This is a genomic window from Planococcus sp. 11815 (assembly GCF_051096385.1).
Taxonomy (GTDB): domain Bacteria; phylum Bacillota; class Bacilli; order Bacillales_A; family Planococcaceae; genus Planococcus; species Planococcus citreus.
Window position 1 is genome coordinate 2,892,639 of the sequence record NZ_CP096991.1, and the last position, 57,671, is coordinate 2,950,309.

At 49.3% G+C, this 57,671-nt stretch carries 55 protein-coding genes, 1 pseudogene and 1 riboswitch (2 of these 57 cut by a window edge); of the genes and pseudogenes, 18 read left to right on the forward strand and 38 right to left on the reverse strand.

The window, feature by feature from the left end:
- The 3 genes from M1Q06_RS14540 to M1Q06_RS14550 all read right to left on the reverse strand — a co-directional run.
- Positions 1-202: the 5' end (the start) of a methionine ABC transporter permease gene (locus M1Q06_RS14540; protein ID WP_101191632.1), read on the reverse strand. The gene continues 470 nt to the left of window position 1, outside the view; the window shows 202 of its 672 coding nt (coding positions 1-202); its start codon is at positions 200-202; its stop codon lies off the left edge, out of view.
- Positions 192-1,205 (reverse strand): methionine ABC transporter ATP-binding protein, encoded by a 1,014-nt coding sequence (locus M1Q06_RS14545; RefSeq protein ID WP_434400266.1) that lies wholly within the window; start codon positions 1,203-1,205, stop codon positions 192-194. Before M1Q06_RS14545 ends, M1Q06_RS14540 begins: the two co-directional genes overlap by 11 nt.
- Positions 1,206-1,274: 69 nt before the next feature.
- Positions 1,275-1,382, reverse strand: a riboswitch (SAM riboswitch).
- A 46-nt stretch (positions 1,383-1,428) separates the two neighbouring features.
- Positions 1,429-2,223, reverse strand: a complete 795-nt coding sequence (locus tag M1Q06_RS14550) for a carbon-nitrogen family hydrolase (protein WP_434400268.1) — start codon at positions 2,221-2,223, stop codon at positions 1,429-1,431.
- Positions 2,224-2,308: 85 nt separating this feature from the next.
- Here M1Q06_RS14550 and M1Q06_RS14555 point away from each other — a divergent pair, with 85 nt between their 5' ends.
- On the forward strand, positions 2,309-3,478 hold the full coding sequence (locus tag M1Q06_RS14555) for a pyridoxal phosphate-dependent aminotransferase (protein ID WP_434400270.1): 1,170 nt from the start codon (positions 2,309-2,311) through the stop codon (positions 3,476-3,478).
- A 34-nt stretch (positions 3,479-3,512) separates the two neighbouring features.
- On the opposite strand, the gene M1Q06_RS14560 is transcribed toward M1Q06_RS14555, so the two are convergent.
- Both M1Q06_RS14560 and lepB read right to left on the reverse strand, forming a co-directional pair.
- On the reverse strand, positions 3,513-5,792 hold the full coding sequence (locus M1Q06_RS14560) for a fibronectin type III domain-containing protein (protein ID WP_434400272.1): 2,280 nt from the start codon (positions 5,790-5,792) through the stop codon (positions 3,513-3,515).
- Positions 5,793-6,056: 264 nt separating this feature from the next.
- Positions 6,057-6,578: a signal peptidase I gene (gene lepB, locus M1Q06_RS14565; RefSeq protein WP_434400274.1), complete on the reverse strand. Its 522-nt coding sequence runs from the start codon at positions 6,576-6,578 to the stop codon at positions 6,057-6,059.
- A 153-nt stretch (positions 6,579-6,731) separates the two neighbouring features.
- Between lepB and M1Q06_RS14570 the strand changes: the two genes are divergently transcribed.
- Positions 6,732-7,634, forward strand: coding sequence for an acetamidase/formamidase family protein (locus M1Q06_RS14570; protein WP_434400276.1), 903 nt, complete (start codon positions 6,732-6,734; stop codon positions 7,632-7,634).
- Between the two features lie 107 nt (positions 7,635-7,741).
- Positions 7,742-8,761, forward strand: coding sequence for an SEC-C metal-binding domain-containing protein (locus tag M1Q06_RS14575; RefSeq protein WP_434400278.1), 1,020 nt, complete (start codon positions 7,742-7,744; stop codon positions 8,759-8,761).
- Positions 8,762-8,795: 34 nt separating this feature from the next.
- On the opposite strand, the gene M1Q06_RS14580 is transcribed toward M1Q06_RS14575, so the two are convergent.
- Complete coding sequence (locus M1Q06_RS14580; protein WP_121298738.1) at positions 8,796-9,008, reverse strand: hypothetical protein; 213 nt, start codon at positions 9,006-9,008, stop codon at positions 8,796-8,798.
- A 339-nt stretch (positions 9,009-9,347) separates the two neighbouring features.
- Here M1Q06_RS14580 and M1Q06_RS14585 point away from each other — a divergent pair, with 339 nt between their 5' ends.
- Entirely contained in the window at positions 9,348-9,866 is a 519-nt protein-coding gene (locus M1Q06_RS14585) for a DUF421 domain-containing protein (RefSeq protein ID WP_372869818.1), read from the forward strand.
- A 10-nt stretch (positions 9,867-9,876) separates the two neighbouring features.
- Here the strand turns inward: M1Q06_RS14585 and M1Q06_RS14590 are convergent, their stop codons facing one another.
- Complete coding sequence (locus M1Q06_RS14590; protein WP_121298742.1) at positions 9,877-10,353, reverse strand: acyl-CoA thioesterase; 477 nt, start codon at positions 10,351-10,353, stop codon at positions 9,877-9,879.
- 134 nt (positions 10,354-10,487) lie between these two features.
- Between M1Q06_RS14590 and M1Q06_RS14595 the strand changes: the two genes are divergently transcribed.
- Positions 10,488-11,315 (forward strand): aminoglycoside N(3)-acetyltransferase, encoded by an 828-nt coding sequence (locus M1Q06_RS14595; RefSeq protein WP_434400282.1) that lies wholly within the window; start codon positions 10,488-10,490, stop codon positions 11,313-11,315.
- A 75-nt stretch (positions 11,316-11,390) separates the two neighbouring features.
- Here the strand turns inward: M1Q06_RS14595 and M1Q06_RS14600 are convergent, their stop codons facing one another.
- From M1Q06_RS14600 to adh, 4 genes are all read right to left on the reverse strand, one after another.
- A complete protein-coding gene (locus M1Q06_RS14600; RefSeq protein WP_434400284.1) occupies positions 11,391-11,978 on the reverse strand; it encodes a Fic/DOC family protein in 588 nt (195 codons plus the stop codon).
- The gene (locus tag M1Q06_RS14605; protein ID WP_058382723.1) at positions 11,971-12,159 is read right to left on the reverse strand and encodes a hypothetical protein; all 189 of its coding nucleotides are present in this window, start codon (positions 12,157-12,159) and stop codon (positions 11,971-11,973) included. The genes M1Q06_RS14600 and M1Q06_RS14605 overlap by 8 nt, the downstream gene beginning before the upstream one ends.
- A 181-nt stretch (positions 12,160-12,340) precedes the next feature.
- A complete protein-coding gene (locus M1Q06_RS14610) occupies positions 12,341-12,700 on the reverse strand; it encodes a DUF779 domain-containing protein (protein WP_434400286.1) in 360 nt (119 codons plus the stop codon).
- 19 nt (positions 12,701-12,719) lie between these two features.
- The gene (adh, locus tag M1Q06_RS14615; RefSeq protein WP_121298750.1) at positions 12,720-14,240 is read right to left on the reverse strand and encodes an aldehyde dehydrogenase; all 1,521 of its coding nucleotides are present in this window, start codon (positions 14,238-14,240) and stop codon (positions 12,720-12,722) included.
- A gap of 210 nt (positions 14,241-14,450) precedes the next feature.
- Here adh and rluF point away from each other — a divergent pair, with 210 nt between their 5' ends.
- Both rluF and M1Q06_RS14625 read left to right on the forward strand, forming a co-directional pair.
- Complete coding sequence (gene rluF, locus M1Q06_RS14620; RefSeq protein ID WP_434400289.1) at positions 14,451-15,158, forward strand: 23S rRNA pseudouridine(2604) synthase RluF; 708 nt, start codon at positions 14,451-14,453, stop codon at positions 15,156-15,158.
- 11 nt (positions 15,159-15,169) lie between these two features.
- Positions 15,170-15,886 carry a DUF6904 family protein gene (locus tag M1Q06_RS14625; protein ID WP_434400291.1) on the forward strand — a complete coding sequence of 239 codons (717 nt, stop codon included), beginning with the start codon at positions 15,170-15,172 and terminating at the stop codon, positions 15,884-15,886.
- A 32-nt stretch (positions 15,887-15,918) separates the two neighbouring features.
- Here the strand turns inward: M1Q06_RS14625 and M1Q06_RS14630 are convergent, their stop codons facing one another.
- The gene (locus tag M1Q06_RS14630) at positions 15,919-16,218 is read right to left on the reverse strand and encodes an AraC family ligand binding domain-containing protein (RefSeq protein WP_434400293.1); all 300 of its coding nucleotides are present in this window, start codon (positions 16,216-16,218) and stop codon (positions 15,919-15,921) included.
- Positions 16,219-16,237: 19 nt separating this feature from the next.
- The gene (locus tag M1Q06_RS14635; RefSeq protein WP_434400295.1) at positions 16,238-16,663 is read right to left on the reverse strand and encodes a CBS domain-containing protein; all 426 of its coding nucleotides are present in this window, start codon (positions 16,661-16,663) and stop codon (positions 16,238-16,240) included.
- A gap of 194 nt (positions 16,664-16,857) precedes the next feature.
- On the opposite strand from M1Q06_RS14635, the gene M1Q06_RS14640 reads away from it, so the two are divergent.
- Positions 16,858-17,628, forward strand: coding sequence for a SurA N-terminal domain-containing protein (locus tag M1Q06_RS14640; RefSeq protein ID WP_434400296.1), 771 nt, complete (start codon positions 16,858-16,860; stop codon positions 17,626-17,628).
- A gap of 83 nt (positions 17,629-17,711) precedes the next feature.
- Here M1Q06_RS14640 and M1Q06_RS14645 read toward each other — a convergent pair whose 3' ends face one another.
- From M1Q06_RS14645 to M1Q06_RS14660, 4 genes are all read right to left on the reverse strand, one after another.
- Complete coding sequence (locus tag M1Q06_RS14645; RefSeq protein ID WP_058382715.1) at positions 17,712-18,434, reverse strand: amino acid ABC transporter ATP-binding protein; 723 nt, start codon at positions 18,432-18,434, stop codon at positions 17,712-17,714.
- A 12-nt stretch (positions 18,435-18,446) separates the two neighbouring features.
- A complete protein-coding gene (locus tag M1Q06_RS14650) occupies positions 18,447-19,115 on the reverse strand; it encodes an amino acid ABC transporter permease (RefSeq protein ID WP_058382714.1) in 669 nt (222 codons plus the stop codon).
- Between the two features lie 27 nt (positions 19,116-19,142).
- The gene (locus M1Q06_RS14655; RefSeq protein ID WP_101191669.1) at positions 19,143-19,982 is read right to left on the reverse strand and encodes a transporter substrate-binding domain-containing protein; all 840 of its coding nucleotides are present in this window, start codon (positions 19,980-19,982) and stop codon (positions 19,143-19,145) included.
- 73 nt (positions 19,983-20,055) lie between these two features.
- Entirely contained in the window at positions 20,056-20,895 is an 840-nt protein-coding gene (locus M1Q06_RS14660; RefSeq protein WP_434400299.1) for a MurR/RpiR family transcriptional regulator, read from the reverse strand.
- A gap of 268 nt (positions 20,896-21,163) precedes the next feature.
- Between M1Q06_RS14660 and M1Q06_RS14665 the strand changes: the two genes are divergently transcribed.
- From M1Q06_RS14665 to M1Q06_RS14680, 4 genes are read left to right on the forward strand one after another with little or no spacing between them, the layout of a single operon-like run.
- Complete coding sequence (locus M1Q06_RS14665) at positions 21,164-21,916, forward strand: carotenoid biosynthesis protein (protein WP_434400301.1); 753 nt, start codon at positions 21,164-21,166, stop codon at positions 21,914-21,916.
- A complete protein-coding gene (locus M1Q06_RS14670; protein WP_101191673.1) occupies positions 21,913-22,590 on the forward strand; it encodes a lysophospholipid acyltransferase family protein in 678 nt (225 codons plus the stop codon). The genes M1Q06_RS14665 and M1Q06_RS14670 overlap by 4 nt, the downstream gene beginning before the upstream one ends.
- The gene (locus M1Q06_RS14675) at positions 22,587-23,690 is read left to right on the forward strand and encodes a glycosyltransferase (protein ID WP_434400303.1); all 1,104 of its coding nucleotides are present in this window, start codon (positions 22,587-22,589) and stop codon (positions 23,688-23,690) included. The genes M1Q06_RS14670 and M1Q06_RS14675 overlap by 4 nt, the downstream gene beginning before the upstream one ends.
- Positions 23,687-25,171, forward strand: a complete 1,485-nt coding sequence (locus M1Q06_RS14680; protein ID WP_434400305.1) for a phytoene desaturase family protein — start codon at positions 23,687-23,689, stop codon at positions 25,169-25,171. The genes M1Q06_RS14675 and M1Q06_RS14680 overlap by 4 nt, the downstream gene beginning before the upstream one ends.
- Positions 25,172-25,233: 62 nt before the next feature.
- Here M1Q06_RS14680 and M1Q06_RS14685 read toward each other — a convergent pair whose 3' ends face one another.
- The 3 genes from M1Q06_RS14685 to M1Q06_RS14695 are packed head-to-tail and all read right to left on the reverse strand — an operon-like array spanning position 25,234 to position 29,038.
- Positions 25,234-26,064, reverse strand: a complete 831-nt coding sequence (locus M1Q06_RS14685; protein WP_434402888.1) for a phytoene/squalene synthase family protein — start codon at positions 26,062-26,064, stop codon at positions 25,234-25,236.
- Positions 26,064-27,515 (reverse strand): phytoene desaturase family protein, encoded by a 1,452-nt coding sequence (locus tag M1Q06_RS14690; RefSeq protein WP_434400307.1) that lies wholly within the window; start codon positions 27,513-27,515, stop codon positions 26,064-26,066. Before M1Q06_RS14690 ends, M1Q06_RS14685 begins: the two co-directional genes overlap by 1 nt.
- Complete coding sequence (locus M1Q06_RS14695; protein ID WP_434400309.1) at positions 27,512-29,038, reverse strand: phytoene desaturase family protein; 1,527 nt, start codon at positions 29,036-29,038, stop codon at positions 27,512-27,514. The genes M1Q06_RS14690 and M1Q06_RS14695 overlap by 4 nt, the downstream gene beginning before the upstream one ends.
- A 1,123-nt stretch (positions 29,039-30,161) precedes the next feature.
- On the opposite strand from M1Q06_RS14695, the gene M1Q06_RS14700 reads away from it, so the two are divergent.
- A protein-coding gene (locus M1Q06_RS14700; protein WP_434400202.1) for an IS3 family transposase occupies positions 30,162-31,327 on the forward strand; the annotation gives its coding sequence in 2 pieces (ribosomal slippage) (positions 30,162-30,438 and positions 30,438-31,327; 1,167 coding nt in all).
- Positions 31,328-31,387: 60 nt separating this feature from the next.
- On the opposite strand, the gene M1Q06_RS14705 is transcribed toward M1Q06_RS14700, so the two are convergent.
- The 16 genes and pseudogenes from M1Q06_RS14705 to M1Q06_RS14780 form a co-directional block, all read right to left on the reverse strand.
- Positions 31,388-31,951 carry a 3D domain-containing protein gene (locus M1Q06_RS14705; RefSeq protein ID WP_434400310.1) on the reverse strand — a complete coding sequence of 188 codons (564 nt, stop codon included), beginning with the start codon at positions 31,949-31,951 and terminating at the stop codon, positions 31,388-31,390.
- A 232-nt stretch (positions 31,952-32,183) separates the two neighbouring features.
- Positions 32,184-33,629, reverse strand: coding sequence for a DEAD/DEAH box helicase (locus tag M1Q06_RS14710; protein WP_434400311.1), 1,446 nt, complete (start codon positions 33,627-33,629; stop codon positions 32,184-32,186).
- 82 nt (positions 33,630-33,711) lie between these two features.
- Positions 33,712-34,563 carry a transglutaminase family protein gene (locus tag M1Q06_RS14715; protein ID WP_434402890.1) on the reverse strand — a complete coding sequence of 284 codons (852 nt, stop codon included), beginning with the start codon at positions 34,561-34,563 and terminating at the stop codon, positions 33,712-33,714.
- Positions 34,564-34,650: 87 nt separating this feature from the next.
- A pseudogene (locus M1Q06_RS14720) lies at positions 34,651-35,583 on the reverse strand (alpha-E domain-containing protein); the annotation flags it as partial.
- Positions 35,584-37,041 carry a circularly permuted type 2 ATP-grasp protein gene (locus M1Q06_RS14725; protein ID WP_434400312.1) on the reverse strand — a complete coding sequence of 486 codons (1,458 nt, stop codon included), beginning with the start codon at positions 37,039-37,041 and terminating at the stop codon, positions 35,584-35,586.
- Positions 37,042-37,181: 140 nt separating this feature from the next.
- Entirely contained in the window at positions 37,182-37,724 is a 543-nt protein-coding gene (locus M1Q06_RS14730; RefSeq protein WP_434400314.1) for a hypothetical protein, read from the reverse strand.
- 115 nt (positions 37,725-37,839) lie between these two features.
- Positions 37,840-38,754, reverse strand: coding sequence for an HD-GYP domain-containing protein (locus M1Q06_RS14735; protein WP_434400315.1), 915 nt, complete (start codon positions 38,752-38,754; stop codon positions 37,840-37,842).
- Between the two features lie 86 nt (positions 38,755-38,840).
- The gene (locus M1Q06_RS14740) at positions 38,841-39,311 is read right to left on the reverse strand and encodes a hypothetical protein (protein WP_434400316.1); all 471 of its coding nucleotides are present in this window, start codon (positions 39,309-39,311) and stop codon (positions 38,841-38,843) included.
- Positions 39,312-39,607: 296 nt separating this feature from the next.
- A complete protein-coding gene (locus tag M1Q06_RS14745) occupies positions 39,608-41,095 on the reverse strand; it encodes a glutamate synthase subunit beta (RefSeq protein ID WP_434400317.1) in 1,488 nt (495 codons plus the stop codon).
- A gap of 65 nt (positions 41,096-41,160) precedes the next feature.
- Positions 41,161-45,744 carry a glutamate synthase large subunit gene (gene gltB, locus M1Q06_RS14750; protein ID WP_434400318.1) on the reverse strand — a complete coding sequence of 1,528 codons (4,584 nt, stop codon included), beginning with the start codon at positions 45,742-45,744 and terminating at the stop codon, positions 41,161-41,163.
- Positions 45,745-46,213: 469 nt separating this feature from the next.
- A complete protein-coding gene (gene recQ, locus M1Q06_RS14755; protein ID WP_121298795.1) occupies positions 46,214-47,989 on the reverse strand; it encodes a DNA helicase RecQ in 1,776 nt (591 codons plus the stop codon).
- Between the two features lie 157 nt (positions 47,990-48,146).
- Positions 48,147-48,632 (reverse strand): DUF4334 domain-containing protein, encoded by a 486-nt coding sequence (locus tag M1Q06_RS14760; RefSeq protein ID WP_434400320.1) that lies wholly within the window; start codon positions 48,630-48,632, stop codon positions 48,147-48,149.
- A gap of 18 nt (positions 48,633-48,650) precedes the next feature.
- Positions 48,651-49,436 carry an SDR family oxidoreductase gene (locus M1Q06_RS14765; protein ID WP_434400322.1) on the reverse strand — a complete coding sequence of 262 codons (786 nt, stop codon included), beginning with the start codon at positions 49,434-49,436 and terminating at the stop codon, positions 48,651-48,653.
- A 68-nt stretch (positions 49,437-49,504) separates the two neighbouring features.
- Positions 49,505-50,005 (reverse strand): hypothetical protein, encoded by a 501-nt coding sequence (locus tag M1Q06_RS14770; RefSeq protein ID WP_434400324.1) that lies wholly within the window; start codon positions 50,003-50,005, stop codon positions 49,505-49,507.
- 156 nt (positions 50,006-50,161) lie between these two features.
- On the reverse strand, positions 50,162-50,515 hold the full coding sequence (locus M1Q06_RS14775) for a helix-turn-helix domain-containing protein (protein WP_121298801.1): 354 nt from the start codon (positions 50,513-50,515) through the stop codon (positions 50,162-50,164).
- A gap of 182 nt (positions 50,516-50,697) precedes the next feature.
- A complete protein-coding gene (locus M1Q06_RS14780; RefSeq protein ID WP_121298803.1) occupies positions 50,698-51,327 on the reverse strand; it encodes a pentapeptide repeat-containing protein in 630 nt (209 codons plus the stop codon).
- Positions 51,328-51,441: 114 nt separating this feature from the next.
- On the opposite strand from M1Q06_RS14780, the gene M1Q06_RS14785 reads away from it, so the two are divergent.
- Genes M1Q06_RS14785 through M1Q06_RS14795 form a run of 3 tightly spaced genes read left to right on the forward strand, consistent with a single transcriptional unit; the run spans position 51,442 to position 53,550 of the window.
- Positions 51,442-52,137 carry a DUF1538 domain-containing protein gene (locus M1Q06_RS14785; RefSeq protein WP_121298805.1) on the forward strand — a complete coding sequence of 232 codons (696 nt, stop codon included), beginning with the start codon at positions 51,442-51,444 and terminating at the stop codon, positions 52,135-52,137.
- Positions 52,134-52,877 (forward strand): DUF1538 domain-containing protein, encoded by a 744-nt coding sequence (locus M1Q06_RS14790; RefSeq protein ID WP_434400327.1) that lies wholly within the window; start codon positions 52,134-52,136, stop codon positions 52,875-52,877. The genes M1Q06_RS14785 and M1Q06_RS14790 overlap by 4 nt, the downstream gene beginning before the upstream one ends.
- On the forward strand, positions 52,861-53,550 hold the full coding sequence (locus M1Q06_RS14795; protein ID WP_112229988.1) for a P-II family nitrogen regulator: 690 nt from the start codon (positions 52,861-52,863) through the stop codon (positions 53,548-53,550). The genes M1Q06_RS14790 and M1Q06_RS14795 overlap by 17 nt, the downstream gene beginning before the upstream one ends.
- Before the next feature lie 39 nt (positions 53,551-53,589).
- Here M1Q06_RS14795 and M1Q06_RS14800 read toward each other — a convergent pair whose 3' ends face one another.
- Positions 53,590-55,218, reverse strand: coding sequence for a catalase (locus M1Q06_RS14800; RefSeq protein WP_434400329.1), 1,629 nt, complete (start codon positions 55,216-55,218; stop codon positions 53,590-53,592).
- Positions 55,219-55,474: 256 nt separating this feature from the next.
- On the opposite strand from M1Q06_RS14800, the gene M1Q06_RS14805 reads away from it, so the two are divergent.
- Positions 55,475-56,623, forward strand: a complete 1,149-nt coding sequence (locus M1Q06_RS14805) for a CDP-glycerol glycerophosphotransferase family protein (RefSeq protein WP_434400331.1) — start codon at positions 55,475-55,477, stop codon at positions 56,621-56,623.
- 105 nt (positions 56,624-56,728) lie between these two features.
- Here M1Q06_RS14805 and M1Q06_RS14810 read toward each other — a convergent pair whose 3' ends face one another.
- Positions 56,729-57,493, reverse strand: coding sequence for an exodeoxyribonuclease III (locus tag M1Q06_RS14810; RefSeq protein ID WP_434400334.1), 765 nt, complete (start codon positions 57,491-57,493; stop codon positions 56,729-56,731).
- 175 nt (positions 57,494-57,668) lie between these two features.
- Here M1Q06_RS14810 and M1Q06_RS14815 point away from each other — a divergent pair, with 175 nt between their 5' ends.
- A protein-coding gene (locus M1Q06_RS14815; protein WP_434400336.1) for an MFS transporter crosses the window boundary here: on the forward strand, positions 57,669-57,671 show its start. It continues 1,275 nt past the right edge of the window; the window shows 3 of its 1,278 coding nt (coding positions 1-3); it begins with the start codon at positions 57,669-57,671; the stop codon falls past the right edge of the window.

A 57,671-nucleotide genomic window follows, 5' to 3' on the forward strand; every position in this document is an offset into this window, starting at 1 on the left:
TATTGACGACAAATCCGATGACGGAATTGACCGGGCGATTTTCCCAGAACAAGCCGCGGTCTGTGATGAACAATAAAATGCCGAGCGGCAAACCGATGACAAGCGCAACGCCAAGCGAGATGCCGATCATGATCAAGGTCTGGTAAAACGCCACCTGGATTTCCGGCCATAACTCAATGATTCTTCCCCACTCAATTCCCATGGTCCATCACCTCCACAATCGCTTCACGCTGCTCCAGATAGTGAATCGCTTGACTCACTTCTGCTTGGCCGCCTTTTAGTTCCATGACAAAAATGCCGAGCGGCAATTCCTGGATGTATTCGATCGCCCCGTGCAGGAAATTCCCTTTGACCGGATAGCTTTGCAGCATATCGGAAATGATGCCATCCCCAGCGACTTCGCCTTTGAACAAGACTTTGACGATTGTGCCGTCACATTTCTCCAGGATTTCTTCCGGTACATTGAACGACACGACGCTCGAGATGAATTCCTTTGTCAAAGCGGTCTTTGGATCGGCGAAGATATCGTAAACACGCCCTTCTTCGATGACGCGACCGCCTTGCATGACCGCCATGCGGTCGCAAATTTCCTTGACGACGTTCATTTCATGCGTAATCAACACAATCGTGATATTAAGCTTGCGGTTGATGTCTTTCAATAAGCGCAAGATCGATAAAGTTGTATTCGGGTCGAGAGCGGATGTTGCTTCGTCGCATAACAGCACGGCCGGTTCATTCGCGAGTGCGCGGGCGATGCCGACGCGCTGCTTTTGCCCGCCGCTCAGCTGCGCCGGATAGACATTGCGCTTGTCCGACAAGCCGACCATTTCGAGCAGTTCATCGACGCGCGGGCCGATCTTCTTACTCGGGGTCCCTGCTGCGCGAAGGGCGAATGAAATATTCTCAGCTACCGTCTTTTGGCTGATCAAATAGAAATGCTGGAAGATCATGCCGATTTTGAGGCGCGCTTTCCGCAAGCCATCGCCGCGCAGCTTCGTTAAATCCTGGCCGCCGACTTTGACGGTGCCCGATGTTGGCCGCTCAAGCAAATTGATGCAGCGGATGAGGGAACTTTTTCCAGCGCCCGAATAGCCGACGATGCCGAAAATCTCACCGGTTTTCACTTCCAAAGTGACATCATCGACGCCTTTTACCGTGCCGTGCTTGGTTTGATAAGTTTTGCTCAGTTGTTCGATTTGAATCATGCTGTCCACTCCCCCAGGCAAATAAAAAATGCCTCTTTTATCAAAAGAGACATCGAAAATTAGAATTCCGACTTATCTTTCAGAATGAATTCCATTCTGCAGGACTTGGCACCTTCCCATTTAAATGGGGGTTGCCGGACGTCATAGGGCCTTACCCTCGGTCTCTCTTGATAAGCATGCGTATTTGGTTGTTTTCAATATTACCTGCACGGGCGACAGCTTGTCAATGTGATTTTTCAAACTTTTTGTACAATGGGACGCGGCGGTCATCGAATACCGGGATGCGGCCACGCACTTCATCTACTTCTGAAAGATCGATGTCGATATAGCCTATGCCTTGTTCTTGCCCCATATCCATCCGCACTTCCCCCCACGGAGCGATGACCATCGAATGGCCGCCGAACTCATTTTTCGGGTCGCTGCCGATCCGGTTCGCGGCGATGATGAAGCATTGATTCTCGATCGCACGCGCCTGCAATAGGATACGCCAATGATCTATGCGAGCTGCGGGCCATTCTGCAGGCACGAAGATCGCCTTCGCGCCGTTCAGCGCTTGCGCCCGAAGCCATTCCGGAAAGCGGATGTCGTAGCAGATAACACCGCCATAGGTCTCCCCGTCCAGCTCGAATGTGCCGAGCGACTCGCCTTCCTCAAGATGGATATGTTCGTCCATCAAGCCGAAGCGATGCGCTTTATCGTATTCCGAAACGAGCGCGCCTGTCCGGTCGACGACATACATCGTGTTATAGAAACCATCTTTTTTCTTTGTGGACACTGAGCCCCCGACGATATGGACGCTATGCTCTTTGCCGAATTTTTTCAGGAAATCGGCAGTTCGGCCATTGCTGTCCGCGAGTTCGCCCAGCTCTGTTAACGCATATCCGGTGTTCCACATTTCAGGCAGGACGATAAGCTCTGCACCGTTTTCTGCCGCTTCTTCCAAATAGTTTTCCACACGCTGAAAATTCGTTTCGGGATCTCCGAAAGCGATATCCATCTGCACACAAGCGATTTTCATGTTCTCTCCCCCTGTAGACAGTTTAGATTAAACTCTATAAGATTTGAGGTAGATGTGCAATTATTTAGAAAACGAGGAGGATTCCATGGACTTTTCAAATCGCTTACAAAATCTTCCCGATCAATTTTTCGCCGCGCTTGTCGCAAAAGTGTCAAAAGCGGCCGATGAAGGGCGGGATGTTATCAATCTTGGCCAGGGAAACCCGGATCAGCCGACACCGCCGCATATCGTCAAAGCATTGCAAGACGCAGTGGCGGACCCGAAAACACATCGCTACTCGCCGTTTCGTGGGCTCGGCACATTGCGCCAGGCTGCCGCGGATTTCTATAAGCGGGAATACGGTGTCGATATCGATCCGGACCTTGAAGTCGCTATTTTATCGGGCACAAAAATCGGCTTTGTCGAATTGCCGATCGCCCTTCTTAATCCGGGCGATTCACTCTTACTGCCCGATCCCGGCTATCCGGATTACCTGTCCGGCGCACCGCTTGCCGACATCGAACTCGATTTGATGAAGCTCGAGCAGGCAAATGGCTATTTGCCGAACTATGACGCAGTGTCAGGGTCCATTCTCAAACGCGCCAAACTGATGTATTTGAATTACCCGAACAACCCGACCGGCGCTACAGCCACTCAGGCTTTTTTTGATGAGACCGTGCAGTTCGCCAAAGAAAACGATCTTGCGGTAGTGCATGACTTCGCCTATGGCGGCATCGGTTTTGATGGTCAAAAACCGGTCAGCTTCCTGCAGTCAAAGGGGGCAAAAGAAGTCGGCATTGAAATGTATACTTTGTCGAAAACCTATAACATGGCCGGCTGGCGCATCGGTTTTGCAGTCGGCAATTCCAAGATGATCGAAGCCTTGAATTTGATTCAGGACCATTTGTTTGCCGGCATCTTCCCGGCTGTCCAGCTCGCCGCGGCTGAAGCACTCAGCGCCAGCCAAGCATGCGTCGAAGAATTGGTCGAACTGTACGAAAAAAGGCGTCAAGTGTTGGTCGATGAGTGCCGACGGATCGGATGGAACGTGGAAGCGCCAAAAGGTTCGTTCTTTGCCTGGCTGCCGGTTCCAGAAGGCTTCACGAGCGTTGAGTTCTCCGATTACCTGCTCGACCAAGCGGATATTGCTGTCGCTGCAGGAAGCGGCTTCGGCTCTGTCGGTGAAGGTTTTGTGCGTGTCGGCTTATTGGTCGACGAGCAGCGCATTAAAGAAGCGCTTGAACGCATCGAGAAATTGGGCATTTTCACTAAATAGGCAAATAAAAAAAGAAGGCATTGCGCCTTCTTTTTTATTTTGTATTAACGGCCATTTCCATGTCCCAATACAGGTCGGAACTGAAGCGGTCGTCTTGATGCACTTGGGCAGCCAGCACGTTCTCGCCGTCTTTCAGATGCGCCAAGGCCTCTTCATCCAAGTAGATGCGCTCGATTCGGTCTTCGCTCCCGAAATCCTCATCACTTACCGCTTCCTGGTAGTCCTCAAAACCGAACTCACCTGTCTCCGGCATATTGAAGCGCATGATTTCTTCTCCGTTCAAATACAGGATGACCGCATCGTCGACACCAAATTCCACATATCCGAGGTCGCCGATTTCTTCCACATCTTCCACTTCAAATGCTGCTCTGAAATACGTCAATGCGATTTTTTCGGTCTCATCACCGCCAAAGCCGACGAGCGTTTCCACTGGTCCCAATTCCGGGCGTTCTTCATCTTCCGGAAAGCCTAGCGGACCAGCGCCTTGCGCCCAATCACTGTCATCGAAATCGGCTTCAATCCAGTCTTTTTTCAGGTCGCTGCCATCGTCCAGATAACGCCACTCGCTGCCTGCTTCAAGCAGCTTGGTTTCTTCATGTGCCACCAATTCGAATTCAATCGCATTGCTTTTCCACACTTTATCGCCGTCTTTTACTTCTGCAAACACTTCCACTTTTCCAGGCTCCGCACCTTCTGCTGCCAGGACTTTCCCGTCTTTTATTTGGATGCCATCACTGCTCGTGCGGTACGTAACCGATTCAGGCGAAATATCGTATTGGCCGCCTTCGACGTTTTCTCCTTTCAGCTTCAATTCCGTTTCCGGATAGAAAGAATTCTCTTCCGTTGCCAGCACAGTGCTGTTCGCTTCCAGTTCCACTTTTTCAAGCGCAGGCACGACCGTTTCGATGGACGGATCTTTAATGATCTCATATTCATCGACCAGTTCTTCTGTATCCGTTCGGTAGGTCTCAAAGCGCAAACGCGTCGGCTCCACTTGGATATTCATATAAGTCGGCACGCCCCATTGTTCGCGTACCGCCGAATACGGTTCGCGTTCTGTCTGCATGCCGTAGAATTTACTCCCGCTCGCCGTGTTCCCTGTAATATAGACGGTGCCTTCCGGATTGACCGGCACCTCCCCTTGCATCATATGATTTTTCAGCGGCTGGAAATTTTCCATCTGGTACGTTCTCACATAGGAATGATCATGCCCCATCAACACCGCATCAAAACCGATTTTGTCAATCGTCGGCACGAGCTGATCGCGCAAGTTCAGCACCACTTCACTTTGCGAATGTGCAGCGGCACTATAGATTGAATGATGGAAAACGAGTATCTTCCATTTCCAGTCCCTATCGGCTGTCGCTTCAGCCGTTTCTTCCATAAATTGAATATGTTCTTCCGGATTCTGGCTATTGGAATTCAAATTCATGAACAAAGTATCCCCGTAGGAGAAATAATAATCACCACCGGAATTATCGTAATTGCCGAGTTCCCAGTTTTCATTCGGGACATTGAAATGATAGGCGTAATGATAGGTATCGTCATGGTTGCCGATGGTGGTCGCCGTTGGATAATTGCGCAGCGGTTCAGGCGCGAAATAAGCCGCATATTCTTTTTCGGAATAGCGGGCATCGACCTGATCGCCTGCGGACAGGATGAAACTTGAGTCGGGGCTGTTTCCAATTGCTTGCTGCAGGGTCTTGTCCCAGCCTCTTTGGTCTTCTGCGATATCGCCAGACGCGCCGATTTGCGGATCAGCAACCATCACAAATTCATATGATGAAGGATCCTTAGTCTTGAAATGAAAAGCTTGTGTCCAATTGCCACGCCCATCTCCTAAACGGTACATATAATCCGTTTCATTTTCGAGCTGGGTGATCACCGCTTCATGGGCAGAATAACCGTAAGTAGCGTTTTTCAACGATGCATCGACCGTTACCGCAGCGTTTTCCGGAAAATCCTCGGTCCCGGAAGAAACTTCTGCATATTGCACCTGGCCGGCACGGGTCGTGCTTGGTGAATACCATGAAAAGTTCATCTCCGACTCATCGCTCCCAGGCGCGAATGCGATATGGGAGGCAGGGTAGGAATCATCCGCTTCGCTATCCAAAAAGCCTTTGTCCATAAATAACAGCGAACTGGCAAGATGGGATTGAAAAGCCTGGCGCTGCCCTTCCATTAAATGCGCCGCCCCGATTTCCAGTACACCTTCTGCCGCTTCAGCTTGCCCCTCGCCCAGTTGGAAAGCCGCACCTCCCGCAATCAACGCTATAAGAAAATATCTTCCTGCACCCCGCCACATCGTCTTCATTTCCCCACCCCTTCGTAAACAATCCGATCTATTATTTTTCAAATATTCAGTAATTAGATTTTAGCATAATTCAATTGGACTAAAAAGAAATAAATTGTGAATATTTAGAACTATTTAAAAGGAATTGAAATTCTTTCTGAATATCCATAGCTACTCCATAAACAACGCTTCATCCATATAAAGAAAAGGAAATCATAGCCATACAAAAAAGCTTTTTCCGAAGAGCCCCTGCTCAGCGGAAAAAGCTTTTGCTAAACTTCTCATTCATTCCACGAACCCGAACTCCCTGAAAGGCGCAAAGCGGAATTTCACTTCACCGATCACGTCTTGTTTCTGGATAAATCCCAGCACGCGGGAATCCGTGCTATTGCTGCGATTGTCGCCGAGGACATAATAGCAATCCGGGGGAACTGAAAATTCGCTGGCCAATTGGGGCTGTGCCGTGAATTCGTCATTTCCGCCTCCATCCAGGTAGGGTTCGTCCAGCGGCTGTCCGTTCAGGATAATCTCCCCACCCGACATCTTTATATGGTCGCCCGGAACGCCGATGACCCGCTTGATGAAACGGCTGCCGTCCGGTGCAAAAAACACGATTGTATCGAAGTTGGTGATTGTGGTCGCTTTGTTCAGCACTAATTTATCGTTTTCGTAATAGCTTGGCTGCATCGATCCGCCTTCGACGATGACCGGCTCGAACAGGAACTGGCGGACCCCAAAGATGATCAATGCCGTCAGCAGCAGCACTTTCATCCATACAAGCATTTCTTTGACCGGATCTTCGTACACTGACTCTCCCCCGCCCCGCTTTTTTTCTATAGTTTACTATAGCGCCCCACGCCTTGCACTCGGAGATTTCTTGCTCGATAATGAAATAGGCGAGTTGAAAGAATTATCAGACATGAAGTTGATTTCTATCTTAATTTTAAAGGAGTGGAATTGATGAAAACATTACCTGCACAAGATGTCGTTTACGCTTTTTCCAATACACATGACCCGAGCCTGCGGATAGCGGCCGGCGATACCGTGAAAATCGATACTTTCGATTGCTTTAAAAACCAGCTCCAGTCGAGCGACCAGGAAGTCGCAGCAATCGACTGGGATCAAGTGAACCCTGCGACAGGGCCGATTTTCATTGAAGGAGCCGAGATCGGCGATGTCTTGAAAGTGGAGATCAAAGACCTTGAAATCGGCGAGCAAGGCGTCATGGTCACAGGGCCAAACCTCGGCGTGATGGGCCACCGGATGGAAAAGATGGAATCGAAAATCATTCCCATTCAAAATGGCAAAGCGGTATTCAACGAGCGTTTGCAGCTCCCGTTGAACCCGATGATTGGCGTCATCGGGGTTGCACCGGAAGGCGAGCCCGTTTCATGCGGCACACCGGGTGCACACGGCGGCAATATGGATACGAAACTGATCACAAAAGGCGCCACACTTTATTTCCCTGTGGCGGCTGAAGGCGCGCTGTTTGCACTTGGTGATTTCCATGCCGCGATGGGTGACGGGGAAATCAGCGTTTCCGGAATTGAAGTGCCCGGCAGCGCCACCGTCCAATTCGATGTCATCAAAGGCAACCGCCTGAAGCATCCCCTGCTCGAAAATGAAGAGGGCTTGGCGTTTCTTGTCTCGGCGATGACATTGGACGAAGCCGTTTCCACTGCGGTCGAAGAGATGATCGACCTGTTGCTGCCTCAATCCGATCTGTCCGTCAGCGAAATGACGATGCTTATGAGTGCAGCGGGTGAAACGCAGATCAGCCAAGTGGTCGACCCCCTTGTGACGGCCAGGTTCTTTGTTCCACGCCATGTGCTGCAAGGACTGGGCTTCCGTTTATTTGCGTAATATGGGAATTATAAGGAGATATGGGGCTATTTAGACGTCTGAATCGTCAGACTTTTGAGCGCCGAAAGATTTTATGTTACACTCAAGAAAAAATGTAGGTGATTAGAATGGTAGGAAGAAATGATCCGTGTCCATGTGGCAGCGGAAAGAAATATAAAAAATGTCACGGGAAACAACAGACAGTTTCCATCAATGATCTGGTGAACGAAGAGCTGTTCCAAGTCAGACAGCAATTCTTCTCGGAAAACCCGAACCGTGACCAACTGACGGATTTCCGCGAGCTCCAGCAGGAATGGCAGCCGCGCTTGATGAAATCGATGGCGGAAAACGATGCACAAGCATTCGTTATCGAAAACTTCCTGTTCATGCAGAAACCGGAACTATGGGAAAACTTCCTGTCTAAGCAGATCGAACAGACGCAGCGCCCAACAACGCAAGAAGTGTTGGAACAATGGCCCAACTTCCGTGTATTCCTCGGCCAATTGGTCTCAGGGGATACAGAAAAAGCGGAATTGAAAGACGCCTTTACCGGCGAAACTTACGTCATGGCAGACCAGCCGCCGACGGATATGGAAGAAAACCAAGGGCTTCTTGCGATTCTTCTGCCGGATGCGCGAGCAGGCGAACAAGGCATCCTGTTCTTGAACGGCTATTTGACGATCGTCGGCAAATTCGCCCCATTCTTTGAGCAGCTGCAAAAGCGCATTGAAGAAAAAGGCGCTTCCGCGAACGAAGACTATCTTCGCGAGCATTATCTCGAAGTGGTCGAACATATCGTCCAATACTCGACAGGCGCTGTTGAGGAAAGCATCGAGCTTTCCCCGGAGCACCAATCTGTCATGGACGAATTGAAAAAACACGTTGACGAAGCGGACTTCGATGAAGAAACCGTGACCAATGTGACAAGCATCCTCAACAGCTACCTGGTCAGCCAGCAGCCGACCGTCCAGAAACCCGAAGCACTCGTTGCCGGCTACTGGCGCTTCCTGCAGGACCATGAACTCATTCAAGGACCGATGCTTTCTGCAAAAGACTTGAGTGAAAAATTCGGCGTTTCGTCCAGCACGATCTTGAAACGCTCTAAAGAATTCGGTTCATATTTTGAAGAATTGCTTGCTAAAAAATAATTGAGAAAAGCACCGGAATGCCTCCGGTGCTTTTTTATTCGTCTTTTTTTCGCCTGAACGTGATCAGGATGTACAATAAAATTCCGGAAACTGCGAAAAACAAGTATACGCGCCAAAACGGTCCGCTCAGCCAAGTGGCCGATGCAAAACCAAGCCAATTGTTCAACACCGTCACAAGAAACAGCGCAATGCTCAGGAAAAATACTCCCATGCCCAAAAAGCGGAAAATATTGCGGACAGCTTCCATTTTTTCACCTCTCCTCTTAACTCTTACTCCTCCTATTCCCGAAATAAGCTGGTTTGAACAGAAAAAACGCACCGCTTCGTGACAGAGTTTGTTTTATGCCTGCTGATTTTTTCTTTCCTATGCCAAAGCTATCCACAAAATACCGTTTCACTGACCTGCTTGTGGGGAAAGCCCTTAATATATGCTGAAAAACAGCAGTTATGCACAATATTTATTAAAAAACCGTGAGTTATGTGGGTAAATGTCGAAATTTACAGTCGATTTTTATAAATAATGGACTTATCCACATGTTGATAAGTCCATCTTATCTTTTCATATTTCAAAAGGAGGAAGAGCTGAATGTTTGAAATCACTTGGGATAGTTTTATCCGTATTGTTACGGTAGGTGTTCTGGCGTATATTGGGCTATTGATTTTTTTAAGGACTTCAGGAAAGCGTACTTTGACGAAACTCAATGCGTTTGATTTGGTCGTCACTGTTGCTCTCGGTTCCACTTTGGCGACGATTCTGCTTAACAGCCAAATCAGCTTATGGGAAGGCTTGACTGCATTTGCCGTCCTGATCGGATTGCAGTATTTATTGACATTTACAGCTGTCCGCTTATCGTGGTTTAACGATTTGATCAAATCCGAACCGCGCCTTCTGTTTTTGGAAGGTGAATTTCTCCAACAAGCTATGCGCAAGGAACGAGTTAAGGATATTGAAATTATGCAGGCTGTGCGCAATTCAGGTGAAGGCGATCTGCAAAATGTCAAAGCTGTCATTCTCGAGACCGACGGCAGCATGTCGGTCATCACCAATCAAGCAGGCAGCGCGCTTGCCAATGTTAAAGAGAACACAAAAAAGGATCCCGTATAGGATCCTTTTTTTATCTGGGCGTCTTCGCGCGTTGCTTCCGATGTTCCCTGCGTGCAGGCGCTGATTCAAAAAACAGCTTCTCGCCTTCTGTCTCAGGATAGACCGGCGGCACCGGTGTCGGTTTTCCGTTCTCGCCGATTGCGACCAGCGTCAAAAATGACTCGGTCGTCAAACGTTCTTCGCCAGTTTCCAGATTCTTCGATTTGACGCGTACATACACTTCCATCGACGTTCTACCGGTTGATGTGACGTTCGCTTCCAATTCCAGGACATCGCCCACTTTTGCAGACGACAGGAAATCCACTGAGTCGATCGAAGCTGTCACGACGATATGGCGGCTCGCATGTTTCATGGCCGAGATGCCGGCAATTTCATCGATATAGGCAAGCACTTTCCCGCCGAAAATCGATTCCATGTGATTGGTGTCAGGCGGAAGCACCAGCTTTGTCTGTATCGTCCGTGATTCGCGCATAGGTTTCGCTTCCATGTATTCTCCTCCTCTTTCTTCCTTAAGGCTATTCCCGCTGCAGAAATTTTTCAATCCCCGATAATTTATTCCACTGAAAATAAAAACCAAAATTCCTCCTTATGGTAAAGTGGAAAAAAGGGGGAATCAAGTCCATGTCTGATCTTTTTCAAATTCTGAACACACCCGAATTCCAATTCAAGGATTCGCTGAAGCGGCAATTGCAGCAACTCGGGATAGCTGCGGGCGACCACCTAATGGTCCATTCCTCATTGAAGTCGATGGGCTGGATTGCCGGAGGCGCGCAAGCAGTCGTCGAAGCCTTGATGGAAGTCATCACTCCTGAAGGCACTCTCGTCATGCCTTCCCAGTCTGCCGATAATTCCGATCCTGTCTATTGGATGGCTCCACCGATTCCTGAGAATTGGCATCAGCCAACACGCGACCAAATGCCAGCTTATGATCCCCATCTGACGAATATGCGCGGAATGGGGAAAATACCGGAATGCCTGCACCGCCATCCGGCGACGATCCGAAGTCCCCATCCGACTCATTCATTCATCGCCTGGGGGCGTCTTGCCGCTGAGTGGATGGCTGAACAGCCGCTGGAAGATTCATTCGGTCCCGCCTCACCTCTTGGAAAAATGATGCCGCATCAAGTGAAGATCCTGCTGATCGGGACCGGATTCGATTCGTGCACTGCGCTTCATTACGCAGAATTCCTGCAGCCAGAACGTTCTACTTCCCCGCAAGGCGCAGCAATGTACGTCAACGGAGAGCGGCAATGGGCCACATACGATTGCGTCGATATGGATTCAGACCGCTTCCCAGACATCGCCAAAGACTTCCCTGGAACTATTACTGAAGGCGTTCTCGGACAGGCCGAAACCCAGCTCACTGAGATGCGCCCCCTTGTGGAGTTCGCTACCGATTGGCTCCAGCGAAATCCAGCGCCGCAAGAACAGCAGGAACAAAAAAATTAAACAAAATAGGCTGAAGCGGCAAGTTGCCTGCCGCTTCAGCCTATTTTTCTGTCGAAATGCACCCAGTTGGCACATTCAACTGATAACTTCACCCAATAAAACTTCCAAACGTTCATTGTCTTTATTAAAAGAGTCCACAAATGCGTTAATGATATGGGCAGGTTCTTCAATCTTCGCCCAATCCAACAGGTAGCCGGCATTCAATGCCAGCTGGCGGGCGAATTCACGGACTGCCCTGCCATTGCCTTCACGGAAAGGATGGAGCGCATTCAATTCGGCCAAATAATGGGCGAGTCGCTGAATAAAAACGTCTTTGCTCAACCCCTTCAGATAAGCCTCTTCAGCCAATTCATCAAAAAGCTGCTTCAGCTGGCTAGCCAAGTGCTTGGGATGAGCGAATGTCGAACTTCCTTTGGACGTCATTTCCTCGCGCAGCTTGCCGGCAAACGGGTAGACGTCCTGCAACAGGCAGCGGTGGATATCGAGGAACACATTGAGATCAGTTGGGTCTTTCGGCTTTTTTAATTGCAGTTCCGACAAGCGGTAAAGCGCGTAGACCGTTTCCAATTCCTTCAGCTTGTCTTCGTCCCGGATATCGAATGCATTCACCAGCACATCGGTTCCCGGGTAGCAATACATCGATGTATGCTGGTACTTAGACATCGAAGCGTGCTTTGATGGCCTGGTGGAATTGAGCTTCCGTCCGTTCTCCGGTCAGGACAGAGCGGACAAAATTCCGGTCTTCATGGGTCACATCAAACCCTTCCGTTACGAGAGAGTGTGCGGCGCAGGAAATCGCGTGATTTGCTTGTTCATGGGATACCCGGTTAGCTAAATTCGTCACATGGATGACCACCTTTCATTCTGCTATTATACCATTTTCGTGCTTGTTTTTCCACGATTCCCCCTCTTCAAAAATGCTTAAAATGGCTCTGTGAAAGCCTTTTTGCTTCTTTGATTCCTTCTGCTTTCCGGTGCCTACACAAAAAAATTCCCGGATGCCGAGCATCCGGGAATTCCTCTTATTATTGATTTTGCAGTTCTTCGTTTTCTTCTGCCGTGAAGACGCGTGAGCGGGTCAAGAATCGCTGTCCTTCTGCCCCTTCAAGCGAGAACATCCCGCCGCGCCCAGGCACGGCATCGATGATCAATTGCGTATGGCTCCAATAGTCAAACTGGCTCTTGTGCATATAAAACTCGCTGTCGCCGATGACACCCATCAATACGTCCTGATCGCCAACCATCAAATCACCTTTCGGATAGCACATAGGAGAACTGCCGTCGCAGCAGCCTCCCGATTGATGAAACATCAATGGCCCGTGCTTTTTCTTCAAGGTATTGATCAGCTCCAAGGCGGCGTCTGTGGCGATTACCCGTTCTGTCATGGCTAGCCCTTCTTTCTGATCAGAAGAATCCAAGCTTGTCTTCGCTGTAGCTGACGAGCATATTCTTCGTGTTTTGGTAATGGCTGAGCATCATCAAATGGTTTTCACGCCCGAACCCGGACATTTTATAACCGCCGAACGCTGCGTGTGCAGGATACTGGTGGTAACAGTTTGTCCATACACGGCCAGCTTGGATGCCGCGGCCGAAACGGTAAGCCGTATTCGTGTCGCGTGTCCAGATGCCTGCCCCAAGGCCGTAAAGCGTGTCGTTGGCGATTTCCATGGCTTCTTCTTTTGTCTTGAATGTAGCGACTGCGAGTACCGGTCCGAAAATCTCTTCCTGGAAAATACGCATTTTGTTGTCGCCTTTGAAGACCGTCGGCTGGATGTAGAAGCCTTCTGAAAGGTCGCCTTCCAAACGATTGCGGTCTCCGCCTGCCAGCACTTCTGCGCCTTCCTGCTTGCCGATTTCGAGATAGGATTGGATTTTCTCCAATTGCTCCGTGGAGGCCTGTGCCCCCATCATCGTCGCCGGATCCAGCGGGTTGCCGGTCTTGATTTCTTCCACGCGCTTGATGGCACGTTTCATGAATTCCTCATAAATGTCTTCTTGGATCAATGCACGGGATGGGCATGTACATACCTCGCCTTGGTTCAATGCGAACATGACGAAGCCCTCCACCGCTTTATCAAGGAATGCATCGTCCTGGTCCATGACATCCTTGAAGAAGATGTTCGGTGATTTTCCGCCCAGTTCGAGCGTCACCGGAATCAGGTTTTGCGACGCGTATTGCATGATCATGCGGCCAGTCGTCGTCTCACCGGTAAAAGCGATTTTGCTGATGCGCGGGCTCGATGCAAGCGGCTTGCCTGTTTCGATCCCGAATCCGTTGACGATATTCAGGACGCCTGGAGGCAGCAAGTCGCCGACCAATTCAGCCCACACCAGGATGCTGACTGGTGTTTGTTCAGCCGGCTTCAAGACGACGCAGTTTCCTGCTGCGAGTGCTGGAGCGAGTTTCCATACCGCCATGAGAAGCGGGAAGTTCCAAGGAATGATCTGGCCGACCACGCCTAGTGGCTCATGGAAGTGATAGGCGACTGTATCGTTATCGATTTGGCTGATGCCGCCTTCCTGCGCGCGAATCGCACCGGCAAAATAACGGAAATGGTCGATTGCGAGCGGCAAGTCGGCATTTAAGGTTTCACGGACCGCTTTCCCGTTATCCCACGTTTCAGCTACCGCCAGCATTTCCAAGTTCTCTTCCATGCGGTCCGCAATCTTCAAGAGGATGTTGCCGCGTTCAGTCGTGGATGTTTTCCCCCAGGCTTCTCTCGCAGCGTGTGCAGCGTCCAACGCCGACTCCACGTCTTCTGCACTTGAACGCGCCACTTTCGTAAACACTTTGCCGTTTACTGGCGATAGGTTTTCAAAATACTGGCCGTTTTTCGGCGCCTGCCAGGCACCGTTTATATAATTATCGTATTGCTCTTTGAAATTCACTTTTGAACCATCTGTGTTTGGAACTGCATATACCATTACTCCATCTCCCCTTTGCTTGTTTTGGCCCCGTTATGTATACGCTTTCAATTTTCGTTTGGCGCACCATTTATTTCAGGGCTCGCCTCTATATATTGTCAAATAAATCGGAAAATTGCAACTGTTAGCCTACAAATTTTTTTCTTATAAGGGTCATCTGGAGTATAATGGGACCAGACAGTGGAAATATACAACCGAAAGGATTTTTTTATGCGAATCAATAAATTCCTCAGTGAAACAGGCATCACTTCGCGGCGCGGGGCGGATAAATTCATCGAAGCCGGACGCGTCGAGATTAACGGCCAAAAAGCGGAGCTCGGCAGCAAAGTCGAGCACGAAGACGAAGTGCGTGTCGACGGCAAAGTGATCCAGCAGCCGAAGCGCGCCTATGTTTATTTGGCGCTCAATAAACCGGTCGGCATCACTAGCACGACCGAACGCCATATCGAAGGCAATATCGTCGACTTCATCAACCATCCTGAACGCATCTTCCACGTAGGGAGGCTCGATAAAGATTCAGAAGGGCTCATCCTCATGACCAATGACGGTGATATCGTCAATGAAATCCTCCGGGCTGAACACGAACATGAAAAGGAATACATCGTGACGGTCGATAAACCGGTCACTGATGAATTCTTGGAGAAGATGGAAAGCGGCGTCGAGATTCTCGACACGGTGACGCTTCCCGCCAAAGCCGAACGGATCGCCAAGCACGTATTCAAACTGACCTTACAGCAAGGGCTCAACCGGCAGATCCGGCGCATGTGTTCAGCGCTCGGCTACGATGTGAAACGCCTGCAGCGCATCCGTATCATGAACATCCGCCTCGGCAATTTGAAGGCCGGTGAATGGCGCGACCTGACAGAAGAAGAGAAACAGGAATTGTTCCGCCAGCTTGATTATCAACCGAAACGCTAAGGAGGCATTTTATGCTAAGCATGAAAACGACGCCGAACCATACTGGCGTCAAGATCAGCGGAGATTATTTCGATTTGGATGAACTGAACCAAGCCATCTACAAAGTCATCGGCAAAGAAGGCGAATACCACGGCTATGAAGGATCGCGTTTGCGGATACTTGGCGTTTCCTATGAAATCCGCCACGCTGCACAAGGCGACCGCAATGTCGATTTCGTCTTCAACGGCTTGCACGAGCACACGAAAAAACAGCATGGCTTTATCGCACCGGACAAAAATATTTATTTCTCGGTAGAAGTGCTGTGGCCAGAGCTTTTGTATGCAGCTTATGCACTCCATGATTTCGTCCGGCTATATGCGGACAAGCGCGGCGACTTGCTGGCTGACACCTACGCGCCGGTGATTGCGAAATTCCAGGCACTCGTCCTCGAATGCCTGCAAGGCCACGTGCCGGGTGAAGAATACGCAGCAATCCTGGAAGCGTTCCGCAAATCGCCGTCGGTCAACGATTACGCCATCCAGTATGTGGACCTGTTGAACTTGAAATACATCGGCATGACCAAACAGCAACGCGAAAAAAGCCTTTCCGCCATCGCCATGAAACTCACGCTCCAGGATCCCGAGTATCAGGCGTTCCGCAAACAAATCATCAACGCAGCGGCTCCTGAAAAACGGCCGATCCACGAAATCGGAATCCAGGCAGAATACCCTGAACAAGTAGAATGGTAAAAAACCTCTCGAGCCTCAACTCGAGAGGTTTTTTACGCTTCAATTTGAAAGACCAATAAATCGCTGTCCTCCGCTGCCAATAGCTGGTGCTTTTCCATCGGGGCGAGATGGAGGACGTTTTCCGGCGTCGCCTCGACCGTTTCGCCTTCCGATGTGAACTGCACACGCCCTTTCCGTACCACGATGACCACTTCTGCATCCGCATGATGCTCCGGGATGGCTTCACCTTTCCGCAATTGAATGTTCATCACTTTGGCATTGGCCGTCTGTAAAACTGCTGCACTTTTCTTCGCCTTCTCTCCCAATACATTCGGAGTCTCCTTCGTTTCCATTTCAAGCCTCCTATTCTGCTCAACGGCGCGGTTTGGCCGGTTCTGAAACTTTTTCGAGCGCTGTTTCCGCTTCACGCTGCGCTTTGCCTCTTACGGCGATATCGCCGAGCGAGACGATGCCGATGACTTGTTCTTGCCGCACAATCGGCAATCGGCGGATTTGGTGCCTCGCCATCAACGAAGCCGCCTCCTCAACCAGCATCTCTTCCGTTCCGGTGATCAAGGTTTCCGAGAAAATTTCTGAAATCGGCGCATCGGCCCCGAGCTCTTCCGCAATGCCCCTCAGGACGATATCACGGTCCGTGACGATGCCGACAATCCGTCCTTCTTCACAAATCGGAATCGACCCGACATTAATTTCACGCATCTTGGCGGCAATGTCTTGAATCGTTACAGTTGGCGGGCAAGTTTCTACATCAGTTGTCATTATTTCCGCTATTTTCATGCCGTCTCCTCCTTGAATTCTCTCTATTAATAGTCTTTATCCTCTTTTGAAGGTTGGAAACGTCATTAGTAAAAAGAATAGGTATTTCTGTCTTATTAATTTACACCGTCTCACGCTCGCGAGGGGTCTCGCTTCCCATCGAATTCCGGGCTATGGTACACTACCGGACATTATGCGTTGGAAGGAGAATGACAATGATTAAAAAATGGTTTATAGGCCTATCCCTTGGTACATCGCTCATTGTATTATCAGCATGCGGCGGTGCCGATGAATCCGCAGAAAACGAAAACGCGCAACCTGAAACTGAAGAACAAGCCCCTAGCGCCGAGGAAAGTGCCGGACAACCGGAAATGCCAGAGCCTGATTTGGAAGGCGTCCCTGACGTCGTGGCAGAAGTGAACGGTGAAGAAGTAAGCAAAGAGGAATTTGAAACAGCCTATACCGGGCAATTCCAGCAAGCGGCCATGCAAGCACAAATGACCGGCCAGGAAATCGACCAGGCTCAATTGAAAAATCAATTAGCTGAAAGCATGGTCGGCCAGAAATTGCTCGTCCAAGAAGCTGAAAATCAAGAATTGACTGCGTCCGATGAAGAAGTGGACCAAACTTTGGAGCAGTTGGCACAGCAAAATGGGCTCGAGTCGAAAGATGAGTTCCTAACGGCCTTGAATGAACAGGGCATGGCCGAAGATGAAGTCATGTCCCAAATCGAAACACAAGTAAAAGTGGACCAGCTGATCGCTGAATCCGCCGGGGATACGACTCCTAGCAAGGAAGAAGTGGAAGCAGCTTATGAGCAACTCAAAACCCAGCAAGAACAAATGGGCAGCGAAGAAGAACTCCCTGCTTTTGAAGAACTGAAACCAGACCTTGAAGAACAAGTCAAAATGCAAAAGGAAAACGAAGCCACTCAAACACTTGTAGCGGAACTTCGTGAAAAAGCAGAGGTCACGATCAATCTTTAAAACAAAAACCAGATCCGGATGAACCGGATCTGGTTTTTTTGATTAGCTGTAAATAATAATTGGTTTACTGGACCGCGAAACGCTTATTCCACCAATTGAATGAATTGGCGCGTCCGTTCGTGCTGCGGGTTTCCAAAGAAATTCTCCGGATCCGCGGATTCGATGATAGTCCCTTGGTCAATCATGATGATGCGGTCCGCCACTTCCTTGGCGAATTTCATCTCGTGGGTCACGACGACCATCGTCATGCCTTCTTCCGCGAGTTGCTTCATAACCTGCAGCACTTCTCCGACAAGTTCCGGATCGAGCGCTGAGGTCGGCTCATCGAAGAGCATCACTTTCGGTTCCATCGCAAGCGATCGGGCAATGGCGACGCGCTGTTTTTGCCCGCCCGATAATTTACTCGGATAGACATCCGCCTTATCGCTCAAGCCGACTTTCTCCAATAGTTCACGGCCGAGCTTTTTCGCTTTTTCTTTATTCATTTTTTTGACCGTAATGGGTGCTTCGATGACATTCTCAAGTACCGTCTTGTGCGGGAAAAGATTGAAATGCTGGAAGACCATGCCGACTTCGGCGCGGATCTTCGTCAAATTGTCTTTTTTCGGATCGACTTTCTTGCCGTCAATCGTGATGGATCCTTCGTTAATCATCTCCAGGAAGTTAAAGCATCTGAGCAGCGTACTTTTACCGGATCCGCTAACCCCGACCAGAACAACCACCTCTTGGGGCTGGACGTGAAGATCCACGCCCTTCAACACCTCGAGATCACCAAAGGATTTGTGTATATTCTCTCCAATAATCATAACTGCTCCTCCTTAGGTTTTGTCCACATCAAGCCGGTTTTCATACAAGCGCAAGAGCAGCGTGAAAATCATGACGAGCACGAGGTAATAAACCCCGACGACCAGAAATGATTCGAATGGCTGATAGGACTGCGCAGCTTCCCGATTGCCGAGGGAAAAGATTTCCGCGACACCGATAATATAGACAAGCGATGAATCTTTCAAGGTGATGATGAACTGGTTGCCAAGCGGCGGAATAGAGCGGCGCAGTGCTTGCGGGAATACAATCCGCTGCATCGTCTGCTTGCGATTCATCCCAAGCGACATACTGGCTTCGCGCTGGCCTGGGTCCACCCCTTGGATCGCCCCACGGAAAATCTCCGCGATATATGCGCCGTTATGGACGCCGAGCGCAATCGCCCCTGCCCAGAAGTTAGACATCGTGTAAAACTCAACAATTCCAAAATACAAAAACATGATTTGAACAATCAAAGGCGTCCCGCGAATGATTGTAATATAGATGTTGGCAATTGCTTGTAAAATTTTAGAACCTGAAATTTTCATCAACGCAAAAACTAAGCCAATCAGCGTCCCGAGAATTACACCAACAGCCGTCAATTGCAATGTAACGAGTGTCGCTTCCAGGAAGCCTGGATAGGTTCGAATAAAAACATCATAAACCGTGACAAGTAATTCTGGCATACACATCCCCCTCTTTACTTCAAATCATTATTCAAGAACTTCTACACCTTCAAGGTCAATATCGAGGAGATTGCGGCCGAACCATTTTTGTGAAATTTCATCGTAGGTACCGTTCTCAATGATTGTATCCAAGGCTTCATTAACTGCAGCGAGTAGTTCTTCATCGTCTTTACGAACAGCGATGGAAGGTTGCTCTACCCATAGCGGATCTCCCACCATTTCAACAGCCAAGCCCTCATTCTGAGCTTCAAAGCCAACTACGTCTGCCGTAATGACAGCGTCCAGGCGGCCTTCAATTTCCAAATCCTGCAAAGCTACTACGTCACTGGAATAGTACTGGATATCGTCGGTGTGCTCCTGAGCTACCGTGTCATATGTAGTCTGGCCGACCACTCCAATTTTCTTATCTGCCAGATCATCAACAGACTGGATATCGGTCGTTCCTTCACGCACGAAAATAGCGCCGCCTGAATAATAGTAAGGGTCAGAGAAACTCACCTGTTCCGCGCGCTCTGCAGTTTTAGACATCGAACCGATAATAGCGTCAAAGCGGTTTGAATTTAACCCCTGGATAATTGTTTCAAATGGCGTAGTCACTGGACTTGGTTCCAGTCCCATTTCTTCTGCAATGGCATTGCCGATATCAATGTCAAACCCTTTAAGTTCGCCGCCTTCTTCAAAACTGAACGGTTTGTATAGTCCACTAGAAGCAGTCGTAAATTGCCCTTCTTCAAGAAGGTTCAAATCACTGCCTGCCGCTCCTTCGCTTGATCCTTCCGAGCCGGTGGTTGAGTCATCCGATCCACAGGCTGCCAAAAGCATGCCTGCTGTTAAAATTACGCCTGCCGTTGTAAATTTTTTATTCATCTTGCTCTCCCCTTTTCGTGTATGTTTGACCAAAACGCCGAAGCGATTCGGGACGTGCCTGCAATGGGTTATGTCATATGAAGATGTCCTGGTCACTGTAAGCCGCTTCGAGCTGTGCGAGTTTTTCTTTCACTTTTGCATGTTCTTTGACATAGACAAAGCGCATCACAGAAGTCAATAACGCATGGACCGCCGTATAGGAATCGATATTCAAGTTCGCATTGACAGAAACCGTGAGCACGATATCGGCACTTTTTGCGGCTGGTGAGTCTTCCCTGTCGGTCAAGACGATCACTTCCGCTCCTTTGCGCTTCGCTTGCTCCAAAGTATCCATCAAGGTGCGCGTATAGCGCGGGAACGCGAACGCGATAATCGTATCGTGCGGTCCAAGCTCTGCCATCTGCCCATAATAAGCGGCAGTGCCAGGCTGCATCATCGCTGAATTTCCAAGCGCACTACCAAGCCAGCCCCCGAACCATTCGGCTAAGCCGAAATCGAAGAAATTGCCTGTGACGTAGCGCTGTTCAGACTTGCTGATGCGGTCGACCACTTGCAATAAATTTTCTTCATTGATCGTTTGCTTGAGCTTCAGGATGCTGGTGATGTCTGCATCGAGCAAGTTTTCAAGAAACGACTGGTCCGCAGCAGCAGGCTGTTCCTGCTGCGCATTGTCCAGCCGTTCTTCCGCCAGTTTGCGCTGGAGCGTATGCTGAAACTCTGTATAACCCCTGTAACCGAGCTTCTGCGTCCATCTGATGACGGTCGATTCACTGACCTGTACGCGCCTCCCTACTTCCAATGCGGATGAAAAAGCAATGAATATCGGTTCGCGGAAAAAGAGGTCTGCTATCTTTTTTTGACCAGAACTGAAATCTTTATATGAAGCTGACACATTTCGCAGTAAATCCTGCATATTCATTCCCCCATCGCAAGAACACGCGTAGTTGCTTGTAACATAGTATATACTTTTGCAGGATTCCCTGCAATATTTTACTGAAAATTCTGCTAGCGTTTATGACATTTTCCTCATAAATATACCGTTAAACCAGTCTTTGCAGCAAAAACACACAAAGCAAAAAAATTTCACTATCCTATGCATTAAGCGCTCCGCCCTTTTCTTTCGCCTTTTCCAGCTATTGTTGTACACTATTTGTATAACTAATTTAGATGAGGTGCTGCTCGTGAAATGGGAAGATCGGATTTTCAAGTTATTCATTTTTTGGTATATCTGCGGCGTTATCTTGCTGAGTTTTGATTTATTGCCGCCCTGGCTAGAATGGGCCAACGCCTTCTTCCTGATCCTTGCGGGAACACTCGGCTTCCTTTATTTATGGCGGCGCTTCGGCCCTGCAATCGGCGGATCGATCGGCGTACTCATTTTTTTCTCGACGTTCATCGTCGAATGGGCTGGCGCTGACAGCGGCTTTCTGTTCGGGTCTTATGACTATACCGACCGCTTCGCCCCGAATGTCTTCGGCGTCCCGATCGCGATCGGGTTCGCCTGGCTCATGGTCATGGCGACAAGCCACGTCATCGCACGCTGGATCGTGCCGGGCGGCGGCATCCTTTACGCAGCCACTGGAGGCATTGCGGCGGTCATCATCGACTTGATCATCGATCCGGTCGCCTATAAAGTGAAAGGCTATTGGCTATGGGAAGACACAGGTTTCTACTATGATATCCCGTGGACCAATTTCACTGGCTGGTTTATCGTGGCATTCGTCCTTCACCTGATACTCGATGCCGCCTTCAAAAGTCAGAAGCTAGAAGTAGCAGCGGGACAGGCAGAAAAGCGCATGGCTCTGTTGTATGTGCTGATGATCGCCTTGTTCGTGCTGCTCGGGTTGATCGGCGGATTATGGCTGGCTGCTGCATTGACTTCCGTTCTGACGGCAGCGATCGTCGCCCTGGCATGGAAGAGGCGGCCGCAATGATACAGGCCAAAAAATCAGCGCTCTTTGAACGCGCATTCGCTCTCTATTTGATGCCGTCGATCCAGCGGTCTTTTTCACATCTTTACGGCCGCAGCATCCGCCCGCCTAAAGGGCCGGCACTGATCATTTCAAACCACAGCTCCTGGTGGGACGGGCTGTTGTTCTTTTTCCTGAACCGGCGCGTCTGGAACTTGGATGTCCATATCATGATGCACGAACGCGGACTGAAGGAATTTCCTTTTTTCCGCCGGCTCGGCGCCTTTTCAATCGACCGCAGCAATCCGAAAGATATTTTGGCCTCGCTGCGCTATGCCGAGAACTTATTGAAACAAGGCAAAACGGTCATCCTGTTTCCGCAAGGCGATGAATATCATTTGGAGACACGCCCGCTGGAATTTCATACAGGCGTCCTTTACTTGATGGAGAAATGCCCCGAGATTCCGCTTGTTCCGGTACGCTTTTATTATTCAATGCGCCGGGAAAAACATCCTGAAGTGTGGATCGACCAAGGTGACAGCCTGACACTTGATGACATTCCCGCAGGCTCGAGGCACGACAGGACCGTATGGCTACAGGAGCGGGAAACCGCAGCGCTTGACCAGTTGAAACAGGAAGTGCTCGAAGAGAATTACGAGAAATTCCAGGAGATGCTGAAAAGGAGGCGTACATCATGATCACGGCTTTGATCGTCATCCATATCGCCTTTTTCTTGTGGATTGTCTTCAACCGCCTATTCCTCCCAGCGTTGCCCAAACAGCCTTTAGTCAAAGCTGAGCCGCTCGTGTCCATTCTCGTGCCGATGCGCAACGAAGAACGCAACGTGCCGACGATTATCCGTTCATTAAAAGAGACCGACTGGGAAAAGGCCGAATTCATCCTGTTGAATGACCAGTCGACAGACGGCACCCAAGCGGCACTCGACCGGGAAATCGCGGGCGACAAGCGCTTCACTGTCCTGCAAGGCGTCGAACTGCCTGCCGAATGGATCGGCAAAGTCCACGCCTGCCATCAGCTGCAGAAACACGCTTCCGGCGACTACTTATTCTTCGTCGATGCCGATGTCCGCTTCCGCAAGCAGGCGGTGCGGCAGACACTCGGCTTGATGGAAAAACGGCACGCTGCCCTGTTGTCCGGATTCCCTGCTTTTGAAGTGCCGGTGTTCTTGAGTAAATTACTCGTGCCGATGCTTCATTTCGTCATTCTATTCCACTTGCCATTGGCGCTGGCGAATTACGCGAAATTCCCGGCAGCCACCGCGGCAAACGGCATGTGGATGGCTTTTGAACGACAAGCCTACGAGTCGATTGGCGGGCACGAAGCGGTGCGCACTTCACTCGTCGAGGATGTACATATCGCGCGCACGTTGAAGCAAGCAGGCCATAGAGTGCTGCTCGCCAATATCACCGCTTCGGTTAAATGCCGGATGTACGAAACGCCAGCCGAAGTATGGGAAGGGTTTTTAAAGAACAGCTACACCGGTATCGGGCGTTCGCCGCTGATCGCCATCCTGCTGACCTTGTTCTACAGCGTCTTTTACATCTTCCCGCTGTTTCTCGCAACAGCCGGCCTTGTGACGGTCAACTGGATCTGGCTCCTGCCATACGCACTGACCGTTTTGCAGCGCTGGTACATCGACATGGTGACCAACCAGCGCTGGTACTTGGCATTTCTCATTCCGCTTCAAGCGGCAGCCATGCTCGCGGTCATGCTCACGGCCATGAAAAAATCGTTGAAAAATGAGTCCTATACATGGAAAGGCAGGCATTATTCATGAACCGACCACATATCGCTATCGTCGGCGGCGGGCTTGGCGGCTTGTCTGCTGCCATCACGCTCGCGAACGCGGGCATGCGCGTCAGCCTATTCGAGAAAAACAGCCATTTCGGTGGCAAGCTGATGCCTGTCGAACTTGGCAGCTATCGTTTTGATTTCGGCCCCAACACAATCACCATGCCGCACATTTTCCGCGAGATCATTGAGCAGACTGGGCGCGACCCTGAACAGTATTTCCAACTCGAAAAGCTCGCTGTCCATACGCGCAACCATTTCACAGACGGCAGCCACATCGACTTTACGGCAGACCGCGGCGAAATGATCCGACAGCTCGAAACGCTGGATCCTGTTGCAGCCGGTAAATACGATGCGTTTTTGGCTGAAGTCGCACGCCTGTATCGTTCATCCGAGCAATACTTCTTTCCGCTGAGCTTCCAATCGTTCCGGGATTATCTTTCCCCGTCACTCGGTGTGGCCATGCTGAAGGTGCGCCCGCTTGAATCGATGGACCATTTTTTCAGCCGCTACTTCAAGCACGAAGGCTTGCGCCAGGCAGTCGGTCGCTACGCTACCTATATCGGATCATCGCCTTATAAAGCCCCTGCCACGTTCGCGATGATCGCTCACCTCGAACTGTCGCAAGGCGTCTTTTACGCTAAAGGCGGAAACGTATCGATTGCGCAAGGCTTTGCAGCGGTCGCAGCGGAATGCGGCGTGGAAATGCATCCCGAAACCGCTGTCGCCCGCATCCTGACAGAACAAGGCGAAGCATGCGGCGTAGAACTTACGGATGGCGAACAGATTGCTGCCGATGCCGTCATCTTGAACGGAGATTTATTGTCGGCATTTCCTGAGTTGGTGAATGAAGCAGAGCGTCCGTCTTTTCGGGATATGAAACGTGATCGATTCGAGCCGTCAATCTCGGCTTTTGTCATTACGGCAGGGCTTGATGTACGCTTGCCCGAACTGAAGCATCATAATGTCTTCTTTTCGGCCGATTATCCCCGCGAGTTCCGTGAATTGTTTGCAGACAAACAATATAGCGGCGAGCCGACCATCTACATCAGCAACTCGTCCCATTCGGACCCGTCCGTTTCGCCGCTAGGGGACAATTTGTTCATTCTCGTCAACGCCCCTGCCCTGACAGCGCAAGGCGATTTGCAAATTGACCCGGAACAATATAAAGAACGAATTTATGATTTATTGGAATATTATGGAATAAAAATACGTAACCACCTGCAAGAAGAACGGATCTTCACTCCTGAATTCATTCGCGATAAATTCGGGTCTCACCGCGGAGCTTTATACGGGCCGTCTTCCAATCGCCCTAAAGACGCTTTTTTACGGCCGTCGAATGCGAGCCGCGACATTCAAGGATTGTTCTTCGTCGGTGGAAGCGTCCACCCCGGCGGCGGTTCCCCAATGGTCACATTGAGCGGCTTGAATGTGGCGCGGCGCTTGATCGAAAGCTATTCATCGTAGAATGCAAAAAAGCTGTTTCCATCCGTCAGTTGTGGCGGATGGAAACAGCTTTTTCCTAGTTATTATAAGCATTGCAGGATGGACTGCTTGGAATCGTCCGTTACGTAATGCTTTTCGTGAAACACTGTATATTCTTTCGAGCGGATTGTCGACAGGATTTCCCTGTAGACAAGCGCTGCCCCTTTAACCGGCACACGGGAGGATAATGGATAATCATTGATTGTCTCAAATGCGCGATCATAATGGAATTCAGCTATGCTGGCAAGTTCTTCCCAGACCTGAATGAACGATTCCGACACCGTGCCGCTTCCTAGCGCTTCTTCGGCAAGACCGTATTTCCGCATGATGTCCTGCGGCAAATAAATGCGGTCCATCGACAGGTCTTCTCCGATATCGCGGAGGATATTGGTGATTTGCATGGCGTAGCCAAGCGAAATCGCGCCGTCTTTTAACAGAGCGGTGCGCCCTGGCGCCAGAATCGGTAACAACATCAGCCCCACCGTGCTCGCAACGTGGTAACTATAATCCAAAAGCTCATCCAGCGTGCGGTAGCGGTTGATTGTTAAATCCATTTCCTGCCCTTTAATCAATCCGTAAAAGGCGCTGGCGTCCATATCGTAGCTTTCAAATACATCTTCGAGCGCAAGCCACATCGGATCATCCCATTTGATCGAACCTGCGAGGAACTCATCGAATTCTTTACGGAATGCCCTCAGTTCAGGCTCAGGATGGCTGCCTTCATCAACGATATCGTCGACTTTCCGGCAGAAGGCATAGACCGCCCATACGGCTTTGCGCTTTTCTTTAGGCAATAGGGAAAATGCTTTGTAAAAGCTCTTTGAATTGTCGGCGATAATGCGTTCGCAATAGCTATAGGCTTGCTTCAATTCCATCATGAACCGCCCCTTTCTTTCAAATCGCTGTGGATTCTGTCGGCCAGCAATTTCGCTCCTTGCATAACAATCGGTATGCCGCCGCCCGGATGGACAGAAGCCCCTACTGCATACAAATTATCCGTGTCATCCGGTTTGACTTGCGGGCGGAAGACGCCGGATTGCCGCAAGGTCGGCCCGATCCCGAAGCTGCCTCCCTTGAACAAGCCAAACGCTTCTGCCTCTTTTGGCGTGCGCACGTCCATCCATTCGATCGACTTCCGGAGATCCGGAAACGATAATGTCTCCATGCGGTCCAAAATACGCCCGATCCACTCTTCGTCCTGCTGCCAATCAATTTCTGTGCCTGAAGGAACCGGCACCAATACATACAGCACCGATTTGCCTTCAGGAGCCAAAGAATCGTCAATAACAGAAGGATGGAAAGTATAGAATGCGGGATTTTCCGTTTTCTGTCCTCTGACAAAGACATCTTCCATATGTTCTTTATAATCATCACCGATAAAGAATTGGTGGACATTTACATCTTCATACACTTTGTCCAATCCAAAATACAACAGCACACAGCCAGATGAAGGCGTGTATTCTTTCTGTTTTTTCATCGGCGCTAATTGGTTGATTCCGGGGAAATCCCCGTTATAGACAATCGCATCATAAGGCTCGACGCCCGTTTCAGTTTCAACCGCTGTCGCACGGCCATCTTTCTTCACCACTCGTTTGACAGCCGTGTCCAGCCGGATCTCAGTGCCACGGCTGCGCAACTCCCGCTCCATGACAGGGATGATGCTCGCATAGCCGCCTTTCACATAGTAAACCCCGTGCTCATGCTCACTGAACGGTACGAGTGAATACATGGCCGGCGCACGGTAAGGATCCCCACCGATATACAGCGCCTGAAGGGAATACGCCAGTTGCAATCGTTCATCCTTGAAATAATTTTCCATTAGCCGATGGACAGATTGTTGTGGTTTCAGCTTCATCAAATTGCGGATATTGCGGAATGTCCAAAAATCCGCTTTGCGGACAAAGTCATGTTCGAGAAAAGCGGGCTTGCCGATGTCAAAGCGCTTCTGCCCTTCATCCATAAAGCGGATAAATCCAGCTTTATCTTTCGGAAACTGCTCTTCGACTTCCTGCAATTGCCGTTCGCGCCCGGGGTATTTTGTATATACTTTCCCGTCTGTGAAACGGATTGTATAAAGTGGGTCGCATAGTAATAATTCGATGCTTTCGGGATCGATTCCTGCTTGCGCGAACAAATCGCGGAACATTTCCGGCAGCAAGACGATGGTCGGACCTTCATCGATTCGGAAGCCGTCCCGTTCCACAAACGCCATTCTGCCGCCGAGCTTGTGTTCTTTTTCGTAAATAGTGACATCATAGCCGAGCTTTGTTAAATACAGCGCGCCCATCAAGCCCCCGACACCGCCTCCGATCATGGCTATTTTCATACATATCCCTCCACTTTCGGAAGCGGGCCAATCGGAATTCCGGATTTGCCGTCTTCTTTCAAGATGCCGTTCGTGGTGATACGGGCAGATTCCAGGATTGTCGGCAAGCCGCTGCCGGGATGCGTTCCGCCCCCGACCAGCCAGCAATTGTCGAGCTCTTCGAATTTATTGTGCGGACGGAACACCATCATTTGCGATAATTGATGCCCTAAATTGAATGTGGCGCCGCGGTATACGGAGTAATCCGATTCCCAGCCGAATGGCGTCAGCATCTTCTCGACTTCGATATGGTCGCGCAGGTTCTTGAAGTCGGTTTTTTCTTCGATAATATCCAATACCAGCTCACGAAAAGCTTCCTGTTCGTTTTCCCAGCCGATATCGCTGAAATTATTCGGCACCGGCGCCAAGATATACAGCGCCGATTTGCCTTCCGGAGCCAAAGTTGGATCCGTCACGCTGGCGTTTTGGACGTAAATCGAAGGATCTGCCGACAAGATGCGCGACTTGGTCATTTCTTCGACGTTCCGCTTGTAGTCTTTTGAAAAAACGATTGTGTGATGAGACAAATCGTATTTCTTGTCGAGCCCTAAATACAGCATGAAGGTAGAACATGAATATTTTTTCTTGTCGAGCTTTTTGGCAGTATATTTCTTCAGGATGCCCGGCTCCACCAGATGGGTCATTACGTGGGCAAAGTCGCCATTGATGATTACTTCATCCGCTGCTTCGCGGCTGCCATCATACAAGTCGACGCCTTTCACTGTACGCCCTTCTATCCATAATTTCTGGACACCCTTATTGAGATGGATGCGGCCGCCCATTTCTTTAACTGCCTTCGCCATCGCTGCAGACAATTGGTTGACGCCGCCGATCGGATGGTAGATGCCATACGCGTGCTCCATATAGGACAGGATCGTGAACGCGCCCGGGCATTCCCAAGGCGACATGCCGAGGTATTTCGACTGGAACGCAAACGCCATCTTCAAGCGCTCGTCTTTGAAATAGCGGGACAATACATCGTAAAGCGTCTTGCCTGCTTCAAGTTCAGGAATCGCTTTGATCACTTTCGGCTGCATGAGGTCTGTCATGCGGTCCATTTTCGTCTGCAAAAGCGGAGACATCGCTTCGAGCTTCTTGCCCGTGTCTTTCATGAAACGCGCGTAACCTTCTCCGTCACCTTTGAAGTTTTCATCGATTTGTTTGCGCATTGCTTCAGGGTCACGCGTCATCACCAAGTTCTGGTCTTCGAAGCGCAGTTCGTACATCGGGTCCAGTTCGACCGCTTCCATATAATCGTGGACATTGCGCCCAGTCGTTTCGAATAATTCCTCCACCAGATGAAGCATGCTCAAAAACGTCGGTCCTGTGTCAAATGTGAAATCACCTAATGTCAATGCAGCATTGCGCCCGCCGATGCGGTCATTTTTTTCGTAAATGTCGACTTGATACCCTTTGCTCGCTAACAGCATTCCTGCTGCCAAGCCTCCTGGCCCCGCTCCTATAATAATCATTCGTTTTGCCATTGCGTAAGCCCCCGTTTCGCCTCTTAAAAGTTATACAATATCTATACAAACAGTATATACATCTCTTCCCTAAAAGACTAATTATTTAACCTCTTTATGGTGCTTGTTTTTTTATTCAATATTTATGGCGAATCAAAGTCGTGCTTTCGAGGAAATCGCTTTCAGAACTGCATAGCGAAAAGGATAGCGAGGGTTTACTGGTCGAAATGTTTCAGTGTTTGGAATGAAGCTTTGTTTGGCTATCCGCCGCCCTGCTTTGGGTTGGCCTTTAGCCATAAGCCAGGAAGAGCGCCTGTCTTACGGCGTCGGCTCACCCTTGGCGCTGGGCGGCTTAGTGATTTCATTGAGTCTGGTGTGTTTAATCAGATCTGCTTCTATAGTTAGTTGCCGGCTAGCGGGGGAATCGCTTCTTGGGTCTGGCATTTGTGGAGAGAGTAAGGGCTTGCTGGTCGAAATGTTTCAGGGTTTGGAATAAAGCTTCTTGTGGCTATCCGCCGCCCTGCTTTGGGTTGGCCTTTAGCCATTAGCCAGGAAGAGCGCCTGTCTTACGGCGTCGGCTCACCCTTGGCGCTGGGCGGCTTAGTGATTTCATTGAGTCTGGTGTGTTTAATCAGATCTGCTTCTATAGTTAGTTGCCGGCTAGCGGGGGAATCGCTTCCCTTTGAATATGTGAAGATAGCGCGGGTTTGATTGCCGAATCGCTTTGGTGTTTGGAATGAATCTTCTTGTGACTATTCGCCGCCCTGCTTTGGGTTGGCCTCTTGCCGTAAGCCAAAAAGAGCGTTTGTCTTACGGCATCGGCTCAACCTGGGCGCTGGGCAGCTTAGTGATTTCATTGATTCGAGTTTGTTTAAACAGATCTGCTTTTTTGCGGAGTTGCCGGCTAGTGGGGGAATCGCTTCTTGAAGAATGGTGTGTTGTAATGAAGTACTTGAAGCAAAAGCTAGTTGAATGATGAATGCCTTGAAATATCAGAGACTCTCCCGCCTTATATACTTCTCTCGTGAAAAACGCCATAAAAAAACCCGGCTGATGGATAGACTAACACAGTAAATTGAGACACTATAAAACACCTTCGAGATGGTACACTTACCACAAGTACTGAAATCGGAGGTGTTTTTGCATGGGCAAAAACGTGTATTCAAGCGACGTCAAATGGGCGGTCGTAAAAGACAAAATGAGTGGCCAATTCACGAATCAAGAAATCATGGAGAAATACGGGATCAAGAATGTCTCCCAGATCAAGACGTGGATGAAATGGTATCGAAACAATGAGATCCATCGATTCGACCAACCGATTGGCAAGCAATATTCGTTCGGTCATGGGCCGGAATTCGCCAGTGAGTTGGAAAAGAAAGATCGTCAAAATGCCCATCTGCGGATGGAGAATGACATCTTAAAAAAGTATTTGGAGATCGCAAAGGAGTTGGAAAACAAGTAATTCTCCAGTTGGTGGATCAGTATCGCCGGAAATATACGGTCACGGCGATTCTTACCGCATTGGGGGTAGCACGTTCAACTTATTATCGGTGGATGGCCGAAGGCATCTCCTATGAACTAACCCAAGTCGAAAGGGATCTGATTGCATTGTGCAAGCAGACCCGGTATCGCTATGGCCACCGTAAAATTAAGAAGTTGCTCAAATCAAAATATCAGACAGTCCGGCATCGCAATACCATTCAACGCTTAATGCAAAAACACAATTTGCAATGTCGCATCAAGAAGAAGCGAAAGTGGAAGTCGCAAGGAGAATCGGTTGTTATCGCTCCCAACCTTTTGGCACGGAATTTCACTGCTTCGGCCCCGAATCAAAAATGGGTCACGGACATCACCTACATTCAGTACGGCAGTTCGACCTTGTATCTTTCCGCCATCATGGATTTGTTTAACAACGAAATTGTGGCGTACCGGCTCTATTCGCACCAACAGACCTCACTTGTCGTCGATACCTTATATGCGGCTCTAGAAAAGCGAGGCTATCCAGAAGGGGTCATTGTCCATTCGGACCAAGGGAGCGTCTACACCTCTCACGCCTATCAACAGGTGCTTCAACAGAAGCACTTAGTAAGTAGTATGTCGAGGCGTGGAAACTGTTGGGATAATGCCGTCATTGAATCGTTCCACTCAAGTATCAAGTCAGAGGAGTTTCAATTTGTTAAATTCAATTCCCTTCCGAATCTTCACGTGATTGAAAAAGTGAACAACTACATCCAGCATTATAACGAAGATCGGATTCTAACAAAATTAGGCTACTTGTCGCCCCGAGAGTTCGGGGCGCAAGCAGCCTAATAAAGGTGTTTTATGGTTGTCTCAAATCGCTATGTCAGTCTAGGATCAGCCGGGTTTTGCTTATTTTAGGATTTTAACTTTTACGTTTTTGCGTCCCCATTTAAGCGCTTGGCTTTGAGTCGGGATGAAGACGTCGATTTTCTTGCCTTTGATTGCGCCGCCAGTATCTCCAGCGATTGCGGTGCCGTAGCCTTCCACCCATACTTTAGAACCGAGCGGGATGACTTTCGGATCGACCGCGATGACTTTAAGCCCTGGGTTCTTTTTCAGGTTAATGCCTGTTCTCGTGATTCCAGAACATCCTCTGCAATACGCCGTGTAGGCTGTTGATGAAACAGTGAATTCCTTCGCCACTTTATCTTTGCTTGAAGATGATGTCGATGGTTTGGAGATAGTTTGCGCTGTTGTTTTTTTCAACTTCAATTTTTGTTTCGGGTAGATTAAATTCGATTTCAAACCGTTATATGATTTCAAGTTAGTTACAGATACTTTTGTCTGTTGGGAAATTTTATAAAGCGTGTCGCCGCTTTTGACTGTGTAAACATTCGATGCTGCAGAAGTCGTGAGTGAAGTGCCGAGCAATAAAAGCATTGCCATTGTTAAAGCCGCCAATAATTTTTTCAAGTTCCTATCCCCTTTGCGTATCGGATGATTGTGCCTTGCGTAAATCGGTTGAAAGCTTTTCAGTAAAATTAAAATAGCACGGGAAGGTTACAATCATGTGACAGCATTAGGCATATTTGATTACAATTGCGCTTTTTTTCGTGACAAAAGAACCCGCTCCATTAAAATTCTATATTCAACAATAGAAAAAAGGCCCTTTCCAAAGCTTTCAAAGCTCGGAAAAGGCCTAAGATTATTTTTTCGCTTTATGGACTTTCAAGGTTTTTCCTTTGACGGTTTTGTCTTTCATCGCCTTCAAGACATGCAGCCCCTTGCCATTCAAAATGTCGATGTACGTGACAGTGTCCTGGATTTTGATGATGCCGATATCTTCCGCCGTGACGCCCGGTATGCTCGTCAGCGTCCCGACAAAATCGACAGCGCGCAGCTTTTTCTTTTTGCCTCCGTTGAAATACAGCTTCATGATGTCTTGGTTGAGTGCCGCAGCTTTATGTTTCTTCGGCTTCTGGCGGCTCTCGATTTTGTCTTCAAATGCCGGTTTCGCCAAGGCGACCTGCTCTCTCGACGGCCGTTCGACACGCGGGATCTCAAACCCTAAATAGTCTTCCGTTTCTTTCAGGAATCTGTCTTCGAACGGCGTGACGAATGAAATCGCTTTGCCGCTCTTGCCAGCACGCCCCGTGCGACCTGCGCGGTGGACGTAGCTTTCCTTCTCGAGCGGGAAGTCATAATTGATGACATGGGTAATGCCGTCGATATCGATGCCGCGCGCCGCGACATCGGTTGCGACCAAATAACGGAATTCGCCACGGCGGAAATCATCCATGACGCCAAAACGGTCTTCCTGGGTCATGCCACCGTGCAATTGGTCGCTTGTATAGAACAACCGTTCAAGCCCTTCCGACACTGCATCGACCTGGTCTTTCGTGCGGCAGAAAATGATGCAGCTGTCCGGATTCTCGACCACGGTCACGTCGCGCAGCAACTGGAATTTATCCTGTTCTTTCACGATGACGAGTGAATGCTCGATACGCTCTTCCAAGGTATCAGCGGCCTGGATTCCGATATAGCGCGGAGAGCGCATGAAATCACGCTGCAGCTTTTCCAGGTGTCCTGGGAATGTTGCTGAGAACAGCATCGTCGTCCGTTCTTTCGGAAGCTGTTTGATGATCGATTCGACTTGTTCGATAAAGCCCATATTGAGCATTTCGTCTGCCTCATCGAGCACCAAATACTCGATTTTCTCGAGCTTCAACGTGCCTTTTTCGATATGGTCGAGCACGCGGCCCGGTGTTCCCACGACGATATGGCATTTTTGCTTCAATTCTTCCTTCTGATAGGCAAACGGGTGCTTGCCGTAGATTGCTGCAGCTTTGATGCGTTTGAAGCGGCCAATATGGGCGATGTCTTCTTTCACTTGGTCGGCAAGTTCACGTGTCGGGGTCAAGACCAGCGCCTGGGGCTTGTTTTCTTCCCAATCGACCAGTTCGCACAGCGGAATGCCGAATGCGGCTGTCTTGCCGCTGCCTGTTTGTGATTTGACGGTCAGGTCATGTTTTTCAAGAGCGGCCGGGATGACTTGCTGCTGTACTTCGGTCGCTTCTTGGTAGCCAAGGCCTTCCAGCGCTTTTACGATCGGCTCGCTGATGCCGTAATCTTTAAATTGGTTCGTGTTCATAAGTTCTCCTTCTCCGTTCATCTGTCTTATCTCTTCATTATGGCACGGATCGGGAAGTTTTGCAGTTAAGCGATTATTGGCATTATTGGTCGAGCAGGCTGACGGAAACTTTCACATCGAGCGACTGGCTGCCGCCTCTGTAGACGCCTTGAACCGGACTGACATCGTTGTAATCTCGGCCGACGCCGACACGGATATGGTTTTCCAGCGCTTCGACATTATTGGTCGGATCGAGCCCGACCCAGCCAATGCCAGGCACCATGAATTCCACCCACGCATGGCTTGCCGCATCGCCGACAAGCGCTGAATCTTCACCGACGTATAAATAACCGCTGACGTAACGCGCCGGGATATGCTTGCTGCGCAAGATGCCAAGCATAACGTGCGTGATGTCCTGGCAGACGCCTTTTTTCAAGCCGAATGATTCGCTTGCTTTGGTCGTTACGGTCGTTGACTCCCCGTCGTATGTGAAATGGTCAAATACGTATTCGGTGACATCGATTGCGTATTGCACAGGGTTGGTCATCGCCCCGAGCTCGCGATCGACCAACTCCATCTGTTCCGGGGTGATGTACGTATAAGCCGTATTGCTCAAGTACGCCATATAATGCTCCTTAAACAATTGGGAGTGGAAAATGACGTTCATTTCCGGCGAATAATCGATGCGGTGGATGAACGGGCTCTTCTGGATGCTGACGATGGACGTCGATTTCACTTCCAGGTGTTGATGATGTTCGGCAATGAAAAACGTCTCGACGTTATTGCCGAAAATGTCGACATGTTCTTTCGTCAAGGTAGCCGGCGTAATATCCGCACGGTAGGACAGGAGGCGCTGGCATTCATCCGTTCTTGGTTTCAGGCGGATGGTGTTCATACTTTGGTCGACAATTGTTTCATAATCGAAAAGATTAGTATGCTCAATTTTGTATTTCATAGAAGTTATTCCTTTCATATCCATCCCTTGGGATTGGAACGCCATAGCCGTTTCCGCTTCGGGATCGGTCAAATAATAAGTGCTGGAAAAAATCCGGCTGATTTCGTTGCAGCCATCCTGGAAACGGTTCAGGAAATGCATCAATTCATCCGAATCAAGAGATTCAATATCCGTCTCGCTGAAGGAAGTCCGGACTTCATCGAGTTTTGCGTACAACTCCCATGAATAATGGGATACTTTGCCTTCTTCAAGTTCTTCAACTGCAGCCCGCACATGGTCGAGGCAATAGCGGATCGATCTCGGGAAAGTTTTGTCCGAGATCAAAAAGCCCAGTACTTTCCTTGGCTCCATGCGCGGTGGATTGCTCTTCAAGAACGCGTTATAGCCGTTCGTCATCCTGAGCGCAGCCAACCAGAAATAATAATCATCGGTCTTTTCTTTCCTGACACGTTCACGCGTCCTCTCGCAGACGACATTCAAGATGCGTGCCGTCTTTTCCGCGCGTTCAAGCCATTTGGCGATTTTAATCATTTGATACGCTACACCACGGGACATTGAAGACTCGACAATTCCCTGGGAAATAAGCGAAGTCGTTTTGATGTTTTCCAGGAACGACCTCATGTCACGGACGGAACTGTTCTTCAAATCCATGTCCGCAAGCGCCAAATACGAACGGTTCCAAGTCTCCCAATAATCATCGGGGATATGGTCGCGGCTGATGCGGGCATTTTCACGGACCACCATCGCGCAGCTGGCGACTGAATTGGAATTTTCCTGCGCCATCGCTAAATATTGCACAAGCTCCGATTCTTCATAAGTCGGGTTGGCTTTAATACGGCGCATCGTTTCAGTCGAATCACAGATCTCAAAAATCAGCCGCCAATCCGAATCGCGCACCAGCTCTTCATCGGCCGCTTCGATCATCTGCAGCAATTGCACATCGAGGATGCGCGCATTGTTCTCCGCCCGCTCGACATTCCGGGACATCCAATACAATGAATTTGCAACACGGCTTAACATTTACGCATCCTCCCCTTCTTCTTTCTTTTTGAACACCCACGTGTCTTTTCCGCCGCCGCCTTGTGAAGAGTTGACAACAAGCGATCCTTCTTTCAGCGCGACACGGGATAATCCACCAGGCAGGACGTGGGTCGTTTCGCCTCTCATGACAAATACCCTCAGATCCACGTGGCAAGGGTAGAACTTGTCTCCTTGATAAGCAGGTGCGCGTGACAGCTTGATCGTCGGCTGCGCTATATACTGATGAGGCGTTTCGATAATTTTTTCCCTGAACTCTTCGATCAGCTCCTTCGAGGCATGCGGGCCGACGAGCATATCGTATCCGCCGGATGCCCCTACGTTTTTGACGACGAGCTCTTCAAGATGCTCGAGTACCCATTCCCGATCTTCGGGCTTATCAAGCAAATAAGTTTTCACATTGTCGATGATCGGTTCTTCTTCCAAATAATAGCGGATCATCTCCGGCACATACGCATAGATGGCCTTGTCATCCGCGACACCGTTGCCGACCGCATTCAAAATCGCGACATTGCCTTTTTGGTAAGCTTCCATCACGCCCCGTACCCCGAGCGCGGAATCTGAACGGAATGCTTCCGGATCCAAAAAATCGTCGTCGATGCGGCGGTAGATGATATCGACGCGCTTCAGCCCTCGGATCGATTTCATGTAGACGATGTTATTGCGGACGACCAGATCGCGCCCTTCGACTAAATCCATGCCCATCTGCTGGGCCAGGAAGACATGATCGTAATAAGCTGAGTTGTACATGCCGGGAGTCAATAGCACCGCAAACGGTTTGTCTTTTCTCCCTTTTGGAGCATGGTCCAAGATCGAATCGTGCAGGAAGCTCATTTGATGCTCCAGCGTCCTCACCGAATGGTTGACGAAAAACTCAGGATATACTTGCCGCATGACGTAACGATTCTGGTACACATATGACAATCCAGACGGGTTGCGCAAATTGTCTTCAAGCACATGGTATTTGCCGTTTTCGTCGCGAATTAAGTCGATCCCCGCCAGGAAAATATGATTGCTAAGCGGGATGTCGACACCTTTCATCTGCTTTTCATAATAATAGGGATTGTCTTCAACTAGATGCCGCGGCACGATTCCCGCTTCGATAATTTGCTGGTCATGATAGACATCATCCAAAAAACGGTTCAGCGCTTCTGCACGCTGCGTCATTCCTTTTTCGACTACTTCCCACTCTTCCGGCGGGATGATGATCGGCACAAAGTCGAACGGCATCGTCCGCTCCGTCCCTACATTATTATGGTAGACAGTGAAAGTGATGCCTTGTCGGAGAAACGACAACTGCGCCGTTTCATGCTTTTCCCTTAGTTCATCTTCTGAAAATCGCTTGATCACTTCATGGAAGGTTTCGTAATGGGCTTTCGGTTTTCCATCGGGCGTAAACATTTCATCAAAAAATGGACTGGTTTCATAGTTGTTAAACACGTGGCCGAACCCCCTCTGTCAGAATACCGCCAGTAACTGCCGCTGATTTTTAAAAGATATGAATTTTCTGTCTACTGGAGGGAAAGAAAAAGCCATGCCCATGCTCGGCATAGCTGTTCTTTGTTCTATTATAACCGAAGTTATTTTTTCGTTGTGCCATCATTTGAAGAATTGCTGGAAGATGAATCGGTTTCTGGATGCTTTTTCAGCGATTCAGCATAGGGAGTACTGCCGCCGAATGCGCCGCCGCTCGGTTTATCGGCTACCGTAGAGGAACCAGCAGACGAGAACGAATCTTTATTCGCCGAAGATGTCGATTGGTCCGTTGAAGAATCCGAGCCTTTTGTCTCGCCGACATCGTCCTGGACGGTCTTGTTCGCTTTATCGAGCGCGTCTTTTTCCTTATCCATCATTTGCTGCTGCTTTTCGATCGTCGTTTTGACCGTTTCGACCGCTTTGTTGATATGAGGCTTCACTTTGTCGACCATGCCTCCCGATTGCTCGTTGAAGCGGTCCAAATTCTTTTTGATATTTTCTTTCATGTCAGCTGTACTTGTCGAAGAGCTGCCTGTATTTTGCGTGCTGCCGGTTTCTGACTTTTTCTGTGTCATCGCTGCCCCGATTGCTGCACCTACCCCGAGCAATACGAGCTTGCTGAAAAATCCACCTGATCTTCTTGCCATTTTATGACCTCCTTCTCCATTTAATAAAGCTTAGTGTAGTAAGTATAGACGGAATTGCCTATTTTTAAACATCGCTTCCCAAATGAAAAAGGACACTCTTATGGAAGAGCGCCCTTTACGGTGTATCTATTAATTTGCCTTCTTCTAACAATACTTCCTTGAATGCTTTGACGACTTCTTCATCATATTGGATGCCGATCAGCTGCTCGAGCTCGTTCATCGCATACTTGGCGGTGAACGCAGAACGGTAAGCACGGTCTTCCGTCATCGCATCGAAAGTATCGCATACGCCGATGATTTTCGCCTCGATTAAAATCTCGTCACCTTTCAAACCGAACGGGTAACCACGCCCGTTCACCCGCTCGTGGTGCTGCTCGACGATGTCAGCGATATCTTTATAAGGGGTATCCCGAATCATATCAGCACCGTCTCCCGGATGTTTTTTCACCAGGTCGAATTCTTCGTCAGTCAGTTTGGAGGGCTTTTTCAACACTTCTTCAGGAATATTGATTTTGCCGATATCGTGGAGGATGGATGCCAGGAATAAAGACTCCATATGCTCTCGCGTTAATTTCAACTTTGCAGCAGTCTTAACAGCATAATTAGCTACTCGGGCGCTATGGTTAAAAGTATAACGGTCCTTTTGCTCAACTCGTTCGCCAATTTTTCTTAATTCTTCGATGATTTTACTTAAATAATGAAATACAGGAGCAGTTGATACGGAAAAAAGTGTCACTGTATCGATAACCCTAAAAGAAACAGGTACTTCCAATTCGTTACATGAAAAGAAACCATCCTTACTTAATGTAATGATGTTCCCTTCCACTTCCGCCTGAATTTCTCCTTCTAATATATAATAAAATTCATGAGCATCGGCAACTTCACTTGGAAAAAGGATAAAGCTATTATCTTTAAGAATTGTTTGTTTTAGAAGTTCCAGACCTCCCCCTCTTCCCAATAAAGACAGAGTGGTTGTATCATTTTCAATTTTTTCCAGATAGTTCCCCTTTAATATATCCAAGCCTCTCACAAATTCACTTCCCTTATATAAAAAAAATGAGAGCAAAGTTTCCTCTACTCTCATACTACTCTTTTTAACTGATATCTACAATATACTCACCAAGAAACTACTACAATCGGGTCAATCAAAGCGGTTCTGTCGCCGAACTGGATGTCTACATAAACCATGTCTACAGTAAGTCCTGCAGCAGTTGCTCTATCCATCCCTTCAACTGTCATGTTCTCAGCTTTCTCTTGAAGTTTAGTGATCAGCTTTGTGATTTGTTCTTCGTACTTCGCCGTTAACTTTTCCTGTTTGTTAACATCTGTTTCTTCCGCTAACTTTTCTGTGTATTGAGCGTATAGCTTGTCAGCTTTTTCTTGGTTTTTAGCGATTTCCGCTTCGATCTTCGCGTTCACCTTGTTGACATCGGCAATAGCTTCTTTTTCTTCTACTGTCATAGAGTCTTCAAAGTTATGGAATGGCACATCGTCTACAACTGGAATGTCCGATGCAAACGCCCCTGTCCCCATTGATAAGATCATTATGAACGAGAAGATGACGGCTGCGATACTTTTCTTGAACATGCGTATTCCTCCTGAGTTGATTTAGTTTTTTTGAAGAAATGGCGATCGCTTATCATTTTTTTGCTGTTGTGACTGGTGGCATAAGCGACCGATAGTCCTACATTCTTCAGTATATACGCACTAGGACTTTTGCACAATAACTCCTGCAAAAATTTACAATAAAGAAATTATTTAATTATTTAAAGTTATTAAAATAATCAATTTATTAACCTTTCCCTTTTATCCTGATTTATAATCCCAAAAAAGAAAAAGCCTGCAATGAAAAATTGCAGGCTTTTTTCGTTCAGTCACACTTATTAAGGCAATACCGTACTGCCCATCAAATACCGGTCGCATTCCCGGGCCGCTTCACGGCCTTCGTTGATCGCCCAGACGATCAAGCTCTGGCCTCTGCGCATATCGCCAGCCGCAAAGATGCCTTCGACATTCGTGCGGTAATCGCCGTATTCAGCTTTTACGCGTGAATTGGCGTGCGTTTCCACATTCAATTGGTCGATCAGCAGCTGTTCAGGTCCGCTGAAACCGATAGCGATCAGGACCAGGTCCGCTTTCCATACTTTTTCCGTACCGGGAATTTCTTCGCGGATACGGTTGCCCTGCTCATCGATTTTCAGCTTTACATTGACGGTATGGACTTCTTTTACATGTCCGTTTTCATCGCCGACAAATTTCTTCGTCATGACCGCGTAAGCACGCGGGTCGTCACCGAACGTTGCGGCTGCTTCTTTATGGCCGTATTCTACGCGGTGGATTTTTGGATACTGCGGCCATGGATTGCCTTTTTCGTCACGGAGCGCGCCTTTTTGATCGTAGACATCGAATTGCACAAGGCTCTCGCAGCCGTGGCGTACGGAAGTTGCGAGACAGTCTGTCCCCGTGTCGCCACCGCCGATAACGATGACGTTTTTTCCTTTTGCCGAAATATAATTGCCGTCTTCCAAATTGGAATCGAGCAAGCTTTTCGTGCTGGAATGCAGGAAGTCCATTGCGAAATGCACGCCTTCTAAGTCACGCCCTTCGACATCGATGTTGCGGTGCACAGTCGCGCCGGTCGCCATGATGACCGAATCGAAATCATCACGCAATTTCGTTGCAGGATAGTTTTTGCCGACTTCAACATTCGTCACGAACGTGATGCCTTCCTGCTCAAGGATTTTAACGCGGCGCATGACCATGTCATACGGCAATTTCATTTCAGGGATCCCGTAAGTCAACAAGCCGCCGATACGGTCGCTTTTTTCGAACACCGTTACGGTATGGCCCGCTTTGTTCAATTGGGCTGCAGATGCAAGCCCGGCAGGACCCGAACCAACCACAGCCACTTTTTTGCCGGTGCGGTGTTTCGGTGGTTCCGGAACGACCCATCCTTCCGCAAATCCGCGTTCAATGATCGAGCGTTCGACCGTGCGGATGGCGACAGGCGGTTCGTTGATCCCCAGAACACAAGCCCCTTCACATGGAGCTGGGCAAGCAACACCGGTGAATTCCGGGAAATTATTCTTCAAATGTTCACGGTGAAGCGCTTCTTTCCATTGGCCGCGATAGACAAGATCATTCCACTCCGGAATCAAGTGATTGACCGGGCAGCCGGTCGTGCCATTGTCGAGATCCATGCCGGTCTGGCAGGTCGGGACGCCGCAATCCATGCAGCGCGCCCCTTGCTTTTGTACTTCCTGTTCAGATAGCGGAATCGTATAATCTTTCCAGTCTTTCGTCCGCTGTGCCGGGTCGCGTTCTTTTACAGTCTGACGGTCATATTCCATAAATCCGGTTATCTTCCCCATCGTTTCCCTCCAGTTCGCATATTTTCCAAGCTTTTCTCTATGAAAGGCAGCTATTGCCGGCGCTGTTACTTGCCGGCCGAAGCCATTTTACTTTCTTCGAATGCGGCCATTTCGGCATCGAATTTCTCCATGCCGCTATCTTGCAGCTTGCTGATGCGTTCGTTGATCTTCAAATAGGCTTTCGGAATGACGCGGACGAATTTGGCAGACAGAATCTCCCAATGATCCAACACGCGTTTGCCGTTCAGGCTTCCTGTATAGCGGACATGGTTTTCGACCATCTCTTTCAGTTCCGCAATTTCCGAAGGATCTGCGAGCGGCTGCATATGCACCATTTCAGGGTTGCAGCGCGCGCTGAATGTTTCATCTTCATCCAGCACATAAGCGACACCGCCTGACATGCCGGCTGCGAAGTTTTTGCCGGTATCTCCAAGAATGACGACGCGCCCGCCGGTCATGTATTCACAGCCGTGGTCGCCGACGCCTTCGACGACGATCTTCGCGCCGGAGTTGCGGACGGCGAAACGTTCGCCCGCCATACCGTGGATATACGCTTCTCCAGCCGAAGCACCATAAAACGACACGTTGCCGATGATGATGTTCTTCTCGGGAAGGAATGTCGAATCCACTGCCGGCTTGACGACAATCTTACCTCCGGATAAGCCTTTTCCGACAAAGTCATTGGAGTCTCCGATCAAATTGAGCGTCATGCCTTTCGGAATGAACGCGCCGAAGCTTTGCCCGGCTGAGCCTTGGAAATTCAACGTAATGGTATCTTCCGGCAAGCCCTCTGCACCGTATTTGCGGGAGATGGCGCTGCCGATGATCGTCCCGGTCGCACGGTGGATATTGCGGATTGCGGTCGATACTTCGACTGGCTCTCCTGTTTCAATCGCATTGCGGCAGCGAGGCAAGAGTTCCTGCACATCGAGCGTATGCTTCAAACCGTGGTCTTGCTTGATCGTTGCATAGCGGCCGACTTTTTCCGGCAGGTCCGGCTGATAGAGAAGCTGCGTCAAATCCAGCCCTTCCGCTTTCCAATGCTTGATCGCTTTATTCGTTTCCAGCACATCGGTGCGGCCGATCATTTCGTTGATTGTGCGGAATCCAAGTTCCGCCATCAATTCGCGCGCTTCCATGGCGATAAAGCGCATGAAGTTCGCCACGTGATCTGCTTCGCCCGTGTATTTTTTACGCAGTTCCGGGTTTTGCGTCGCAATCCCGACTGGGCATGTATCCAAATGGCAGACGCGCATCATGACACATCCGAGTACGACGAGGGGTGCTGTCGAGAAGCCATACTCTTCGGCACCCAAGAGCGCCGCAGTGACAACGTCGCGGCCAGTCATCATTTTGCCGTCTGTTTCGACGACGATGCGGTCGCGCAGGCCATTCAACAGAAGCGTCTGATGCGTTTCCGCAAGGCCGATCTCCCATGGCAAGCCGGTATGCTTCAAGCTCGTTTTCGGCGCAGCGCCCGTGCCGCCGTCATAACCGCTGATCAACACGAGATCTGCACGGCCTTTGGCAACGCCAGCTGCGATTGTGCCGACACCGACTGCGGATACCAACTTAACGCTGATGCGTGCACGCGGGTTGGCGTTTTTCAAGTTGAAAATCAATTCCGCTAAATCTTCGATCGAATAGATATCGTGATGAGGAGGCGGTGAAATCAATTCGACGCCAGTCGTCGAACCGCGCACTTCCGCAATCCACGGATATACTTTCTTGCCTGGCAAATGACCGCCTTCTCCAGGTTTTGCCCCTTGTGCGACTTTGATCTGGATTTCGTCAGCATTGACCAAATAATGGCTCGTGACGCCGAAGCGGCCAGATGCGACTTGCTTGATGGCGCTTCTGCGGCTATCGCCGTTGTCGTCCGGAATAAAGCGCGATACTTCTTCGCCGCCTTCTCCTGAGTTGCTGCGTCCGCCAATTTTATTCATCGCGATCGCTAAGGCTTCGTGGGCCTCTTTACTGATCGAACCATAAGACATGGCGCCGGTTTTGAAGCGTGCACAAATCTCTTCGACCGTTTCGACTTCTTCGATCGGGATCGGCGTGCGGTCTTTGAATTTCAATAAGCCCCGCAATGATTGGAGATTGGCTTTTTCATCCGTCAAGAGTTTCGAATACTTGCGGAAAGTATCGTAATTATTCGTCCGGCACGCTTGTTGAAGCGTATGGATCGTCATCGGGTTGTATTGATGGTCTTCGCCGTTTTCACGGTATTGATACTCATCGCCTGATTCGAGCGCAGGATTCGCTCCTTCGCGGTCCGGATAAGCAGATGCGTGGCGCAGCAGGACCTCTTTGGCGATAATATCGAGCCCAATGCCGCCAAGGCGCGATGATGTACGTGTGAAATATTTGTCGATAACATCCATATGGATTCCGATCGCTTCGAAAATCTGTGCGCCTCGGTAACTTTGAATGGTTGAAATACCCATTTTAGACAATATCTTGATGATTCCATCCGTTACAGCTTGTACATAGCTCGCTTCCGCCTGTTCGACGTTCATGCCGTGGATATCGTCTTTCGCCACCAGATCTTCGATCGACTCGAATGCCAGATAAGGATTGATCCCTTCCGCACCGTAGCCAATCAGCATCGCGAAATGATGGACTTCACGCGGTTCCGCAGACTCGAGCAGGATGCTCATGCGTGTCCGCGTGCCTTGTCGGATTAAATGATGATGGAGCCCTGAGACTGCGAGTAGTGCAGGAATCGCCGCATGCGTGCTGTCGACGCCGCGGTCGGACAGGATGACCAATGTCGCGCCTTGTTTGATAGCCTCGTCCGCTTCAGCAAACAATGCTTCCAGACGCGCTTCCATCGCTTCAGCGCCTCCATCCGCATCAAACAGAATAGGCAAGGTGACGGCCTTGAACTCGGGTAAGTTCTGCTGGCGCAGTCTTTCAAGCTCTGCATTTAGCAATACCGGTGTTTCAAGACGGATATGGCGTGCGCTTTCCGGTTTCGGATCCACCAAATTGCCTTCTGCCCCGATGGTCGTCCGGGCTGCCGTGATGATTTGCTCACGGATGGCGTCAATCGGCGGGTTGGTGACTTGTGCAAACAATTGCTTGAAATAGTTATACAAAAGCTGCGGTTTTTTCGATAATACCGCAAGCGGCGAGTCGTAGCCCATCGAGCCGACCGGATCTTTCCCGTCGGACGCCAGCGGTTTGATGATTTTCTGGACTTCTTCCTGCGTATAGCCGAAAACAAGCTGCTGCTTTAACAGCCCTTCGCCGTTTGGATGCACCACTTCTTTCGGTTCTGGCAAATCGCCCAAATCGAACAAATTGTTTTCGACCCAATCTTTATAAGGAAGCTCGGACGCAATTTGCGTTTTGATTTCGTCATCCGGGATGATTTTGCCGGCTTCAAGGTCGACCAAAAGCATCTTCCCTGGGCGCAGGCGGTCTTTATAGATGATGTCATCGGAAAAGATATCGAGCGCACCGACTTCCGAGCCGAGTACGATCATGCCGCTTTTCGTAATATAATAACGCGCCGGGCGCAAGCCATTGCGGTCGAGGCACGCTGCAATCTGGCGCCCATCTGTAAATACCAGTGCCGCCGGGCCGTCCCATGGCTCCATGAGCGTGCTGTGGTATTCGTAGAAATCGCGTTTTTTCTTGTCAATCGATTTGTCATTGACCCATGGCTCCGGGACCATCATCATCGCCGTATGCGCAAGCGAACGGCCTGATAGATGGAGGAATTCGAAGCAATTGTCGAACATCGACGAATCGCTTCCTGTCTCATCAATGACCGGCAGGACTTTTTGCAAATCTTGGTCATTGAAATAAGGGGAGTTGCAAGCAAGCTGTCGGGCTCTCATCCAGTTGACGTTTCCGCGAAGCGTATTGAATTCGCCGTTATGGATGGAGTAGCGGTTCGGGTGGGAACGCTGCCAGCTCGGGAAGGTATTCGTACTGAACCGTGAGTGGACGAGTGCCAACGCCGATTTGAATTCGGGATGGTTGAGGTCGATATAGAATGAATCCAGTTGTTCCGGGATGAGCATGCCTTTATAAACAATCGTGCCGGCAGACAAGCTGCTGAAATAGACGTCTTTGAATTCTTCCACGCCGCCCATTTCCTGCTCGATGCGTTTGCGGATAATGTACAAACGGCGCTCCAAGTCCATGCGCGTCTCTAGCTCCGCTGATGCGCCGATGAAGATTTGGCGGATGACCGGCTTGGTTTTCGCCGCGACATTCCCGACAAATGAATCGTTGACCGGCACAGGGCGCCAGCCGAGTGATTCCTGGCCTTCTTCTTCGACGATGCGCTGGATGATATCTTTTGCTTTCATGCGTAGATCGTAATCCTGTGGCATGAAAATCATGCCGATGCCGTATTTTCCTTCATCCGGAAGGACGATTCCTTCTTTTTCACATTGCTTCAGGAAAAAGCGGTGTGGAATCTGCGTCAAAATGCCGGCGCCGTCCCCTGTGCTCGTATCGGATGATTGGCCGCCGCGGTGCTCCAAGTTACACAGGATGTTCACTGCGTTCTGGACAATGCTATGCGATTTTCTGCCGTCTATATTAGCGATCATCCCAATGCCGCAAGCTTCATGTTCCTGGTCGGGATGATACAGTCCTTGTGCGATCGGATACTCTTTCTTACTCAATAAAACCGCCTCCTTTTACACGCTAATTTGTCATAATATTATGATAGTATATCATATAACTGAATATATATACAATTGCATTTTGTGAAAAATTTATCAAGTGCATGAAGATTCATTACAAATCCTAGGATTACAAGTGAAACCGCTTTCAAATAAAGGTGTGTAGCGATTCTTCTTTATTCGCTATTTGTGTATATTGATACAGTAATTTTTTCGTCCGCTTTTCCCGGCACCCCCTTTTCCCAGTAATTATACAATTCGCATTGGAATCTTTTGATTGATCACTTGGAAAAACTAACATGGCTAACTGATTTTCCGGCTACACTCGCATAAAATTTTCTATACAAAAAGAACGCAGAAAATGATTCATTTTCTGCGTTCTTTTCAACTAGCTATAATTTTTTCTTGATTTATCCATTTTTTCATACTGGTACGTAAGGCAAATGACACTGCCAAGGCAACTGAATTATTACGAATTATTCACAGTTTCATACATCCGGATTGCTTCAAGAAAGTATTCCCCGTATTTCTCCAATTTATTTGCGCCGACCCCGTTAACTTCAAGGAACGCCTCTTCATCTTTCGGTTTGCGTGCAACCATGTCCTGCAGGCTCTTATCCGAGAAGATGACAAACGGCGGAACTCCCGCCTCATCTGCCAGTTTCTTGCGCACCGTCCGCAATTCCTCGAACAACGGATCGTTGGTGGCGATTCGCTTCGTGACGACGGCGCCTTTTCTCATGACGCGGCGTTTTCCGAGCAGGACATCGCGCCCACCGTCTGGGACGAAGATCGTCGGGAAGCTGCCTTGCTCAACTGCCAGCAATTCCTGTGAAATCATGAATTCGATGAGGTTCGAGACTTCTTTTGAATTCATGTGTTTCAATACGCCGTATGTCGATAATTGATCGAATCGGAAGTCGAGCACTTTCTTATTGCGTGAGCCGGTCAATACTTGGGCAGTCATCGTCTTGCCGAATTTCTGGCCCATGCGGATGACGCACGACAACACTTTCTGGACATCTTCTGTGACGTCCTGGCCTTCCCTTTCGTCGACGCAGTTTCCGCAATGGCCGCACGGTGCCGCACTTCCATCGCCGAAATAATGGACGATAAATTGTTGGAGGCAATTTTCCGTATGGCAATAGTCGACCATCCCCTGGAGCTTCTTCAACTCCCCCGGGATGCGTGAAGGGTCTTGCGCCTGATCGATCAAAAAGCGCTGCGTCTGGACATCCTGAGAAGCGTAAAGGACGATGCACTCACTCGGCAGTCCATCTCGTCCTGCGCGCCCAGCTTCCTGATAATAGCTTTCCATATTTTTCGGCAGCTGGTAATGGATCACATAACGGATATTGGATTTATCGATGCCCATCCCAAATGCGTTGGTCGCCACCATCACGGTCACTTCATCGTTCAAGAAGCGTTCTTGCCCGAGGCGGCGTTCATCGTCCGGCATGCCGGCGTGGTATTTTGCCGCCTTGACGCCGCGTTTGACGAGCGATTCATAGACCGAATCCACCGTTTTGCGCGTCGCTGCGTAAATGATGCCTGCCTCGTTATCGTTTTTCTGGACGTAGTCCCGGATAAAACGCTCACGGTCCTGTCCTTGAATGACTGAAAAACTTAAGTTCGCCCGTTCAAAACCGGTGATAACGGTATTTTGTTCTTCGATATCCAGGATGCGGCAAATATCTTCCCGCACTTGAGGGGTCGCTGTCGCAGTCAAGGCTAGGACAGTCGGATTGTCTGGGAAAATTTCCAGCATGCGGCTAATCAGCCGGTAGCTCGGCCGGAAATCGTGGCCCCATTGCGAGATGCAATGCGCTTCATCGACTGCGATGAGGGGCACTTTGACACCTTGCAAGCCATCCAAAAACATTTCCGAATCGAGGCGCTCTGGCGCGATATACAATAATTTGATGATGCCCATCTGCACTTCATGAAGGATTTCACGAACTTCGTAGACATCGAGCGAACTATTAATAGAAGCAGCTGGAATTCCGGCTGCCTGTAATGAGTCGACTTGATCTTTCATCAGGGAGATCAGCGGCGAGACGACGATGGTCGTTCCTTCCATCGCAAGCGCAGGAATCTGGTAGCACATCGATTTCCCGCCGCCTGTCGGCATGACGCAAATCGTATTCTGGCCATCGAAAACTTGCGTGATCGCCTGCTCCTGGCCGGTCCGGAAGCTATCATACCCGAAATGCGACTGCAGTAATTTTCTTGCTTGTTCCAACACCTTTGAACACTCCCCATACTGTTTTACTATGAACGTAGCTTACCATATTTGAAGGGTTATTTCTTTTTTTGCATACGAAAAGCCACCCTGGAAAATTGATTGTTTTCCGGGGTGGCTGGAAAGGCCTTTTATTCAGAAGGTGCCAGTGAAAATGATCTCAGTCGTACACTCTTGCCAACAGGAAGAAATACGGTTGCCGCATTCCTTTCCAGTCCATCATGCCCATTAGCACATCATCGTTCACTTTCCGGAAATGGTCCTGGATCGGCAATTGATCGTAAATCATCACCGCACTCGTTTTCCCACGCCACTCCATCTTGCGGAGCCGCGCTGCACCTTTCGCGCCGCTCAACAGATTAGCGATCAGCGCGGGTGGAAACGGATGCAGCGGGAACGGTTTTCCAAAAGGGGAGTTAAACAATAAAGGGTCGACATGCTCGGTGCTGTGGAAAGCTTTGCCGTACCAGCCCGATTTTTCAAGCCAGCCGTCCAGTAGGTGTCCTGACGGCAATTCGCGCCCTTTCCACGTACCGAACATTTCGTACGGGTCGACTGGCTCAAGCGCATCGAACAAGCGGCAAACTTCGCCCGCGTTGTCCGCACCGTGCTCCATCATTTCCCAAGCCCAACGTTCCGGCTTCATGGCCCTCTTCCTTTCAGCTTAAATTTCGATCTCCCACTGTTTAGCTTCTTCGTCTTTCATCTGTTGTTCGGTCTCTTCTGGATACGCCGTGCGGAATTTGTGGGAATCCTGCGGGATGATTTCCACCATTTTATCGATCATGTCCTGCGGATCGAATTGGTCTTCCAAGCCCTTCTCCATTTCCTTCATGTCTTCAGGGCGAGTGAAGTGGATTTTCTCATCGAACCATTTCCACTTGGCTTCTGCGCTGCGGTCGTTGAACCCTGTAGCGAATGCGCCCGGATTGATCGTCGCCACTTGTACGCCGAACTCCGCCATTTCCTTGCGCAGCGTTTTCGCAATCGCTTCAATGGCATGCTTCGTCGCCGTATACGGGCCGACGTAAGGCGTCGACATGATCCCTGCCATGGAAGATAGGAAAATGATCTTGCCTTTGCCCTTCTCGACGAATTTACGTGCTGCAATTTGAGCCGTTTCAAGCGTTTGGAAGACGTTCACTTCAAATAGTTCACGGAAGTTTGCCATTGGCACTTCCCCGAGTGGGCCGCCTTCATTGATGGCAGCATTTGCTACAAAGATATCGAAATCGTAGTCAAGCATCTGTGCCAGATCTTGCGGGTTTTTAATGTCCATTTTAAACGTTGTCAATTCTACCCCGGCTTCCGATGCCGCTTCACGGAGTGATGTTACTTGAGGGGCTGTTTCAACTGGCGCGATAACTTTATGGCCCTTTGCCGCCAGTCCAAGTGCCGTACCTTTTGCGAGCCCGCTTCCGGCTCCTGTAATGAAAATCGTTTTACTCATATTTGTCTCCTCCTGATTCTGTAAGTTGCTATAATTTGTCTTCCCCATAGCAAGCAGAATAAACAGGTTTAATTGAGCCACCATTCTTTGCGGTCCATTTCCTCCGCAAAATGGGCATATTCAGAGAGTGTCTCCTCCAATACTTTTTCGCTGCGGGCAAGCATGCGCTCCCTCGCTTTTTTCCGTTTAAAGCGCCGCCCATAGACAGCTTGCAACTCGTCGTAGGAGGATTTCAATTCACGAAAACTTGCCGCGAGTTCATCGTCTTCATCCGATAACAGCGAAGCCAGCATCCCGATTTTTCCGTACAGTTCTTCCACTGTATAACGGTCGCGCTCCTTGTACAGGATGCCGGCTACAATCGATGCGGGCAGCTCTTCGTCGACCCCCCGCGCCAAATCCGTCAGCAGTTCAATCATGATACGGCGGTTGCTCGCCAACGACAGGACATAAAAGACATGGGGGATCTGGTCAACTGGCGTTTCTTCAATATACTCATCGATTTGCCTGATCAAATCCTCCGCTTTTAGATGGTCGATGAGAATCCCCAGCCGGTATGTTTCGTACATTATGTATCTTCTCAAATCCTCACCGCCATTCCTTAAGTCTCTTTTTATTTTGACAGATAATTCTGTCAAAAACAATTCATCAATTGTTGTATCGCACGAAAAAACCCGTCCTCCTTATTACAGGAGAACAGGCTCATGAGTTCACACATATATTCATCAAGTCGCCAAGCCATAGCTGCCCATACGGCGTTTCACTTGGATAAAAGAAGCCGCCTCAGCAAGTTCCGCTTCATTCAATGGCTGGTCATCAAGCATTACTGTATATTCGTTCAGGAAATTCGCATTTTGGAGATTAACATTGATCGTGCGGTCGTTGCGGTCCAAAAGACTATCCACAGAAATCTCAAAGAAATCGGCGAGGCGTTCCAGATGTACAACTGACACTTGTTTCTTTCCGCTTTCATATGCCCATACCGTGCTTTTCGCAAAGCCCAAACGGTCTGCAAGCTCCTCCGGGGAAAGGCCTTTCGCTTCTCTCAAGTCTTTTATTTTTTTGCTTAGTTGCTTCATAGTTGATTCCTGCTCCTTTTAGTAAATTTCTAATTATTTTAAATATACTGCAATTAAAGTGAATGAGCAATCATTTTATGGATAATTTTTTAAAATAGAATGAATATTTAGTGAACAGTATCTATTTAATATAATAATTGGAAATAAAGTAGGTCATAAAGCATTTAAAAATTAAAAAAATCTTATTCTGTGATAATTAATCCCAGTTTACGGGCAAACAACAATGCTTGATCTGTAGATACTTTGCACCCCGACACCAATTCCATTGTCAATTGCAGTTCTTCAAAGCGGCTTGAACTGAAATCGATTCCTTTCAGGGAAGTTGCTGTGAAATTCGCCTCATTTAACTCGCTGTCAAGAAACTGCGTGTTTTTCAAATCCACTTCGTAGAAATCTCCCTGCCTGATAGCACTTTGTTCAAAAATTACATCACTGATATGGGAGAAACCAAAAACCGCATAATCAAGCCGGCAGCCTTTGAAGCGCGTATAGCGAATTGTACTTTCAGTGAAATCCGTGCCCAGCAATCTGCAATTCTCGAACTTCACACGATGGAACACCGCACGGCCTAAATCAGCATTCGATAAGTCACAATTGATGAACACGACATCCGCAAACTCACTGCGCTCCCATTCGCCACCCAAAAAGCGGACATTCTCGAACAACACCCGGTCGAAATGAATTTTTCCTGCCGGTAATTCTTCAGAAACGATCCGGCAGTCATGGACATATCCATCATCTAATGCTTCAATAAAAGAAATTGTTTCTAATTCCTTGGGAAGCATCGGTTCCGTTTTCTTGTTCTTCTTCATTATAATTCCTCCTGTTCGCTTATGTTCTTTCTTTAACTTAACGACTGCAAAGTTCCTTGTCCCATCCGCCGCGAGATAGGCAATAACCCAAATCCGCTGCAAAGGAGATGCTGCATGGAAAATGTCAAAAGTACTTTTAAAGAAGTCGCCTCTGCCATTCTGCCTGTCACGATTGTCGTCGTCTTGCTTCAAGTGCTGATCATCCGCCTGCCGCTCGAAGCGCTGCTGCAGTTTTTAATCGGGGTCATTTTTGTAGGAACCGGTTTTTTCCTGTTCCTGCTGGGGGTCAATGCAGGGTTGCTCCCGATCGGTGAATTGATCGGCAAGAAGCTGCCTTTGACCCGCAAGCCATGGCTAATCATCGGGACAGGCCTTGTGCTTGGTCTTGCCGTCACGATTGCCGAACCGGATGTTCGCGTTTTGGCTAATCAAATCGATGATGTTTCAGGAGGAGATATTTCAAGAAACATCCTCATTCTATCCGTTTCCGTGGGCTTGGCGATTTTCGTCGCTTTGGCGATGGTCCGGACACTGTTCAGCATCCCAATCCATTATATGCTGATTGGGGGATATACTTTAGTTTTCCTTCTTTCCTTTTTTGTCCCTGAAGCATTCATCCCCATTTCATTCGACGCAGGCGGCGTTACGACCGGCCCAATGGCAGTGCCTTTCATCTTAGCACTGGGCATCGGCGTCGCTTCCGTGCTGCGATCCGATAAGCCAAGCAGCGGCGAAGGCTTCGGCTTGATCGGGCTTGCTTCGATCGGGCCCATCATCGCAGTCATGCTCTTGGGGGTGTTGTACCGGTGAACTTGCATATCTTCCAGGGTTTCGGGGAAGTGCTGATTGAAGTCAGCATGGCTCTCCTCCCACTTGTCGTGTTTTTCAGCGTATTTCAATTGTTCATGCTCAAATTGCCGAAAGAACGCGTGCTGCAAACCGGACTCGGCTTCGTTTTGACATTTTTCGGGTTGTCCTTTTTCCTGCAAGGCGTCCATATCGGCTTCATGCCCTTCGGTGAATTGATGGGTGCGGAACTGGGCGATTGGCAATATCGCTGGGCGATCATTCCGATCGGATTTGTGCTCGGCTTTGTGGCGACATTTGCCGAACCGGCTGTCCGCATCATGAACGAGGAAGTCGACCGCGAAACGGGCGGTTATATTTCTTCGAAAATCATGCTCTACACCTTATCGACAGGGGTCGGCTTGTCCATCGCTTTGTCGATGCTGCGGATCCTGACAGGCTGGTCGATCTGGTATTTCATTTTGCCGGGTTATATCCTTGCCCTCATTCTAATCTTTTTCTCCACGCGCACATTCATCGCCATTGCCTTTGACTCAGGCGGTGTCGCTACCGGGCCGATGACCGTCACGTTCATCGTCTCCGTGGCAGTCGGCATCGCTTCAGTCACCGAAGGCCGGGACCCGCTCGTCGATGGCTTTGGGATGATTGCGTTGGTGGCATTGACGCCGATCATCTCCGTACTTGTAGTCGGCTTACTCTTTAACCGAAAGGCAGGGAAACAAAACCATGAATCTGAATCATAGACTGATGATTGCCATCGTAAAACGCGGCGCTTCGAGGGATGTCATTGCAGCGGCGAAAGAAGCCGGCGCTGACGGGGCGACGGTACTGTACGCGGAAGGGATCGGCCGAAACGAAAAGCCCACGTTCCTCGGGCTTCCCGCCACACACGAAAAAGATGTGGTCTTTATCGCTGTCGACGGTGAAATCGAACTGGCCGTTGCAGAAGCGATCAGCCATGCCGGAAAACTGGGCAAATCCGGTCATGGCCTCGGCTTTACCGTCCACCTCAGCCAATTGCTGGGGGTCCCCCATCTCAACGACCGCGAAGACGACCGAAAAAAGAAGCAAGGAGTGGAACAAATGCCAGAACCGAAAGATTTTCAATTGATCGTCACCATCGTCAATTCCGGGGATTCCGGGCAAGTCGTCAAAGCGGCGGCAAAAGCCGGCGCTGAAGGCGGAACGATCCTGGAAGGGCGCGGTACCGGAGTCAACGAACAGAAGAAGTTCATGAACTTTACGATCGATCCGGAAAAAGATGTCGTACTGACCTTGGTGCCGGCCGTGTTTGCAGAAAAAGTGGTCGCCAGCATCGAACAGGCAGTCGACCTCGATGCTCCCGGAAAAGGCATTGCCTTCTTGATCGACGTGGAAAATGTTTTCGGCGTCAACCACTCTTCATTGAATCCATGAAAAAACCGGTGCGCCTCCGAGGCGCACCGGTTTTCCTATTTAATAACGCTCTGCCCCGTGCCCTTTGGAACTCGCGGCTTGAGCCACTTTACTCGCTGCCGGCTTTCCATAAAGCTTCGGTTCAGTGTTTTCACTGTCTTTCATTTCTTTCATCTTCTTCACTTTCATGTCGATATTCTCACGGACGCGGCGGCCATAATCTTCATCCGCCTGCGTGAAGTGATGCACCATTTCCTCCTGGATGCGCGGATCACACGCAGACAAGGCATCGCCGAGGTTGTTGATCAGTTCATCGCGCTCCCAATCCTCGAAGCTGCGATACGTCTCCCCGGCTTGGCCGTAATTATTCGTCCGGTCGATCGGCGCATTCGTCAGTTTGCCGTGGTATTCCGGCTCATAATCCGGCGTATTCGGGCGATCTGCTTCCTTGAATCCGCCAAGCACGGACGGTTCGTAATTGATATGCGGATTCTTCGCATTCTCGCCGCGCGGCACATCCATCGCCCCTCCGTATTGGTTGGTCGCCACACGTTTTCTCGGTGCGTTGACCGGCAGCTTCAAGTAGTTCGCGCCTACACGGTAGCGCTGTGTATCGGAATACGAGAACGTGCGGCCAATCAGCATTTTATCGTCCGAGAAGTCCATGCCGTCGACAAGGACGCCTGTTCCGAATGCTGCCTGCTCGATTTCCGCATGGTAGTTTTCAGGGTTGCGGTTCAAGACCATTTTGCCGACTGGCAGGAACGGAAATTTATCTATCGGCCATAGTTTCGTATCATCCAACGGGTCGAAGTCGAGTTCGGCATGCTCATCATCGCTCATGATCTGCACGAACAGCTCCCATTCCGGATAGTCGCCATTTTCGATTGAATCGTAAAGGTCTTCCGTTGCGTGCCCGACATTTTTCGCCTGGATTTCATCGGCTTCTGCCTGGGTCAAATTGCGGATGCCTTGTTTCGGCTCCCAATGGTATTTGACGAGGACCGCTTCGCCTTTATCGTTGACCCATTTGTAGGTATTGACACCAGAGCCTTGCATATGGCGGTAGGTTGCCGGAATGCCCCAAGGGGAGAACAGGAACGTGATCATATGCGTCGCTTCAGGGGAACGGGCGACAAAGTCGAACATCCGCTCAGGATCCGGAACATTTGAAACCGGATCGTTCTTAAAGGCATGGATCATATCAGGGAATTTCATCGCATCGCGGATAAAGAAAATCTTCAAGTTATTCCCGACAAGGTCCCAGTTGCCGTCCTCGGTGTACATCTTCACGGCAAAACCGCGCGGGTCGCGTGCCGTTTCAGGCGAGTGGCGGGATCCTGCCACCGTAGAGAAGCGCACGAGCAAGGGCGTCTGTTTGCCTTTGCCTGAAAATACTTTAGCGCGTGTATATTTTTCGACCGGCTCATCGCCGACCGTTCCATAAGTCTCGAAATAACCGAATGCCCCGGCACCGCGTGCATGGACGATGCGTTCAGGTATTTCTTCACGGTCAAAATGAGAGATTTTTTCGATGAAGTTATAGTTTTCAAGAGTCGCCGGACCGCGGTTTCCGATAGTGCGCAAATTCTGGTTATCTTTTACTGGGTGCCCTTGGCGGTTGGTCAAGGTCTCTTCGTTTTCACCTTCAGACATCTTTTTCTTAAGCTCTTCATTCGTGTCCTTCATGATAATCCTCCTTCATTTTAATGCCATCATTTCCCTCTTCCCACCCCAGCCTCCCCATAAACCTTTTTTCCCCTAAATCATCCCTTGGACGCATCCGCTTCAAATTAGGCGTGCCCTCTCCACTCAAGAAAATCCGGTGCCGCCCCCTTGGAATAGACAAATCCCGTTGGATATGGAAAACTAGAATGGAATCGACTTACAGAAAGCAGGGCTGGAAATGAGTGTTACCTTGAAAGAGAAAGGGAGATGGGACCCTTTGAAAGTTTTTTTGAAAGTATCAGCGGCCTATCTTCTCTCCCGGTTTTACCGAAATGCAAAAGGCCCGAAAATCGCCCTGGTGGGAGGAAACCTCGGAGAAAAATACGAAGACAACGCTTCGGTATTCCATAAATATTTGGTGAATAACCATGCAGAACAAGTCACGGCTTATTGGATGTATGATCCGGCGACCGACTACGCGAAAAACGGGCAGATCCCGAATGCCGTACCGCTCGGCAGCTTCCGCAATTACTTGCTGTTTTTCCGCGCAGATTACACATTCCATGGGCATTCCTTGCTTTATGATATCGTGCCATCCGCCGATAAATTCTTGAATTTAAACCGCCGGACGGTCATCACGCACGTCAGCCACGGCATCGAGGGCTTCAAGAAAATCCTCATCCAAAAAGAGGATGTTCCACTTCTCAAGCGGACTGATTACTTCAACTGCGCCTCGCGCTATGAATACGAGTTGAAACGCGACAAATGGAAAATCCCTGAAGAAAAACTCATCATCACCGGATTCCCCCGTTTTGACCGCTACTTGCCAAACCAGCCGCCAAAAGAAATGAAGCGCATCCTCATGATGATGACTTGGCGTGAATGGCTGTTTGACCTCTCAAGGGAAGAATTTCTCGAAAGCAATTACTTCCGCAGCACGATCGGCTTATTGGAGCATGAAGGAATAAGGAATCTCCTAAAATCCAACGGCATCCATCTCCAAATCGCCTTGCACCCGTTCATGAAGCGATTTGAGGAGCACTTCTTTCCGCTTGCCGACCAGGATTACGGCATCGAATTCCTGGATTTCAATCACGCATCCATCGAGCGGTCGATCGAAGAAAACGATATGCTACTGACGGACATCACAAGCGTTTCCTGGGACTTCCTGTATTTGAATAAACCAATCATCTTCTTTATGTTCGACCAACAGGAATATACGGAAAAGCGCGGTTCCTACCTCGACCTCGATAAAGATTTATATGGATATAGGTCTCCGACAGTAGAAGATGTCTACAACACGCTCACCTATATGGTCGAGAACAACATTAAGCATAACGAATGGTACGGGAAAGCCGACGAGTACATCGACTATTTCGACCAAGATAATTGCAAACGCTTGGCACAACGCGTCATGAACGTTTGAATGTTTCACGTGGAACTCTATTTGAGACAAAAACCGGCAAACCTGAGCTCGTTTCAGGCTTGCCGGTTTTTTACCGTTTAACGGATGAATAATATGAATAATCCTTTAAGACGATAGATCGCCCAGTTGCAGCTCCACAGGGCAATGATCCGAGCCGTGTACATCTGTATGGATCGACGCGCTCTTCATTTTCCCGACGAGACGGTTGGAAGCGATGAAGTAATCAATGCGCCAGCCGACATTCTTCTCCCGGCAATTCGAACGATACGACCACCATGAATAATGTCCGCCTTCATCCGGATGGAAATGACGGAACGTATCCACGAAACCGGTGCCGAGGAAATCGTTAATCTTGCCTCGCTCTTCTGGCGTGAATCCCGAATTCTTTTTATTGGCTTTCGGATTTTTCAAATCGATTTCCTGATGCGCCACGTTCAGGTCCCCGCATAAAACAACAGGCTTTTCGAGGTCCAATTGCTGGATATACAAAAGCAGCTTGTCTTCCCACAAGAGGCGGTACGAGAGCCGAAGCAAGCCATGTTGGGAGTTCGGCGTATAGCTATTAACCAAATAAAATTCAGGGAACTCCAATGTGATCAGCCTGCCTTCTGTATCATGCTCCTCGAGACCGACCCCATAATAGACATTCAATGGGCGTTGTTTGGTGAAAACCGCAGTTCCTGAATAGCCTTTCTTCTGTGCATAATTCCAGTATGTATGATAACCCGGAAGCTCCAAATCAATCTGGCCTTCCTGCAATTTGATTTCCTGGACGCACAAGATATCGGCATCCACTGTCTCGAAGAAATCCATAAACCCTTTTTTCATCACGGCCCGTAGGCCATTTACATTCCATGATACCAACTTCATCCCACTCACTCACTTTCTGTCATCAGTGTAGCGGAATAGAGGCTTCGCCTCAAATACGGCGATCTCGATTTCTTCGGAATTAGATTGTAAAATTTCAGCAAATATTCAGTCAAAACTGTCTTTTTTTAGAGTCTGTCTTGTACAATAGACTTAATGAAAAAGGAGGCCTTCGGCTATG

Coding starts and splice junctions, on each gene's coding strand:
- M1Q06_RS14660 (WP_434400299.1), bottom strand. CDS start 20,895: ATGCAGGATTTACTGCGAAATGTGTCAGCTTCATATAAAGATTTCAGT.
- M1Q06_RS14655 (WP_101191669.1), bottom strand. CDS start 19,982: ATGAATAAAAAATTTACAACGGCAGGCGTAATTTTAACAGCAGGCATG.
- M1Q06_RS14730 (WP_434400314.1), bottom strand. CDS start 37,724: ATGGCAAGAAGATCAGGTGGATTTTTCAGCAAGCTCGTATTGCTCGGG.
- M1Q06_RS14545 (WP_434400266.1), bottom strand. CDS start 1,205: ATGATTCAAATCGAACAACTGAGCAAAACTTATCAAACCAAGCACGGC.
- M1Q06_RS14580 (WP_121298738.1), bottom strand. CDS start 9,008: ATGGAAGCTGTCCGCAATATTTTCCGCTTTTTGGGCATGGGAGTATTT.
- M1Q06_RS14760 (WP_434400320.1), bottom strand. CDS start 48,632: ATGAAGCCGGAACGTTGGGCTTGGGAAATGATGGAGCACGGTGCGGAC.
- M1Q06_RS14765 (WP_434400322.1), bottom strand. CDS start 49,436: ATGAGTAAAACGATTTTCATTACAGGAGCCGGAAGCGGGCTCGCAAAA.
- M1Q06_RS14640 (WP_434400296.1), top strand. CDS start 16,858: ATGATTAAAAAATGGTTTATAGGCCTATCCCTTGGTACATCGCTCATT.
- M1Q06_RS14550 (WP_434400268.1), bottom strand. CDS start 2,223: ATGAAAATCGCTTGTGTGCAGATGGATATCGCTTTCGGAGATCCCGAA.
- M1Q06_RS14610 (WP_434400286.1), bottom strand. CDS start 12,700: ATGACAGAACGGGTAATCGCCACAGACGCCGCCTTGGAGCTGATCAAT.
- M1Q06_RS14560 (WP_434400272.1), bottom strand. CDS start 5,792: ATGAAGACGATGTGGCGGGGTGCAGGAAGATATTTTCTTATAGCGTTG.
- M1Q06_RS14690 (WP_434400307.1), bottom strand. CDS start 27,515: ATGAAAATAGCCATGATCGGAGGCGGTGTCGGGGGCTTGATGGGCGCG.
- M1Q06_RS14810 (WP_434400334.1), bottom strand. CDS start 57,493: ATGAAGTTGGTATCATGGAATGTAAATGGCCTACGGGCCGTGATGAAA.
- M1Q06_RS14575 (WP_434400278.1), top strand. CDS start 7,742: ATGGTAGGAAGAAATGATCCGTGTCCATGTGGCAGCGGAAAGAAATAT.
- rluF (WP_434400289.1), top strand. CDS start 14,451: ATGCGAATCAATAAATTCCTCAGTGAAACAGGCATCACTTCGCGGCGC.
- M1Q06_RS14590 (WP_121298742.1), bottom strand. CDS start 10,353: ATGGAAGCGAAACCTATGCGCGAATCACGGACGATACAGACAAAGCTG.
- M1Q06_RS14585 (WP_372869818.1), top strand. CDS start 9,348: ATGTTTGAAATCACTTGGGATAGTTTTATCCGTATTGTTACGGTAGGT.
- M1Q06_RS14785 (WP_121298805.1), top strand. CDS start 51,442: ATGGAAAATGTCAAAAGTACTTTTAAAGAAGTCGCCTCTGCCATTCTG.
- M1Q06_RS14740 (WP_434400316.1), bottom strand. CDS start 39,311: ATGTTCAAGAAAAGTATCGCAGCCGTCATCTTCTCGTTCATAATGATC.
- M1Q06_RS14715 (WP_434402890.1), bottom strand. CDS start 34,563: ATGAAATACAAAATTGAGCATACTAATCTTTTCGATTATGAAACAATT.
- M1Q06_RS14645 (WP_058382715.1), bottom strand. CDS start 18,434: ATGATTATTGGAGAGAATATACACAAATCCTTTGGTGATCTCGAGGTG.
- M1Q06_RS14680 (WP_434400305.1), top strand. CDS start 23,687: ATGAACCGACCACATATCGCTATCGTCGGCGGCGGGCTTGGCGGCTTG.
- M1Q06_RS14635 (WP_434400295.1), bottom strand. CDS start 16,663: ATGAAAATAGCGGAAATAATGACAACTGATGTAGAAACTTGCCCGCCA.
- M1Q06_RS14800 (WP_434400329.1), bottom strand. CDS start 55,218: ATGAAGGACACGAATGAAGAGCTTAAGAAAAAGATGTCTGAAGGTGAA.
- M1Q06_RS14625 (WP_434400291.1), top strand. CDS start 15,170: ATGCTAAGCATGAAAACGACGCCGAACCATACTGGCGTCAAGATCAGC.
- M1Q06_RS14630 (WP_434400293.1), bottom strand. CDS start 16,218: ATGGAAACGAAGGAGACTCCGAATGTATTGGGAGAGAAGGCGAAGAAA.
- M1Q06_RS14595 (WP_434400282.1), top strand. CDS start 10,488: ATGTCTGATCTTTTTCAAATTCTGAACACACCCGAATTCCAATTCAAG.
- M1Q06_RS14670 (WP_101191673.1), top strand. CDS start 21,913: ATGATACAGGCCAAAAAATCAGCGCTCTTTGAACGCGCATTCGCTCTC.
- M1Q06_RS14795 (WP_112229988.1), top strand. CDS start 52,861: ATGAATCTGAATCATAGACTGATGATTGCCATCGTAAAACGCGGCGCT.
- adh (WP_121298750.1), bottom strand. CDS start 14,240: ATGGTATATGCAGTTCCAAACACAGATGGTTCAAAAGTGAATTTCAAA.
- M1Q06_RS14675 (WP_434400303.1), top strand. CDS start 22,587: ATGATCACGGCTTTGATCGTCATCCATATCGCCTTTTTCTTGTGGATT.
- M1Q06_RS14770 (WP_434400324.1), bottom strand. CDS start 50,005: ATGTACGAAACATACCGGCTGGGGATTCTCATCGACCATCTAAAAGCG.
- M1Q06_RS14650 (WP_058382714.1), bottom strand. CDS start 19,115: ATGCCAGAATTACTTGTCACGGTTTATGATGTTTTTATTCGAACCTAT.
- M1Q06_RS14555 (WP_434400270.1), top strand. CDS start 2,309: ATGGACTTTTCAAATCGCTTACAAAATCTTCCCGATCAATTTTTCGCC.
- M1Q06_RS14710 (WP_434400311.1), bottom strand. CDS start 33,629: ATGAACACGAACCAATTTAAAGATTACGGCATCAGCGAGCCGATCGTA.
- M1Q06_RS14570 (WP_434400276.1), top strand. CDS start 6,732: ATGAAAACATTACCTGCACAAGATGTCGTTTACGCTTTTTCCAATACA.
- M1Q06_RS14745 (WP_434400317.1), bottom strand. CDS start 41,095: ATGGGGAAGATAACCGGATTTATGGAATATGACCGTCAGACTGTAAAA.
- M1Q06_RS14685 (WP_434402888.1), bottom strand. CDS start 26,064: ATGGAATTGAAGCAAGCCTATAGCTATTGCGAACGCATTATCGCCGAC.
- M1Q06_RS14600 (WP_434400284.1), bottom strand. CDS start 11,978: ATGTCTAAGTACCAGCATACATCGATGTATTGCTACCCGGGAACCGAT.
- M1Q06_RS14775 (WP_121298801.1), bottom strand. CDS start 50,515: ATGAAGCAACTAAGCAAAAAAATAAAAGACTTGAGAGAAGCGAAAGGC.
- M1Q06_RS14695 (WP_434400309.1), bottom strand. CDS start 29,038: ATGGCAAAACGAATGATTATTATAGGAGCGGGGCCAGGAGGCTTGGCA.
- M1Q06_RS14780 (WP_121298803.1), bottom strand. CDS start 51,327: ATGAAGAAGAACAAGAAAACGGAACCGATGCTTCCCAAGGAATTAGAA.